Raw genomic sequence first — 57671 nt, forward strand, 5'->3', positions numbered from 1 at the left:
CCGGAGCGGCCACGGGGGCCGCAGCGGCCGCCGGGGCGGCGGGCTGGACCGGAGCCGGGGCGGCCACGGGGGCCGGAGCGGCCGCCGGAGCCGGAGCCGCCGGAGCGGGAGCCTCGGCCGGAGCAGCCGGAGCAGCCGGAGCCGCCGGAGCAGCCGGAGCCGCCGGAGCAGCCGGAGCGGCAGCCTCGGCCGGAGCCGGGGCGGCAGCGGCCGGGGCGGCGGCCGGAGCCGCACCCGCGACGCCGATGACGGCGAGACGGGCGCCGACCTCGGCGGTCTCGTCCTCGGCGACCAGGATCTCCAGCAGCGTGCCGGCGACCGGCGCGGGGATCTCGGTGTCCACCTTGTCGGTGGAGACCTCGAGCAGCGGCTCGTCGGCCTCGACCGACTCGCCGACCTGCTTCAGCCAGCGGGTGACGGTGCCCTCGGTGACGGACTCGCCCAGGGCGGGGAGCACGACGTCGGTGCCCTCGGCGGAACCGCCGCCGGTGGCCGCGTCGGCGCTCGGGGCCGGAGCCTCGGAGCCGGCCGGGACCTCGGTGGACGGGGCGGCCTGCGGGGCCTCGGCCGCGGGGGCCTCGGCAGCCGGGGCCGGAGCCTGGGCGACAACGGTCTCGGCCTCGGCCGGGGCGGCGGCCGGAGCCGCGTCGCCCGAGCCGTCGTCGATGACGGCCAGTTCGGCGCCGACCTCGACGGTCTCGTCCTCGGCCACCTTGATGGAGGCGAGGATGCCGGACACGGGCGAGGGGATCTCGGTGTCGACCTTGTCGGTCGACACCTCGAGCAGCGGCTCGTCGGCCTCGACGCGCTCGCCCTCGGCCTTCAGCCAGCGGGTGACAGTGCCCTCGGTGACGCTCTCACCGAGCGCCGGAAGGGTTACGGAAACCGACATGGTTTCAGTTGCTCCTAACGAATGTGCGGAAGTGGTCGTCGCGCCCGTGACGAATTAGTCGTGGGAGTGAAGCGGCTTGCCGGCGAGGGCCAGGTGGGCCTCGCCCATCGCTTCGTTCTGGGTCGGGTGCGCGTGGATGAGCTGCGCGACCTCGGCCGGCAGGGCCTCCCAGTTGTAAATGAGCTGGGCCTCGCCGACCTGCTCGCCCATCCGGTCACCGACCATGTGGACGCCGACCACGGCACCGTCCTTGACCTGGACGAGCTTGATCTCGCCCGCGGTCTTGAGGATCTTGCTCTTGCCGTTGCCCGCGAGGTTGTACTTGAGGGTCACGACCTTGTCCGCGCCGTAGATCTCCTTGGCCTTGGCCTCGGTGATGCCGACGGACGCGACCTCGGGGTGGCAGTACGTGACGCGCGGCACACCGTCGTAGTCGATCGGGACGGTCTTGAGACCGGCCAGACGCTCCGCGACCAGGATGCCCTCGGCGAAGCCGACGTGCGCGAGCTGGAGGGTCGGGACGAGGTCGCCCACGGCCGAGATGGTCGGCACGTTGGTCTGCATGTACTCGTCGACCAGGACGTAGCCGCGGTCCATCGCGACGCCCTGCTCCTCGTAGCCCAGGCCCTGGGAGACCGGCCCGCGGCCGATGGCGACCAGCAGTACCTCGGCCTCGAAGGCCTTGCCGTCGGCCAGCGTCACGCGGACGCCGTTCTCCGTGTACTCGGCCTTGTCGAAGAAGGTGCCGAGGTTGAACTTGATGCCGCGCTTGCGGAACGCGCGCTCCAGCAGCTTCGAGCTGTTCTCGTCCTCGACCGGCACGAGGTGCTTGAGGCCCTCGACGACGGTGACGTCGGTGCCGAAGGACTTCCACGCCGAGGCGAACTCGACGCCGATGACGCCGCCGCCCAGGACGATCGCGGACTCGGGCACGCGGTCCAGGACCAGCGCGTGGTCCGAGGAGATGATGCGGTTGCCGTCGATGTCCAGGCCCGGCAGCGACTTCGGCACGGAGCCGGTCGCCAGGAGCACGTGGCGGCCCTGGACGCGCTGGCCGTTCACGTCGACGGAAGTCGGGGAGGAGAGGCGGCCCTCTCCTTCGATGTAGGTCACCTTGCGGGAGGCGACCAGGCCCTGCAGGCCCTTGTACAGGCCCGAGATGACCTCGTCCTTGTACTTGTGCACACCCGCGATGTCGATGCCCTCGAAGGAGGCCTTGACACCGAACTGAGCGGCTTCGCGCGCCTGGTCCGCGATCTCACCGGCGTGCAGCAGAGCCTTCGTGGGGATGCAGCCGTTGTGCAGGCAGGTGCCGCCGAGCTTGTTCTTCTCGATCAGCGCAACGTCGAGACCCAGCTGGGATGCGCGGAGCGCCGCGGCGTAACCGCCACTGCCACCGCCGAGGATCACTAGGTCGAAAACGGTGCTGGCGTCGTTCGCCACGTCACGTCCTCCATGCATGTGCGCCGGGCACCGGTCCTCTGTGACCGGGCGGCGGCTGGTAATCGGCCGCTGGTTTCGTCGGCCCTGTGGTGGGGGCCCTGTCCTGCCGAGAACCCATCTTCGCATTTGTCGGGGGAACGCGGGACGCCGGGCCCACCATGTGACCGGTCGTTCTGCCCGAAGGCAGGGTTACCGCTGCGTAGAAACCTGCGGATTTCGTCGTGGGCCGACCGCCGCCGGGCGCACCACGGGCCCTGACCGGCTGTTCGATCAAGGCCCGGAGTGCGTCAGGTCTCACACGCGACAGCGTCAGCCCAGGTCGCCCGTGGCCGTGCGCTCGGCCAGCCGCACCAGGGTGCGTACGGCGGAGCCGGTGCCGCCCTTGGGGGTGTAGCCGTGCGGGGCGCCCTCGTGGAAGGCGGGGCCCGCGATGTCGAGGTGGGCCCAGGTGATGCCCTCGCCGACGAACTCCTGGAGGAAGAGGCCGGCCACCAGGCCGCCGCCCATCCGGACGCCCATGTTGGCGATGTCGGCGGTGGGGGAGTCCATGGACTTGCGCAGGTCCGCGGGGAGCGGCATCGGCCAGGAGGCCTCGCCGACCTCTTCCGCGATCTCGTGGATCGAGGTGCGGAAGGCGTCGTCGTTCGCCATGATCCCGAAGGTGCGGTCGCCCAGGGCCATCACCATGGCGCCGGTCAGGGTCGCGACGTCGATGATCGCGTCCGGGTTGTCCTCGGAGGCCTTGGTCAGCGCGTCGCCCAGGACGAGGCGGCCCTCGGCGTCGGTGTTGAGGACCTCCACGGTCTTGCCGCTGTACATGCGCAGCACGTCACCGGGCTTGGTGGCGGAGCCGGACGGCATGTTCTCGGCGAGCGCGAGCCAGCCGGTGACGTTGACCTGGAGGCCCAGCTTCGCGGCCGCGACGACGGCGGCGAAGACGGCGGCGGCGCCGGCCATGTCGCACTTCATCGTCTCGTTGTGGCCGGCCGGCTTGAGCGAGATGCCGCCGGAGTCGTAGGTGATGCCCTTGCCGACGAAGGCCAGGGTCTTCTCCGCCTTGGCGTGGGTGTACGAGAGCTTCACCAGGCGCGGGGGGTTCTCCGAGCCCTTGCCGACGCCCATGATGCCGCCGTAGCCGCCCTTGACGAGGGCCTTCTCGTCCAGGACCTGGACCTTGATGCCGTTCTCCTTCGCGGCCGCGGAGGCGACCGCGGCGAAGGCCTCGGGGGTCAGGTCGTTCGGCGGGGTGTTGACCAGGTCGCGGGCGATGTTGACCTCGGCCGCGACGATCGAGGCGCGCTCGGCGGCGGCCTTGTGGTCCTTGTCGCGCGGCTTGGCGCCGAGCAGGGCGATCTCCGCGAGCGGCAGCTTGGGGCCGGCGTTCTTGGAGCCCTTCTTCTCGCCGCCCTGGTAGGCGGTGAAGGCGTACGCGCCGAGCAGCGCGCCCTCGGCGACCGCGGTGACGGCGGAGGCGTCGTCCAGGGGGAGCGCGAAGGCGGCCTTCTTGGCGCCGTGCAGGGCGCGGGCGGCGGCGCCGGCGGCGCGGCGCAGCACCTCCTCGTCGTACGACTCGTCCTCGTCCGGGAGGGTGCCGAGTCCGACCGCCAGCACGACCGGGACCTTGAAGCCGTCCGGGGCCGGGAGCTTGGTGATCTCCCCTTCGGAGCCCGAGGCCCCGAGCGCTTCGAGTACGGCGGCGAGCTTGCCCGCGTACGCGGCGTCCACGGCCTCGGCGCCCGCGGCGGCGAGGGGGCCCTTGGGGCCCTTCGCCACGCCGACCACGAGGGCGTCGGCGCGCAGCGTCGCCGCGCCGGCAGTGCTGAGAGTCAGAGCAGTCACGGTGGTGAGGTCTCGCTTCCGTATGTATGTGTGGGCCGAGTGGGTGGACGGCCATCCGTGGCGATCGTATTCGGGCCCGGGCGCCGCCGGAAATGAGCGTACGCGCCCGGCCTCGTCCGCACGCCACTCGAAGATTTGGCAAGTTGTTCGATCAAACGGCCATTGGGTTCACCCGTCTGTGGACTCTGCTCCAGGTTTGCCTCGTAGACCTGACGAGGTCCGAAAGACTCGGCCCACTCTCGCAAGGGGACGCGGGGTTCCTTTGCATGATTTCCACAGTGCCTCCCCGGCCCGGCCGTCCGCCCAGGGCCGCTGTCGAGGGATGCCTGCGGGGGGAAAGGCCGAAATGGTCAACAAGAACCGGAGGAACAGGGTCGCCGCCGCCATGGCCGCGGCAGCCCTGGTATCCGTCGCCGTACCCGTCGCGTCCGCCACGGCGGCCGTGACACCGCGCATCGACCTGAAGGTGCTGGTCGTCGACGACGGCGGCACCTCGGTCGAGGCGATCACCGCGGAGCTCCGGGACACCGGAGTCCCGTTCACCCGCGTACAGCTGGGCAGCAGCGGCCGCCCGGTCATCAACGCGGCCTACCTCAGCGACACGGTCGACGGCCGTCCGCGCGCCAAGTTCCAGGGGGTGGTCCTGCCGAACGAGAACCCGTTCGGGGAGGGCTCGGCGGAGATGGCGGCACTGGCCGCCTACGAGACGACGTACGGGATCCGCCAGGTCGACGCCTACACCTGGTCCCACCCGGGCGTGGGCCTGGAGTACACCGACAACGGCGGCTACGGCGGCCAGCTCGACGGCACCCAGGCCGCCGTCACCGCCGCCGGCAAGGCCGGACCGTTCGGCTACCTCGGCGGTCAGGTCGCCTTCGAGGACAACTCGCCCCTCGTCCCCGAGAGCTACGGGTTCATGGGCAAGCCGCGGGCCGGCTACACCAGCTACCTCGACGCCCCCGTCGGCTCCGGACGGGCCTCGCTCGTCGGCGAGTACACCCACGACGGGCGCAGCGAACTGGTCGTCACCTTCGGCTACAACCAGTTCCAGCAGCAGTTCCGGCTGCTGGCCCGCGGGATCGTCGAATGGCTCACCCAGGGCGTCCACCTCGGCCAGAGCCGCAACTACTTCGCGGTCCACGTCGACGACGTCTTCGCCCCCGACGCCCGCTGGAGCAAGGAGCTCAACTGCACGCCCGGCGACTACGCCTGTCCGGGCGGCGAGGGCCAGGAGAGCACCATCCGGATGACCGCCGCCGACGCGCAGTACGCGGCGCAGTGGCAGACGGCCAAGGACTTCAAGCTCGACATGCTCTTCAACGGCGGCGCCGGCGAGGAGTGGAAGACCGCGAACGGCGGCGTCGACGCGATGACCGCTCAACTCGTCGCCGACCGGGCCAAGTTCCGCTGGATGAACCACACGTACACGCACCCGTTCCTCGGCTGCGTCCAGGACGTCACCACCTCCCCCTGGACCTGCCAGAAGAACGCCCAGGGCGCCATCCAGTACATGAGCCGCGCCGAGATCTCCGCGCAGATCCGCGACAACAACAACTGGGCGGCCGCCAAGGGCATCACCACCGACCGCACCGAACTGGTCACCGGCGAGCACTCCGGCCTCAAGACCAACCCGCAGCAGCCCCAGGACAACCCCAACCTGGCCGGGGCCCTCGCCGACAACGGCGTCAAGTGGGCCGGCAGCGACAACTCGCGGGAACCCGCGCAGCGTGCCGTCGGCGCCGCCCTGACCGTCCCCCGCCACCCGATGAACGTGTACTACAACACGGGCACCAACGCGGAGATGGCCGACGAGTACAACTGGATCTACACCAGCCGCGCCCACGGCGGCAGCGGCATCTGCGAGGACAACCCGGCGACGTCCACCTGCCTCCCGGCCCCGGTCGACGCCGTCACCGGCTACCTGGACCACATCGTCCCCCAGGAGGCCCGGACCGCCCTGCGCCACGTCCTCACCAACGACCCGCGCCCGCACTACGTCCACCAGTCCAACCTCGCCGAGGACCGCACCCTCTACCCGGTGCTCAACCAGGTTCTCGACACCTACCGCACGCTTTACGCGCCCACCGCGCCGATCGTGAACCAGAGCATGAAGGACACCGGCGTCGAGCTCAGCCGCCGCGCGGCCTGGGACAAGGCGCTCGCGAACAACCAGGTCACCGCCTACCGCATCGGCACGGCCGTCACCGTCAAGACGCCCTCCGGAGTGGTCGCCCCGGTGACCGCCCCCACCGGCACCAGGAAGCAGATGCTCCTCGGCACCGCCGACTTCGGCACCGCCTACGCCGGAACCCGCTCCACCTGGACCTCGCCCGAGCTGCTCCAGGGCGCCGTCACGCTCAAGCTGCCCAGCTGACCGTCCCGCGAGCCGTCACCCGTACCACCTAGCGCCGGCGCTCCGAACCCAAGGGCGCCGGCCCCTTTTCCGTCCTGGGGGGACACACCACATGAGCCATGGGCGTCATGTCACCATGCTCACCGAAGGCACCTACCCGCACGTCCACGGCGGCGTCAGCACCTGGTGCGACCAACTGGTGCGCGGCATGCCGGAGGTCGACTTCAACGTCATAGCCCTGACCGGTTCCGGACGGGAGCCGGTCACCTGGGAACTCCCGCGCAACGTCTACCGCCACACCGCCGTCCCGCTCTGGGGTCCTCCGTCCGGCCGCGGCCGCCGCACGACCCTGCGCGGCAAGGCCCACCGCCGCTTCACCCGGGTGTACGAGACCTTCCTGCTCTCCCTGCTCGACCCGGACCACGGCGGCTTCTCCGAAGCCCTGCGCGAACTGGCCCTCCTCGCCCGCGCCGGGAAACTCGCCCCGGCCCTGCGCTCCGAGTCCGTCCTGCGCCTCCTGATGACCGTCTGGACCCGCCCCGGCCTCACCACCGCCGAGGCCCGGCCCACCATCCACGACGCGCTGACCGCCACCGACCTGCTGGAACACGCGCTGCGCCCGCTCTCCGTACGGATACCGCCCGACAGCGTCGCGCACGCCGTCAGCAGCGGCCTCGCCACCCTCCCCGCGCTCGCCGCCAAGTACCTCGACGACGTGCCCTTCCTCCTGACCGAGCACGGCATCTACCTGCGCGAGCGCTACCTCGGCTACCGCACCTCCGCGCAGCGCTGGCCCGTCAAGGCCCTGATGCTCGGCTTCTACCGCGGGCTCAACACCGAGGGCTACCGGCAGGCCGACCTGATCACCCCGTGCAACCAGTACAACCGCCGCTGGGAGGAGCGCGGGGGCGCCGACTCCGAGCGCATCCGGACCGTCTACAACGGCGTCGACCCGCACGCCTTCCCCGAGGCCGGCCCCGAACCCGAGGTGCCCACCCTCAGCTGGTGCGGACGTATCGACCCGATCAAGGACCTCGAAACCCTCATCCGGGCCTACGCGTTCATGCGCGAGGAACTGCCCGAGCTGCGGCTGCGCCTCTTCGGCCCGGTCCCCGCCGGCTGCGAGGGCTACCGGCTCCGGCTGGAGGAACTCGCCGCCGAACTCGGGGTGGCCGACGGCATCAGTTACGAGGGCCGCATCGACCAGGTCGCCCGGGCGTACGCGGCCGGCTCGGTCGTCATGCTCTCCTCCATCAGCGAGGGGTTCCCCTTCAGCATCATCGAGGCCATGTCCTGCGGCCGCACCACCGTCTCCACCGATGTCGGCGGGGTCCGCGAGGCCGTCGGCGACACCGGCCTCGTCGTACCGCCGCGCGAGCCGGAGACCATGGCCCGTGCCACCCTCGCCCTGCTCCGCGACGGTGAACGCCGCGCCGAGCTCGGCCGGATGGCCCGCAAGCGGGTGGTGGAGAAGTTCACCCTCCACCAGTCCGTGGACGGCTTCCGGCACATCTACCGGGAACTCGCCGGCCAGCCCGTCCTGCCCGTCCACGAGGGCGACGACTGGACCCAGCGGCTCGCCGACCCCTGGTACCGGGAACTCGCGGCCGACGGGAGCCCGTGGTGAGCGGATCCCTCTGGCTCAAGGCCCCCGGCCCCGAAGGCGGCTGGGTACCCGTCGGCTCCGCCGCCGCCCGCCGCGGCCCGCGGCGGGCGGGCGGCGCCCCCGGCGTGCCGGGCCCGGCCGGGCCGCACGGCCCGGCGGTGGACACCCTCCCCGCCGTCCCCCGGCCGCGCCGCGGCATCCCGGCCGCCGACCCGATGGACGAACTCGCCGACCGGCTCGGCCTGTTCATCTCGGCGGCCGTGCACCCCGACGAGATCGCCGCCATCCTCGAATCCGACGGTATGACCGACGAGTACATCCGGCTCACCTACGGCCGCCCGGACTCCTTCGGGCTCGCCGAGGAGCTATTCGCCCGGGTGCCCCGCGCCTACCCGGAACCCGCGGACGCCGCCGACCCCTGGAAGGTCTCCCTCACCGCCTGCCTGCTGCGCGGGGTGATCTTCGCGCTGCCCGGCCTGGCCTACGTACTGGGCGCCCCCCTCCTCGACGGCCCCAGGGACCGCCTGGGCCTGCCCGCCGGGACCCTGACCCTGGTCGCCGGCGCCCTCATCGGCTGGGTCTGGGACCAGACCCTGTCCCACCGGGCGTACTCCTGGCTCGGCCTCGGCGACCGGGCCGCCGCCGGACGGACCCTGCTCGTCGGCGCTCCCGCCGGGTCCCTGCTGGGCACCGCCGCCGCGCTGGCGGTGCCCGGCGGGCCGCCGTTCTCGTACGCCTTCGCCGCGGGCCAGGCCCTCTACGTCGGCGCGGCCACCGTCCTGCTCGTCCTCGGCCGCGAACGGGTGCTCCTCGCCGCACTCGGCCCGATGGCCGCCGGCGCGGTCCTCGCCCTCTTCACAGACCTGCCCGTGCCGGTGCGCATCACCCTGCTCGCCGTGTCCCTCGCGGCCGCCTGCACCCTGGCCGTACGGGAACTGCCGCTCGCCGCCGGCCTGCGCGGCGCCCGACGGCGCGTCCGGGGATGGGCGGAGCGCCGCCCGGGCGCCGGACCGGTGCGCTGGCAGATGCTGCGCGGCGCCGAGGAGGAGCACACCCCGCGCGGACCCCGGCTCGGGGACTCCGTGCCGTACGGGGTCTTCGGCCTCGGCACCGGCCTGCTCGTGCTGTACGCGGCCCTCGGCGAGGTGCTGGCCGGCGGCCCGGCCGAAGCCGTCGCCGCCCCTTCGGCGGTGGCCCTCACCCTCAGCATGGGCCCCGCCGAATGGCTGCTCCACCGGTTCCGCAGCGGCAGCCTCGCCGGGCTCCGGGCGGCCCGCTCGCCCCGCGCGTTCTGGGGCCGGATGCTCACCACCCTCGCCCAGTGCCTCGCCGCCTACCTGGTGGTGCTGCTGGCCCTGGGCGTGACCGGAACGCTGCTCTGGCCCGACGCCCCCGTCCTCACCGGCGTGCGGGTCGCCACCCTGCTGCTGCTCGGCGCCGTGATGTGGACCGGGCTGCTCCTGCAGTCCTTCGGGGCGGTCCGGCCCGCCGCCGTGGTCTGCGCCTCGGCCGCCGTCGCCCAGAGCCTGGCGCTGCTGACCGGGTTCGGACAGCCCCGGATGGTGCAGCTGGTGGTCGCCGCCACGGCCGCCGCCGCCCTGGCCGTCCTGGTCTGCCTGCTCCTCGGCCGCGCCACGGCCCACCGCTGACCCGGGCGGCCGCCCGACTTGCCCGAACCCGCCCGGACCTGTCCGACCCGTCCGACCCGCGAGCCGTACGACGAGAAGAAGGACCCCATGCTGCTGGTGCCCCTCTACGAGCACCCCGCCGACCGCCCCGAGGACTGGGAGCGGGTCATCCGGTCTGCCCGACGGCTGCACTCCGTCGTCCTCAACCCCGACAGCGGGCCCGGCAAGGCCCCCGACGAGCGGTTCGCCCTCGTCGCCGAGCGGCTGCGCGAGGCCGGGGTCCCCGTCCTGGGATACGCCGACACCGACTACGGGCGGCGCCCGCACGCCGCCGTGGTGCAGGACCTGCTGCGCCACCGAGACTGGTACGGCACCGACGGGGCGTTCCTCGACCAGGCCGCCTCCGGCCCCGACCTGCTCGGGCACTACGGGCGGCTCTCCGTCGCCGCCCGTGCCGCGGGCGCCCGCACCCTCGTCCTGAACCACGGGGTCCACCCGCACCCCGGCTACGCCGCACTCGCCGACCTCCTCGTCACCTTCGAAGGCCCCTGGGACGCCTACCAGGACGCCTCGGCCGTGCCGCCGTGGACCGCCGACCACCCCGCCGAGCGGTTCTGCCACCTCGTGTACGCCGTCCCGCCCGGCGCGCCCGCCGAACTCGCCGGGGAACTCGCCACCGAACGCGGCGCGGGGGTGCACTGCGCGGTCCCGGGCGGCGGCGCGCACCCGTGGGGGACCCTCCCGTACGCCCTGGAGGCGGCGGGATGAATTGTTTCCCCACCGGGCCGCCGCGCTGGCGGGCCCGCCTGCTGCTGCTCGTACCGCTCCTGCTCCTCGCCGCGTGCACGACCGCACCGGAAGAGGACGACGAGGAGCCCTACCCGTGGCCCGAACAGGCGCCGGGGGAGCGGTGGCAACCCCGGCCGGGGGTGGGCTGGCAGTGGCAGCTCACCGGAAAGCTCGACACCTCGGTGAACGCGCCGGTGTACGACGTCGACGGGTTCACCACGACGGCCCGGCAGGTCTCCGCGCTCAAGAAGGCCGGGCGCAAGACCATCTGCTACCTCTCGACCGGCGCCTGGGAGGACTTCCGGCCCGACGCCGACGCCTTCCCCGAGGAACTGCTCGGCCAGGGCAACGGCTGGGAGGGCGAGCGCTGGCTGGACGTACGGCGGCTGGACGCGCTGGAACCGCTGATGGCGAAGCGGTTCGACATGTGCCGGGACAAGGGCTTCGACGCGGTGGAGCCCGACAACATGGACGCCTACCAGAACCCCTCCGGGTTCCCGCTCACCGCCGGCCACCAGCTGGCGTACAACCGGCTGATCGCGAAGCTCGCCCACGACCGGGGGCTGGCCGTCGGCCTGAAGAACGACCTCGACCAGATCCCGCAGCTCGTCGGGGAGTTCGACTTCGCCGTCAACGAGCAGTGCGCGCAGTACCGCGAATGCGACCGGCTGACCCCGTTCATCGAGGCCGGCAAGGCCGTCTTCCACGTCGAGTACGAGCTGCCGGCGGACCGGTTCTGCACGCGCTCCCGCGAGCTGGGTCTCAGCTCCCTGGAGAAGAAGTACGACCTGGACGCGTGGCGCAAAGCCTGCTGAACCGCCCTTTTTTGGCGGCTCGATTCGCCTCCGGGGCGCCGAAGCCTGGCTCACGGGGCCGTGCGTGCTCGAAAACCCTCGTTCCTCGGGTTTCCTCCGCGCGCTCGGCCCCGTTCCCCAGGCGCGCCCCTTCGGCTCACTCGCCTGGGCCGGGGGTCAGAGGGGGAGAACGGCGTGTACCCGGTAACCGCCGCCGAACCGGGGCCCGGCGAAGCAGGAGCCGCCCAGGGCGCCCGTCCGTTCGCGCATGCCGAGCAGCCCGTGGCCGCCGCCCGGATCGGCCGGCTCCGCGCCGGGGGCGGCGGCCGGGGAGCCGCCGTCGTCCAGTACGGTCACCTCCACCGAGGGCCCGACCCGCACCACGCTCACCTCGGCGCGGGCCTCCGGGCCGGCGTGCTTGCGCACGTTGGTCAGCGCCTCCTGGATGACCCGGTAGGCCGCCAGGTCCACCGCGGCGGGCAGGGCGCCCGGGTCGCGGTCTCCGGCCCCCGGCCCCAGCTGGACGATCACCGCGACCGGCAGGCCGGCGTTGCGGAAGGTGTCCACCAGCGCGTCCAGTACGGCCAGCCCGGGTGCGGGCTCGGTGGGCGCCTCCGGGTCGCCGGACTGGCGCAGCAGCCCCACCGTCGCCCGCAGCTCGTTCAGCGCCGAGCGGCTGGCGTCCCGTACGTGGGCCAGCGCCTCCTTGGCCTGGTCGGGGCGCTTGTCCATGACGTGGGCGGCCACCCCCGCCTGCACGTTGACCAGGGCGATGTGGTGGGCCACGACGTCGTGCAGGTCCCGGGCGATCCGCAGCCGCTCCTCGGCGACACGCCGCCGGGCCTCTTCCTCGCGGGTCCGCTCGGCCCGTTCCGCCCGCTCCCGTATGGCGTCGACGAAGGCCCGCCGGCTGCGGACCGCGTCCCCGGCGGCGGCGGCCATCCCGGTCCAGGCGAAGATGCCGAGGTTCTCCTGCGCGTACCAGGGCAGCGGTCCGGCCAGCATGGCCACGCCCGTCAGGCCCGCCATGGTGAGCAGGCCGATCCGCCAGGTCGTGGGCCGGTCGGTGCGGGCGGCCACCGTGAACAGCGCGATCACCGCGCACATGACGACGGGGGCCCGCGGATCCCCGGTGGTCAGCTCCAGCAGCGACAGCGCGCAGGTCACGGCCAGCACGGTGCGCGGCCGACGGCGCCGCAGCACCAGGACGACCGCGCCGAGCAGCATCAGCAGCAGGGACAGCGGCTCGGGGTCGCGGGTGCCGAAGGTGGGCCCGTGGGGGCCGTGCGGATCGGCGTAGGAGCCGACGACCATGGCGACGAACGCCCCGAACGCCAGCACGGCGTCGGTCGCGAGCGGATGGTCCCGCATCCACAGCCGGGTGGGCCCGAACGGCCCGGGGGGTGTCGTCACCCGGATACGGTACGGCCTGCCCGGACCGGGACCGGGACCGGGACCGGTCCCGGTCCCGGTCCCGGTCCGCCGCGCTAGTGGGTGTCCACGGGCGGCGGGCGCCGCAGCGGAGGGGCCGCGGAGCGCTCCGGGCCCCGGGCGGCCCGGACCAGGCACACCGCCATGACGGCCGCGATGGCGGCGAGGTGCTCCTTGCCGGCGAGGTTGTCCTTGACCAGGACCTCGCCGATCATCGCCAGGATCACCAGGGCGCCGGTCAGGTAGGCCCGGTAGCTCCAGCACACGTATATCGCGAGCCCCACCACCGCCGCCGAGGGCCCGGTGTCGTTGACGATGCGGTCGGACACCGGCAGGCCGAAGGGGTGGTCCGGGCTCAGGGACAGCCCGATCCGCGCGTACGTGGTGCCGGCGAGGGTGGCGACGTAGCCGATGAGCAGGGTGCGCCACCAGCCGATGCAGATCTCCGAGATCCCGAAGACGAGCAGGATCTGCGCGAGCGCCCCCCACACCGGGAGGTCCAGGGCGGGGACGAACAGCGACAGGGGAGTGCGCAGCAGGGCGAGCCACAGCGGGTCGACCGCTTTGACGGACCCGAGGTTCTGGACGGGCTGGAAGCCCCAGGAGGTGTTCTGCACGATCTGGAAGACCGAGGTCAGACAGACCGCGCCGAGGGTCATCGGGACCGCCCGCCACTTCTCGTGGACGAGGGCGTTCCGGACGGTCCAGAACATGGGTCCCCACTCGCGCCGGGCGAACCGGCGCGAGGGGGACGTGGTCCGCGCTGTCAACGGCGGGTCTCCAGGTGTCTGCGGTGCAGCCACTTCGGAAGGCCGGGGGCCTCCAGGAAGCCCTCGGCCCGGCCCGCCGCGATGCCGATCCGCAGCAGGTCCGAACTCTTCTCGAAGAGCATGAACCGCGGTTCCCAGATCGGCCGGTATTTGGCATTGGCCCGGTAGAGGGACTCGATCTGCCACCAGCGGGAGAAGAAGCTCAGCAGCGAGCGCCACATCCGCAGCACCGGACCGGCGCCGAGGCGGGACCCGCGCTCGAATACGGACCGGAACATCGCGAAGTTCAGCGAGACCTGCGTGACCCCGATCTCCTTGGAGCGCTCCAGGAGTTCGATCACCATGAACTCCATCAGGCCGTTCTCCGAGTCCCGGTCGCGGCGCATCAGGTCCAGCGACAGGCCCTTCGGCCCCCACGGTACGAAGGACAGCACCGCCCGCAGGTCGCCGTTGCCGTCGGTGCACTCCAGCATCACGCACTGGCCGTCGCCGGGATCACCCAGCCGGCCCAGCGCCATCGAGAAGCCGCGCTCGGTCGCGCCGTCGCGCCAGTCGTCGGCGCGCAGCAGCAGTACGTCCATCTCCTCGGCGGGGATGTCGGCGTGGCGGCGGATGCGGACCGTGTACCCGGCCCGCTTCACGCGGTTGTACGCCTGCCGGACGGTCCGCATGGCGCGGCCGTCCAGGGTGAACTCGGCGGTCTCCACGATCGCCTCGTCGCCCAGCTCCAGCGCGTCGAGGCCGTGCCGGGCGTAGATCTGCCCGGCCTCCTCGCTGGCGCCCATCACGGCCGGCACCCAGCCGTGCTCGCGGGCCTCGGCCAGCCACGGCTCGATGGCTCCGGGCCACGCCTCGGGGTCGCCGATCGGGTCGCCCGAGGCCAGCGAGACGCCGCCGACGACGCGGTAGGTGACGGCGGCCTTGCCGGTGGGGGACCAGATGACGGACTTCTCGCGGCGCAGCGCGAAGTAGCCGAGCGAGTCGCGGTCGCCCTGCCGGGCGAGCAGCGCCCGCAGCCGCTCCTCGTCCTCCTCGGAGAGGGGGTCGACGACGCGGCGGGAGCGGAACGCGGCGAACAGCACGGCGAGCAGCAGCAGCATCGACATCACGTTGACGACGACGTCCACCCAGCCGGGCGTGGTGATCGCGCGCGAGGCCTGGGCGTCGGGCGCCAGGGTGATCAGCCGCATCACCCCGTACCGCCAGCGGGCCAGGAAGGTGGCCTCGGAGCTGTCCGGGTCGGTGTTCGTGACGCCGACGAGCAGCGCCGCGACCAGAGAGGTGACGAGCAGGCCGACGGCGGCGACGAGGGTGGCCAGCGCCGGATTGGAGCGGTCGCCACGGGCGTAGAACTCCCGGCGGCCCAGCCACAGGGAGCCGACGAACGCGGCGGTCAGGCCGAGGGACACCCAGTTCTGGGCGTGGTCCCGGAACTCCGGGTAGCACAGGCTCAGCTCGCCCTGCGTGCACGGTGCGAACGCCGCGGTGGCGAAGGCCAGCAGCAGCGCTCCGCCCAGCACCAGGTTCAGGATCCACGCGGCCCGCTTGCGGCGGCCCATCGTGACCGCCAGCAGCAGCGAGAACAGCCCGGAGGCGAAGCCCGCCGTGAGGAGGTACGGGGTGTAGAAGTCCTCGGTGTTGTGCCGCCGCAGGTCCTGCCCGAGCGAAAGCCACACCGCGCTGAGGAAGTTGACGAAGGTGACGACGCGCAAATACCAGACGGCGAACGCCGCGCCCCGTCGTGAGCGCGCGGTCCCCCGGCCGGTCTCCCGGCCGCCGCCCGCCCCCTTGCCGGCGGGGTCGCCGCCGGCCTCTTTCCTTCCGGATGCCGAGCCCGGTGCCTGTGACGCGCCGCGGTCGGTTTCTACGCTGGTCAAACGGACCTCTCCCATAAAAAGCGATCATATGGGGCGCCACTGGCCAGGAGCGGGCCGTTCCGGGGCCGCGGCCTGGTCAGGGCCGCGAACCCCGGCGGCTCAAACCGTCGGTTCCTGCGCCGCCCTCCCCCAGACTTCGTCCGGGGGTGCCCCCGCCGGGAGTTCCGCCGCGAGTGCGGCGGCCGCCTGGACCAGGGGGAGGGCCAGCAGCGCCCCGGTTCCCTCGCCCACTGTGACGCCGTGGTCGAGTACAGGGTTGAGTGCCATGCGGTCCAGTGCCTTCGCCTGGCCCGGCTCGCCGCTCGCCTGACCGGCCAGCCACCAGTCCGGAGCCCGGAACGCGGCCCGCTGGGCCACCAGTCCGCAGGCCGCCGAGACGACACCGTCAAGGATCACCGGGGTCCGGCGCACCGCGCACTGGAGCAGGAAGCCGGTGATCGCCGCCACGTCGGCGCCGCCCACGGCCCCCAGCAGCGCGACCTGGTCGCCGAGGACCGGGCGGGCCCGGCGCAGCGCGTCGCGGATCGCCGCACACTTGCGCATCCAGGCGAGGTCGTCGATCGGCGCGCCGCCGCGGCCGGTGACCACGGAGGCATCGGTTCCGCACAGGGCGGCGACGAGGGTGGCGGCCACCGTGGTGCCGCCGACGCTGAGGTCCCCGAGGACGACCAGGTCCGTTCCCGAGTCGGCCTCCTCGTCGGCGATCCGCATCCCGAGGCGCAGCGCGTCGCGGGTCTCCTCGGCGGTCAGCGCGTCCTCCACGTCGATCCGGCCGCTGCCGCGCCGCACGCGGTGCCTGACCACGTCCTCGGGGAGCAGGCCCGGGTCGCAGTCCAGCCCGGCGTCGACGATCCGTACGGTCGCCCCGAACCGGCGGGCCAGGACGGCGACGGGGCTGGCCCCGTCGAGCACGGCCCGCACCAGCACGTGGGCGCTCCCGGCGGGCCGGGCGGAGACGCCCTCGGCGGCGATCCCGTGGTCGGCGGCGAACAGCACGACGCGGGGCCGCTCGATCGGCTTGACCGGCACCTGCCCCTGCGCGGCGGCGAGCCACTCGGCCAGCTCGTCGAGCCGGCCCAGCGCGCCGGGCGGCACGGCCAGCCGTTCACGGCGTTCCTCGGCATCACGCCGGACGCCCCCGTCGGGGCGCTCGATCAGATCGGAGAAGTCGTCGAGATTCAGCGTGGTCATCTGCCAGAGAGTACAGCCGGTGAGGCCCTCCCCTTGGGGGCGCGGTGAGGATCGGTCAGGCCCCGCCGGCCGGCTCAGTCCTTCAGCACCAGCGCCTGTCCGGCGACCACCAGCAGGACGTGCTCGCACTCGGCGGCGACCGCGGTGTTGAGGCGGCCCAGTTCGTCGCGGAAGCGCCGCCCGGAGGCCGTCGCGGGGACGATCCCCGAGCCCACCTCGTTGCTGACCAGCACCACCGGCCGTCGGGCCGTCCGGACCGCCCGCGCCAACTCCGCCGAACGGTCGTGCAGTTGCTGGTGGCCGCCCCTGGCCCACACCTCGTCGTCCCAGGCCCCGGCCCGGTCCATCGCGTCGGTGAGCCACAGCGCCAGGCAGTCCACGAGCAGCGGCGGCCCGGTCTCGGCCAGCAGCGGGACCAGGTCGCAGGTCTCCACCGTCCGCCAGGTCGCCGGACGGCGCTCCCGGTGCAGGCCGACGCGGTGGGCCCACTCCGCGTCCCCGTCCCGGGTGCCGCCGGTGGCCGCGTAGACCACCCCGGGGAAGGCCTCCAGGCGCCGCTCCGCCTCGAAGGACTTGCCCGAGCGGGCCCCGCCCAGCACCAGCGTCCGCCGCGGCGGGACCGGTACCGCGTGGTACTCGCCGGCGATCACCGTGGTCCCGTCCGCCACCGCCCGGGCCCCGGCGGCCGCGCAGCGGCGCTCCAGCTCCCGGCCCGGCGGGGTGTCGTGGTCCAGGTGCACCGCGATCACGTCCGTGGCCGGGCCGACCGCGCCGCTCGCCCGCAGCCTCGCCAGCGCCTCGGGCCGGCCGAGCACGTCCGCGAGGACCACGTCGTACGGCCGCTGCCCGGTCGTCCCGTTGGTACCGGCCGGGGCCCCGCCGGGCGGCAGGTACAGCAGCCGGCCGCCGTCCGGGCCCGTCACCTCGTACCCGGTGCCCGGCGCGTCCATGGGCACCGCCCGCACCCGGTGCCCCGAGATCACCGCCAGCTCCCGGCCGTCCGGCACCCGCCCGGCGGACGGCAGCCCGGGCGGCAGCTCCACCGGCGGGCCGTCGTGCGGGTGGGTCAGCAGGACCTGCCGTACGCCGGCCAGGGAATGCCCGGCCCGGGCGCCCGCCAGCACGGCCCCCGGGGTCAGGTCCAGCAGCAGGGCGCCGTCCACGAGGACGGCCGTGGCCGCGCGGGACCGGGGGCCGACGGAGAGCGCGCAGGCCGCGCAGGGGCAGCCGGGGCGGGGCAGACCCTCGGGTGTGCCGGTGCCGAGCAGAGTGAGTTCCACAGGATGATCCTCCCGCGTCGCCGGGAGAGCTGCGCGCCCGGTTACTCTGCGGGCACACTCAAGGCGAGAAGCGCGCGAACAGCGGACAGCGGACGAGCAACGGAGGCGGACATGGCGTGGACGTGGCGGTTCGAGACGGCCGACGGCAGCGAGGCGAGCCCGTCGGTGGTGCCGGAGGAGTTCACCACGCAGGGCGACGCGGAGTCCTGGATCGGGGAGTACTGGAAGGACCTGCTGGAGGGCGGCACCGAGCAGGTCAAGCTGTCCGACGACAGCGGGACCGAGCTGTACACGATGAGCCTGCGCGCGGCGCTCGACGCCTGAGCGGTTCTCCTCCGGGAGCGGTCGCCCGCTCCCGGAGGGCCCGGAGTCCGTTCGGCCGGAGCCCTTCGAGCGGAAGCCCGATGAGAGCAAGCCCGATGAGCGCAAGCGCAAGCGCGAGGAGCCGGAGGCCTTGGGGCCGGTGCCCGGCGGGTCAGCCCCGTACGCCGCACAGGTGCAGCAGCGCCGCGACCCCGCGGTACGGGTCGGTGCGGCCGGCGCGGTCCTCGGCGGCCAGCAGCCGCTCCAGCTCTTCGTCGGGCGGGAGGGTCTCGCCAACCTCGGTCCCGTCGGTGAAGACGCGCACCCCGTACCAGGCCTGGAGCGGCGCTCCGATGCCCGACAGCGTGGCCGTCAGCCCGGCCAGCCGGTCGGCGCGCACGTCGAGGCCCAGCCGGTTCGTGTAGTCGAGGCTCTCGAAGGCGGTCAGCGCCCCCGCCCAGTCGCCGTTCAGCCCGGGCCGCATGGCGAGCGCGTCGCCGTTGCGCACGAGCAGGGACAGCAGGCCGCCGGGGGCCAGCATCCGGGCCAGCCCGGCGAGCATGGCGTCCGCTTCGGGCACATACATCAGCACTCCGTGGCACAGCACCACGTCGAAGCTGCCCGGCAGGAAGTGGACGCCGGTCTCGCGGCCGTCGCCCTCCATCAGGCGGACCCGGTCGCGGATCCCGGCGGGCTCCTCGGCCAGCGCCTCGCGGGCGACGGCCAGCATGCCGGGGTCCTGCTCCAGGCCGGTCACCTTGTGCCCGGCGCGGGCCAGGCGCAGGGTCTGCGTGCCCTGGCCCATGCCGACGTCGAGGACGCGCAGCCGCTGCCCGACCGGGAAGCGGTGCGCGATCTGCTCATCCACCTGCTGGCCGACGAGTTCCTGGCGCACCGCGTTGCGCAGCCCGCCCAGGCCCTCGAGCCATATGCGGGTACCGCCCGAGAAGCCCTCGCCCGGAGCCACGGCTCCGGGCGCCACTGAACTCAGGGCCGTTCCCCGCGCTTGACCTGCGGCTTGGGCAGGCGGAGCCGGCGCATCTGGAGGGTGCGCATGAGGCCGTACGCGACGGCGCCGCGGCGCGGCTCGTCCGGGAAGCGCTCGTTCAGTGCCTTGCGGAGGCGGAAGACGAGGCCGACGGAGTCGACGATGATCAGCGCGATCACGCCGAGCCACAGCATCAGCGCGATGTTCTGGATCGAGGGGACCCGCACCATGCTCAGCACCAGGATGATCACTGCCAGCGGCAGGAACATCTCGGCGACCGAGAAGCGGGAGTCCACGTAGTCGCGGACGAACCGGCGGACCGGGCCCTTGTCACGGACGGGCAGGTAACGCTCGTCGCCGTTGGCCAGAGCCTCGCGCTGCTTCGCCATCTCTCCACGGCGGCGCTCACGGGCTCGCTTGGCATCCTCCTTGCGATTGCCGGTCGAGGCCACCACGGCCTTGCGCTGCGACTGGGCCACAGCACGCTTCGGCGTAGGGCGGCCCTTCGGGGCCTGCGGGTCACGGGGCTGCGAGAGGTCGGCGCTCACCTTGTCGGTGGCGGCGGCCTTCTCTTCCTTGGAGGAGCGGCTACCAAACACAAAACCCAAGCGTACGTGGTTGCGGGCACCTGCCCCACCCTGGTGGGGAACGATCCGGCAACGGCGGGCGTCTTCCAGTTGCACGGTCCGTCCGGTGGGCCCCTTCTCCTGGGATCACCTACTCCTTACGCCTGACAGGGCGCGGGTGTAGTCGTCCTGGAGGAGGAGCGCATCCGTGCTCGAACAGTGCGGTAATGGAGACAGGGCCCGTACTGTGGGTCTTGTTGGTGACCTGGAGCGAAGTCCGTCAGAAGGGGGCGCGCGAAGCCCATGAGCGGTGTCATGAAGCGTATGGGGATGCTCTTCCGCGCGAAGGCGAACAAGGCCCTTGACCGGGCCGAGGACCCGCGCGAAACCCTCGACTACTCGTACCAGAAGCAGCTGGAGCTGCTTCAGAAGGTGCGCCGCGGAGTCGCCGACGTGGCGACCTCCCGCAAGCGCCTGGAGCTGCAGCTGAACCAGCTGCAGGGCCAGTCGGCCAAGCTGGAGGACCAGGGCCGCAAGGCGCTGGCCCTGGGCCGCGAGGACCTGGCCCGCGAGGCCCTGGCCCGCCGCTCCTCCCTCCAGCAGCAGGTCAGCGACCTGGAGGTGCAGCACCAGACCCTCCAGGGCGAGGAGGAGAAGCTGACCCTCGCCGCACAGCGCCTCCAGGCCAAGGTGGACGCTTTCCGGACGAAGAAGGAGACCATCAAGGCCACCTACACCGCGGCCCAGGCACAGACCCGGATCGCGGAGTCCTTCTCCGGCATCTCCGAGGAGATGAGCGACGTCGGCCTGGCCATCCAGCGGGCCGAGGACAAGACCGCCCAGCTCCAGGCCCGAGCCGGCGCGATCGACGAGCTGCTGGCCTCCGGCGCGCTCGACGACCGCAGCGGGCTCGGCTCCAAGGACGACATCCAGGCCGAGCTGGACCGCCTCTCGGGCGGTACGGACGTGGAGCTCGAACTCCAGCGGATGAAGGCCGAGCTGGCGGGCGGCACGTCCGCGCAGCAGCCGGCCATCGAGGGCGGCGCCCCGGGCACCGCCCAGCCGCCGCAGACCCAGCACCGGTTCGACAAGCAGTAGGACGGGGCCCGTCATGATTGTCCGCATCATGGGGGAGGGCCAGGTGGAGATGGCCGACGGCCACTTCACCGAGCTGAACAGGCTGGACGACGAGTTGCTCGCGGAGATGCAGCGCGGCGACGAGGAGGGCTTCCGGCGCACGCTGGGCGCGCTCCTCGAAGCGGTACGTCGCCTGGGCGAACCGCTGCCGGACGAGGCACTGGAGCCGTCCGAGCTGATCCTGCCCGGTCCGGACGCCGGCCTGGACGAGGTCAGGGCGATGCTCGCCGACGACGGCCTGATCCCGGGCTGAGCCCCGGCGACCGACCGGCACCACGGGCCCGCCCCCGCAACGGGGGCGGGCCCGCCGCCGTTCGTTCCGGGACCCGGAGGGGTCCCGCCGGCTCAGGCCCCGGGAGGCTTCTCCGGGGCCGCGGCGACGGCGTGCTCCTCGTCGGGGGTGCCGCCGATGAAGTTCTCGAACCTCCGGCGCGGAGCCGACCACCGCCGGTCGTGGTGGAAGGCGCGCAGCGCCGCCTTGGCGCGGGCGCGGGGGCGCTTCCCGTAGAACCTCTTCGCGTACGGGGAGTCCGGCCGGGCGAGGCGGACCGCGCCGATGAGCGCGACGAACGGGATGACCGTGCCGAAGAACGCGGTACGGGCCTTGCCCTTCCACAGGGCGATCAGCGCCAGGAAGAAGTTCGTGGCCGTGTTCATGACCACGAGGCCGCGGCTCTGCCGCTCCTCGGTGGTGAGGTCGTTCACCCCGAACGGCACGAACCCGCCGAGGACCAGCGCCACGAGGGCGGCCGTCAGCACCACGATCTCCACGCTCTTGCGGCCCTGCTCGCTCCAGTAGACGTCGTCGAGGTGCAGGATCAGGGCGAACTCGTCCAGGACCAGGCCCGCCCCCAGGCCGAAGATGACCGCCGAGAGGGCCGCGCCGAAGCTGTGCCGGGCGCCGGCGACCGCCCCGAAGCCGCCGATGATCACCAGGATGACGCCCGGCACCACGTGGTGGACGTGTATCCCGCCCGGGGTGACGTTCTTGAACGGTCCCCTTCCCGCCCTGATCAGCCGGGTGATCACGCGGGTGATCAGGAAGGACATGACGAACGCGAGGAGTGCCAGCAGCAGCGGCAGCTTCCCCGGCTCCATGATGTTGCGGTACCACCACTGACCCATCGCATCCGCTCCCTCTCCGGCCGGATACGAGATGGCCGGATACCGATTTTGCCCGTAATGGGTAACTTACCGCCCGGCGCCGACCGGTAGCGTTCGCGCCGATGAAAGATTTGTTCGAAGACCCGCCCATGGCGCCGCCGCCGGAACGCGCCTCGCTGCGCGACGGCCTCCGCTTCGCGTTCGGCACCCTCACCGTGCTGCCCGCCCGCATCACCCGCTGGGACCGGCCCGCCGCCCGGACCGGCATGGCCTGCGCCCCGCTCGCCGGACTGGCCGTCGGCCTGCTCGCGGCCGTCCCCGGCGTGCTGCTGCTGGTGTGCGGCGGAGGGCCGCTGCTCGCCGCGGCCGTGACCGTCGCCGTACCGGCCGCCCTCACCCGGGGGCTGCACCTCGACGGGCTCGCCGACACCGCGGACGGGCTGGGCAGCGCCAAACCCGCCGAGGACGCGCTGCGCGTCATGAAGCAGTCCGACATCGGCCCCTTCGGCGTCGTGGCCCTGCTGCTCGTGCTGCTCGTCCAGGTGGCCGCCCTGGCCGACGCGTACGCCGACAGCTGGGTCCGCGGCGCCCTCGCCGCCGTGACCGCCGCCGTGGCCGCCCGGCTCGCCATGACCCTGGCCGCCCGCGACGGCGTACCGCCCGCCCGCCCCGGAGGCCTCGGCGCGGCCGTCGCGGGGGTGGTACCGCGCGGCGTGGCCGCCGCGCTCGCCGCGCTCACCGTGCTGCTCGCCGGCGCCTGCGCCCTCCCGCTCGGCCTGCCGTCCGCCGCCGCGCACGCGGCCGCGGTGCTGGCCGCCCTCGGCGCGGCCGAACTGCTGCTGCGGCGCTGCGTACGGCGCTTCGACGGGGTCACCGGAGACGTCTTCGGGGCCCTGGCCGAGGTCGCGGCGACCGCGGCCCTGGTGGTGCTCGCCCTGGGCTGACCGGCCGGGCCCGCCCGCGGACCGGGCGTACGCACGCCCGGACGTACGCTCACCCCGTGGACCACACTCCGACGGAACCGACCGCCGACGCGCCCATCCGCGTCCTGCTCGCCGACGACCAGGCACTGCTGCGCAGCGCCTTCAGGGTGCTCGTGGACTCCGAGTCCGACATGGAGGTCGTCGGCGAGGCGGCGGACGGCGCCGAGGCCTTCGAGGCCGCCCGGCGCGAACGCCCCGACGTCGTCCTCATGGACATCCGCATGCCCGGCACCGACGGGCTCGCCGCCACCCGCATGATCAGCGCGGATCCGGAGCTCGCCGCGGTGCGCGTCGTCATGCTGACGACCTTCGAGGTCGACGAGTACGTGGTCGCGGCCCTGCGCGCCGGCGCCTCCGGCTTTCTCGGCAAGGGTGCCGAGCCCGACGAACTGCTCAACGCCATCCGCGTCGCCGCCGCGGGCGACGCGCTGCTCTCCCCGGCCGCAACCCGCGGGCTCATCGCCACCTTCCTCGCGCAGGGCGGCGGCGCCGACACCCCCGCCACCGGCGCCGCGCACTCCGAGCGCCTCGCGGCGCTCACCGGCCGCGAGCGCGAGGTCCTCGTCCTCGTCGCCTCGGGGCTGTCCAACGACGGGATCGCCGGCCGGCTGGAAGTCAGCCCGCTCACCGTCAAGACCCACGTCAACCGGGCCATGGCCAAACTCGGCGCCCGCGACCGCGCCCAATTGGTGGTCATTGCCTACGAATCGGGCCTGGTCCGGCCGCGCACCGAGTAGCGCGCGGCCGGCCGCAGTAGTACGGCGTACTGCGGGCGCGGTATGCCGCACATAAGGACGGCACCTGCGAGCGACGCAGCGCGCGCCGGGCATGGGAAAGGCTGGGAGCCACGCCTCCACCACTGCAGAGAGATCCCATCCATGTCCTGGCTGTCCCGCTTCAGCCTCGCCCAAAGGCCGTTGATCGGCCTCGTCTCACTCGTGGCGCTCCTCTTCGGCGCCATAGCCGTCCCGCAGCTCAAGCAGCAGCTGCTGCCGTCCATCGAACTGCCGATGGTGTCCGTGCTCGCGCCGTACCAGGGCGCCTCGCCCGACGTGGTGGAGAAGCAGGTCGTCGAACCGATCGAGGCCATGCTGGGGGGCGTCGACGGCATCACCGGCATCACGTCCACCGCCAGCGAGGGCAACGCCCTCGTCATGGCCACCTTCGACTACGGCGACAGCGGCACCAAGCAGCTCGTCGCCGACGTCCAGCAGGCCGTCAACCGGGCCCGCGTCCGGCTGCCCGCCGAGGTGGACCCGCAGGTGGTCGCCGGTTCCACCGACGACATCCCGACCGTCATCCTGGCCGTCACCTCCGGCAAGGACCAGCAGGCGCTCGCCGCCCAGCTGGAGGGCTCCGTCGTCCCCGTCCTTTCGGACATCGAGGGCGTCGGCCAGGTCACCGTGGACGGGGTCCAGGACCTCCAGGTCACCGTCACCCCCGACGACGCGAGGCTCGCGGCCGCGGGCCTCGACGGTGCCGCGCTCGCCCAGGGCCTCCAGGCGGGCGGCGCGACCGTCCCCGCCGGCTCCTTCGACGAGCAGGGCAAGAACCGCACCGTCCGCGTCGGCTCCGGCTACACCTCCCTCGCCCAGCTGGAGGACCTGCGCCTGAGCCCCGGCCCGGGCAAGCCCGCGGTCCGCCTCGCCGACGTGGCCACGGTGAAGCAGGAGCCGGCCAAGGCCGCCTCGATCACCCGTACCAACGGCAAGCCCAGCCTCGCCCTCGTCCTCACCATGGACAAGGACGGCAGCGCCGTCGCCATCTCGGACGCCGTCAAGGACAAGCTGCCCGAACTGCGCTCCACCCTCGGCGCCGGAGCCGAGCTGACCGTCGTCAGCGACCAGGGCCCGGCCGTCGCCAAGTCGATCTCCAGCCTCACCACCGAGGGCCTGCTCGGCCTGGTCTTCGCGGTGATCGTGATCCTGGTCTTCCTCGCCTCGGTGCGCTCGACGCTGGTCACCGCGGTCTCCATTCCGCTCTCGGTCGTCCTCGCGCTCATCGTGCTGTGGACCCGCGACCTGTCGCTCAACATGCTCACCCTGGGCGCGCTCACCATTGCCATCGGCCGCGTGGTCGACGACTCGATCGTGGTCCTGGAGAACATCAAGCGCCACCTCGGCTACGGCGAGGAGCGCGAGAGCGCCATCATCACCGCGGTCAAGGAAGTGGCCGGCGCGGTCACCTCCTCCACGCTCACCACCGTCGCCGTCTTCCTGCCGATCGGCCTGGTCGGCGGCATGATCGGCGAGCTGTTCGGCTCCTTCTCGCTCACCGTCACCGCGGCCTTGCTGGCCTCGCTGCTCGTCTCCCTCACCGTCGTGCCGGTGCTCTCGTACTGGTTCCTCCGCGCGCCGAAGGGCGTCACGGCCGGGGACGCCGAGAGCGCCGCCAGGGCCCGCCGCGAGGCGGAGGAGAAGGAGGCGCGCAGCCGCCTCCAGCAGTTCTACGTACGCGTCCTGGGCTTCGCCACCCGGCGCCGGCTCACCAGCGTCGCCATCGCGGTGGTCGTGCTCGTCGGCACCTTCGGGATGACGCCCCTGCTGAAGACCAACTTCTTCGATCAGGGCGAGCAGGACGTCCTGACGATCAAGCAGGAGCTCCCCCCGGGCACCTCGCTGGCCGCCTCCGACGAGGCGAGCCGCAAGATCGAGACGGCCTTGGCCTCGGTCAAGGGCGTCAAGAGCCACCAGGTGACCGTCGGCTCCTCCGGCTTCCTCGCCGCCTTCGGCGGTGGCACCGGCTCCAACCAGGCCTCCTTCCAGGTCTCCCTGAAGGACGCCGGCGACGCCGCCGCCGTGAAGAAGGACATCGAGGGCGCCCTCGCCGAGCTGGACGGCATCGGCGAGACCCGGATCGCGGCGGGCGACGGCTTCGGCAGCCAGAACCTCAGCGTGGTCGTCAAGGCCGGCGACGCCGGGGTCCTCGCCAAGGCCGCCGAGCAGGTCCGCGCGGAGGTGGCCGCCCTGGGGGACGTCACCGACGTACAGAGCGACCTGTCCCAGTCCGTGCCCCGGATCTCGGTGACCGCCACCCCCAAGGCCGCCGACGCGGGCCTGAACCAGGCCGCGCTCGGCGCGATCGTCGCGCAGGCCGTACGGGGCAACCCGGCGGGCAAGGCCGTACTGGACGACACCGAGCGGGACATCGTCATCAAGTCCGCGGTGCCGGCCACCACCCTGGCCGAACTCCAGGCCCTCCCGGTCGGCCCGGTCAGGCTCGGTGACATCGCCGAGGTCAAGGTGGTCCCCGGCCCGGTCGGCATGACCCGGATCGACGGCGCCCGCGCCGCCACCATCACCGCCAAGCCGACCGGCGACAACACGGGCGCGGTCAGCACCACGCTCCAGGCCAAGATCAAGGCACTGGACCTGCCCGACGGCGCCACGGCGTCCATCGGCGGCGTCTCCGAGGACCAGGACGAGGCCTTCGCCTCGCTGGGCCTGGCCATGCTCGCGGCCATCGCGATCGTGTTCATGCTGCTGGTCGCCACCTTCCGGTCGCTGATCCAGCCGCTGATCCTGCTGGTCTCCATCCCGTTCGCGGCCACCGGCGCCCTCGGCCTGCTGATCGTCACCGGCACCCCCATGGGCGTCCCGGCGATGATCGGCATGCTGATGCTCATCGGCATCGTGGTGACCAACGCGATCGTCCTGATCGACCTGGTCAACCAGTACCGCGCCCAAGGGCTGGGCGTCGTCGAGGCGGTCGTCGAGGGCGGACGGCACCGGCTGCGCCCGATCCTGATGACGGCCCTCGCGACGATCTTCGCCCTGCTCCCGATGGCGCTGGGCGTCACCGGCGAGGGCGGCTTCATCTCGCAGCCGCTCGCGGTCGTGGTGATCGGCGGCCTGGTCAGCTCGACCCTGCTGACGCTGCTCCTGGTGCCGACCCTCTACACGATGGTCGAGCTCCGCAAGGAGCGCCGGGCCGCGAGGCGCGCCGAGCGCCGCGCCGCCGGGCTGACGGTGGTTCCCCCGGCCCGGGAGGAGTTCCCGGCCGACGCCTGACCGGCCCGCCGTACGCACGCCCGAGGGGCGGCCCCACTGCGGGGCCGCCCCTCGGGTCGTGGGCGGTCCGGGCCCGGGGGCCCGTACTCCGTACCGCTCCGTCCTACGCGAGCGCGAGCATCCGCTCCAGCGCGAGCTTCGCGAAGCTCTCCGTCTCCTTGTCGACCTGGATCTGGTTCACGAGGTTGCCCTCGGCCAGGGACTCCAGGGTCCACACGAGGTGGGGGAGGTCGATGCGGTTCATCGTCGAGCAGAAGCAGACCGTCTTGTCGAGGAAGACGACTTCCTTGTCCTCGGCGGCGAAACGGTTCGCCAGGCGCCGCACCAGGTTCAGCTCGGTGCCGATGGCCCACTTGGAACCGGCCGGGGCCGCCTCCAGCGCCTTGATGATGTACTCCGTCGAGCCGACCTGGTCCGCGGCCGCCACGACCTCGTGCTTGCACTCGGGGTGCACCAGGACGTTCACGCCGGGTATGCGGGCGCGCACGTCGTTGACGGAGTCGACCGAGAACCGGCCGTGGACCGAGCAGTGCCCGCGCCACAGGATCATCTTGGCGTCGCGGAGCTGCTCGACGGTCAGGCCGCCGTTCGGCTTGTGCGGGTTGTAGAGCACGCAGTCGTCCAGGGACATGCCCATGTCGCGGACGGCCGTGTTGCGCCCCAGGTGCTGGTCCGGGAGGAAGAGGACCTTCTCGCCCTGCTGGAAGGCCCAGTCCAGGGCCTTCTTCGCGTTGGACGAGGTACAGATCGTGCCGCCGTGCTTGCCGGTGAAGGCCTTGATGTCGGCGGAGGAGTTCATGTACGAGACGGGCACCGTGCTACCGGCGACACCCGCCTCCGTCAGGACGTCCCAGCACTCCGCGACCTGCTCGGCGGTGGCCATGTCGGCCATCGAGCAGCCGGCGGCCAGGTCGGGCAGGACCACCTTCTGGTCGTCCGAGGTCAGGATGTCCGCCGACTCGGCCATGAAGTGGACGCCGCAGAAGACGATGTACTCGGCCTCCGGCCTGGCGGCCGCGTCCTTGGCGAGCTTGAAGGAGTCACCGGTGACGTCGGCGAACTCGATGACCTCGTCACGCTGGTAGTGGTGGCCGAGGATGAAGACCTTGTCCCCGAGCTTCTCCTTGGCCGCGCGGGCGCGCGCCACGAGGTTGGGGTCCGACGGAGAGGGCAGGTCACCGGGGCACTCCACCCCGCGCTCGCTCTTCGGGTCGGCTTCGCGGCCGAGCAGCAGCAGGGCAAGCGGCGTCGGCTGGACGTCCAAAGGCTGGGCGGTGGTCACGACACGCACCCTTTCTGTTCTGCGACGAAGGACTTCGGGACTTCTGGAGGCATCGCCTCGACTTCTCGTCTATTTGACGTTATCTATCATAACCGCTTCACGTCAGTTTGACGATGCCGATAGTGTCAATGTGACGAATTAGCCCGCGGCGTCACGGATCCCGCTCCCGCGCCCGGTGTGCGAGCATGAATGTCTGGAACAAGCGTCGGGTCCGGAATGAATCCGCGGCCTCGCTCGTTGCCACCGACGGCAAGAGTCCGACGTTTCCCCGCCTCAGGCGGGGAGCCGCCCACTTCGGGAGTGAATGCAGATGTCCGTACAGGACGACAAGACCACCGTGAGCGACGGCATCCTCCTGTCGGACGCCGCCGCCGAAAAGGTCAGGACCCTCCTGGGCCAGGAAGGCCGCGAAGACCTGGCGCTGCGCGTCGCCGTCCAGCCCGGCGGCTGCTCCGGCCTGCGCTACCAGCTCTTCTTCGACGAGCGCTCGCTCGACGGCGACGTGGTCAAGGACTTCGACGGAGTGAAGGTCGTCACCGACCGCATGAGCTCCCCGTACCTGCACGGTGCCTCCATCGACTTCGTCGACACCATCGAGAAGCAGGGCTTCACGATCGACAACCCGAACGCCACCGGCTCCTGCGCCTGCGGCGACTCGTTCAGCTAGGCCTGGACGCCCCCGCGTACGACGAGGGCCCGCCACCGGTCACACCGACCGGTGGCGGGCCCTCGTCGCGTACCGCGGCGGCCTACTGGCGGGGCAGCGGCTTGCCCGTCGTCGCGTCGAGCACCTCCCGGTCACCCAGCGGCTGCTGGAGCGTGACCGTCAGCGCCGACTCCTGCGCGATCATGATGCAGGCCTGGCCCGGCTTGTTCGGGGTGTCCGTGATCTTCACCAGGACCGATGCGGCCTGCTCCCGCGCCTCCACGGCGTACGTGCTGCACGGGCTGCCCCAGAAGTTCACGGTCAGCTTCCGGTCCGCCTCCGCGTACGAGAACCCGGGCACGGTCCGGCCGTCCTTCGGCCCCGGGGTGCTCTCCTGGGCCGCGGCCGGCTCCGTCACCGTGCGGCCGGGGCCGCCGTCCTTGCCCGCCACCTCGAAGTGCCACGCCGGGACCAGGCCCCGCGCGCCGTCCACCGTCCCCGGGGCCAGCCCGAGCACCGCACCCTTGACCGTCTCCGTGCGCGGCGGCTTCACCGGCCGCGGCTCCGGCTTGCACGGCAGCCTCTCCGCGGTCCCCGGCTGCCCCTCCGGCTCCAGCGGCACCGCGGTCGCGCAGGCGCTCGGCGCCGGGCCGGCGCCGTCCGAACCGCCCGACCGCGCGTTCAGCCGGGCCAGCGCCTCCACGGCGCCCGTCACCGGCTGCTCGGCCGCCCGTACGGGCGCCTTCAGCTCGCCGCTGCCCGACACGACCGACCCGTCGCCGCCCACGCCCACCCGGGTGGACCAGCCCTGCGTGGGCAGGCCGTCGAGCACCGGGTCGGCGGCCACCACCCGCACCGAACCCTGCGTCAGGCGCGCGTCCGGCTTCGCCCCCGCCTGGCCCGCCGCGGCCAGTACCGGAGCCGCGGCGGCCTTGGCGGCCTCCTCCGGGACCGGCTGCCCGGAAGCCCCGGCCCCGGCACCGGTGTCGGCGCCGCTCCCGCCGGCCCCCGAGAGGGTCGCGGGCCCGCAGGTGTCCTTGCCGCGCACGCAGTCGTCCCCGACACCGTTGCCGGAGCCCGGGTCCCGGCCCTGGAAGCGGGTGAAGTTCCACGTACCCGGGGCCGTACGGGTCACCGTGAGCCGGGGCCCGGAGCCGTCCGCGGCCTCCCCGGCCAGCCAGGAGTCGCCGGTCAGCCTCGGGGCGCCGGTGATGCCGAGGGCCGCCGCGAGACGGGACACCTCCTCGGCCGTCACCTCGCCGGACGCGGCGAACGCCGGAGCCGTGGCCGGAGCCTCCGGAAGCTTCACGTCCGCCCGGTAGACCACCCCGCCACCGGCCGGGTCGGGCTCACCGGGCGCGATGCCCGGGCCCGTGGGGCTCCCGGCCCCGCGGGGCGCGGAGGCCGCCGTGTCGGCCGTACGGCCTTCCGCGGCGCCGTCGCCGTGGGCGGTGGACGCCCAGTACGCCGTACCGCCGCCCGCGAGCAGGACGGCGGCCGCGATCGAGCCGATGGCCCAGGCCGGCCGCCGCCGTGTGCCGCGTGATGTGTCGGGTTCTTCGCTGGTCACCGCATCGCTCCTTCACCCGTCCGTCGTGCTGATACGGGTGTGACGGAACAGACGCCGAAGCGGTTCCCCGCGCTCGCGACCGCCTACTGGTCCCCGTACGCGGCGGTGGCGGCGATGAGGCGGGCCGAGGACGGCGGGACGCTGATCCCGTGGAGCTCCGAGGGCGTCACCCGGACCGGCCGGGGGCCCGCCGGAACCGCCCAGTGCGGCGCCATCCGGGCGCAGTCGCCCAGCAATCCGGCGAAACCGGGCTGCCGCGAACCTTCCGTGCCGCGCGCGTCGGCGGTGTACTCGGGGGAGGCGAAACCGTCGGTGTAGGTCATGGGGGCACCGTAGGCACCACGACTCTCGTGAAGAAAGACCTACTACGGGGTAGTTTCGGCCGGTCGGCTCAGCGCCCTCGACCGGGTAGTTTTGACTGTCCCCTTGCCGTCCTCAGCAGGAGCGTCCACGCCGTGCGCATCGCAGTCACCGGCTCCATCGCCACTGACCACCTCATGACCTTCCCCGGCCGTTTCGCCGACCAGCTGGTCGCGGACCAGCTGCACACGGTCTCCCTCTCCTTCCTCGTCGACAACCTCGACGTCCGGCGGGGCGGTGTCGGCCCGAACATCTGCTTCGGCATGGGGCAGCTCGGCAGCCGCCCGGTCCTGGTCGGCGCCGCCGGCTACGACTTCGACGAGTACCGCGCCTGGCTGGACCGGCACGGCGTCGACACCGAGTCCGTCCGCATCTCCGAGGTGCTGCACACCGCGCGCTTCGTCTGCACCACGGACGCCGACCACAACCAGATCGGCTCCTTCTACACGGGCGCGATGAGCGAGGCCCGTCTGATCGAGCTGAAGGCCGTCGCCGACCGCGTGGGCGGCCTCGACCTCGTCCTGATCGGCGCGGACGACCCCGAGGCGATGCTGCGCCACACCGAGGAGTGCCGGACGCGCGGGATCCCGTTCGCCGCGGACTTCTCGCAGCAGATCGCCCGCATGGACGGCGACAACATCCGCACCCTCATGGACGGCGCCACCTTCCTCTTCTCGAACGAGTACGAGAAGGGCCTCATCGAGTCGAAGTCGGGCTGGACCGCCGACGAGATCCTCGCCAAGGTCGGCACCCGCGTCACCACCCTCGGATCCAATGGCGTGCGCATCGAGCGCGTCGGCGAGGACCCGATCGTGGTCGGCTGCGCGGAGGAGAACGCGAAGGTCGACCCGACCGGCGTCGGCGACGCGTTCCGCGCCGGGTTCCTGACCGGGCTCGGCTGGGGCGTCGGCCTGGAGCGGGCGGCCCAGGTCGGCTGCATGCTGGCGACGCTGGTCATCGAGACGCTCGGCACCCAGGAGTACACCCTGGCGCGGGCGCACTTCATGGAGCGCTTCACCAAGGCCTACGGCGACGAGGCAGCCGCCGAGGTCCAGGCGCACCTGGCCTAGTCACGGCCGCCGTACCCGGCCGGACCCCGCCGCGCTCCCGCGGCGGGGTCCGGCCGCGTTCCCGGGCCGGGATCCGGCCGCGTTCCCGCCGGGTTCAGACCAGGCGCCGGACCGTGTACGCCACGCCCGCGGGGCGCTGCGCCTCGCCCAGGTAGGCGTGCCCCCGCATCCCGCACCACGCCGGGATGTCCAGCCGGGCCACCTCGTCGTCCGACAGCACCGTCACGGTCCCGCCCACCGGAACCGTGCCGATGGCCCGCGCCAGCTCGATCACCGGCTGGGGGCACCGCAGCCCGAGCGCGTCGAGCTCCACGGAGTCCGCCACCGGAGCCACCGCCGGGACCTCGCGCACGCCCAGCTTCTCCCGTACGCCCGCCACCACGCCCGGCAGCACCTCCAGGAAGCCGTTGACCTCCTCCGCCGTGGTCCCCAGGGGCAGGGACACCCGTACGTTCCCCTCCGACAGCACCCCCATCGCCCGCAGCACGTGACTGGGGGTCAGCGTGGAGCTGGTGCACGAGGAGCCCGAGGAGACCGAGTAGCCGGCCCGGTCCAGCTCGTGCAGCAGGCTCTCGCCGTCGACGTACAGACACGAGAACGTGACCAGGTGGGGGAGCCGGCGGTCCGCGTCGCCGGCCACCTCCACGTCCGGCACCAGCCGGACCACCCGCCGCCGGATCCGGTCGACCAGGACCCGCAGCCGGGCGGCCTCCGCCTCCGCCTCCGCCCGCACCGCCCGCAGCGAGGCCGCCGCCGCCACGATCGCGGGCAGGTTGGCGAAGCCGGGGGAGCGGCCCGACTCCCGTTCGTCCGCCGGGTGTTGCGGGGAGAACCGGACCCCCTTGCGCACGGCCAGCAGCCCCACCCCCGGCGGGCCGCCCCACTTGTGCGCGCTGGCCGCGAGAACCGACCAGCCGCCCTCCACCGGCCCCCAGCCCAGCGACTGCGCCGCGTCCACGAGCAGCGGCACCCCGGCCGCCGCGCACACCTCGGCCACCTCGGCCACCGGCTGGACCGTGCCCACCTCGTGGTTGGCCGACTGGAGGCAGGCCAGCGCGGTGGAGGCGCCGAGCGCCCCGCGGTAACCGGCCGCCGTCACCGCGCCCAGCCGGTCCACCGGGACCTCGGTGACCGAGCCGCCCGCCGCCTCGTGCGCCGCCGCCGCATGGAGTACAGAACTGTGTTCGACCGCCGACACCACCAGATGGCCCCCGACGCGCCGGCGGCCCGCGAGGACCCCGGCGACACCCGTGTGAACCGCGTGGGTCCCCGAAGGAGTGAACACGAGCTCGTCCGCCCGGCACCCCACGGCCTCCGCCGCCGCCTCCCGCGCCGCGTCCAGCAACAGCCTGGCGCGCCTGCCCTCCCGGTACAGGCGGGCCGGATCGGCCCAGCCCTCGTCGAGGGAGGCCCGAAGCGCCTGCCGGGCCACGGGGTGCAGGGGGGCGGCGGACGCGCTGTCGAAGTACGGCATCCGGCCACGCTAACCGGAGGCCGGAGGGAGCCGAGGTCAGGGGTCGTCAGATGTCTTCCGCAGACGCCCCCTCAGGGCCATTCGCACCGTCCCCCGGACGGCGGAACCACCCCTTCGGGGTCAGTAGCGGCGCGTTGGGCACCCTCCCCGCGCGACCCCAAATAGCGTCCAGTAGGGTTTGCTCCGCATAAACATCCAAACCCCTGCCTGCGTCAGGGCCGGCGACCGACCCGAACACGGCCGCGGCCGGCCGCGCGGGCCGAGACTCTCGGGAAGGCGCTACGTGAGTCCCTACGGCTCCGACCGCTCGCCGCGGCGCCCGATGCGGCGGAAGCTGCTGCAGGCGCTGACTGCGGGCGTGGTCCTGGCGACCGCCACTGGTTGCACCTCGCTTACCTGGAAAGACTTTCCCCGCCTCGGAATGCCGACTCCGGTAACCGAGGAGGCTCCGCGGATCCTCTCCCTGTGGCAGGGATCCTGGGCGGCCGCGCTCATCACGGGCGTCCTGGTGTGGGGCCTGATCATCTGGAGCGTCATCTTCCACCGGCGCAGCCGGACGAAGATCGAGGTTCCGGCGCAGACCCGGTACAACATGCCCATCGAGGCGCTGTACACCGTGGTCCCGCTGATCATCGTCTCCGTGCTCTTCTACTTCACCGCGCGTGACGAGTCGAAGCTGCTCGCCCTCACCCCCAAGCCGGCGCACACGATCAACGTGGTCGGCTTCCAGTGGAGCTGGGGCTTCAACTACGTCGAGGACGTCGACGGCGACGCCGCCACCCCCAAGCCGAGGGCGCTGCCCAAGGCGGAGGGTGCGAACGAGGCCGAGCCGCAGACGATGACGCAGGTCCCCAAGGAGCTCGCCTCCATCCCGGACCGCTTCACCAAGGACTTCCCGGCCGGCGCCGAGGGCGTCTACCAGAAGGGTGTCCCCGGCGACCGCAACCCGCAGACGGGGAACCCGGGGCCGACCCTCTTCCTGCCCAAGGGCGAGAAGGTCCGCTTCATCCTGTCGTCCAACGACGTCATCCACTCCTTCTGGGTGGTCCCGTTCCTGTTCAAGCAGGACGTCATTCCGGGCCACACCAACGTCTTCGAGGTCACCCCGACCCAAGAAGGCACCTTCATGGGCAAGTGTGCCGAGCTCTGCGGCGTCGACCACTCCCGGATGCTCTTCAACGTCAAGGTGGTCTCGCCCGAGAAGTACCGGGCGCACCTGAAGGAGCTTGCGGAGAAGGGGCAGACCGGTTTCCTCCCGGCCGGCATCAAGCAGACCGACCCGGCCCGGAACGCGGAGACGAATAAACTGTGAGCATCCTCAACGAATCCCAGGGTGCCGCCGCAGCTGACTCGTACGAGAACGAGCTGCCGGTACGGCGCAAGCAGCCGGGCAACGTGGTCATCAAGTGGCTCACCACCACCGACCACAAGACCATCGGCACGATGTACCTGGTCACCTCGTTCGTGTTCTTCATCATCGGCGGGATCATGGCGCTCGTCATGCGCGCCGAGCTGGCCCGTCCGGGCACGCAGATCATGTCGAACGAGCAGTTCAACCAGGCGTTCACGATGCACGGCACGATCATGCTGCTGATGTTCGCGACACCGCTGTTCGCCGGATTCGCGAACTGGATCATGCCGCTGCAGATCGGCGCGCCCGACGTGGCGTTCCCGCGGCTGAACATGTTCGCGTACTGGCTGTACCTCTTCGGCTCGACCATCGCGGTGGCCGGCTTCGCGACGCCGAACGGCGCCGCGGACTTCGGCTGGTTCGCCTACTCCCCGCTGTCGGACGCGGTCCGCTCGCCGGGCATCGGCGCCGACATGTGGATCATGGGGCTGGCCTTCTCGGGCTTCGGCACGATCCTCGGCTCGGTCAACTTCATCACCACGATCATCTGCATGCGCGCGCCCGGCATGACGATGTTCCGCATGCCGATCTTCACCTGGAACGTCCTGCTGACCGGTGTCCTGGTCCTGCTGGCCTTCCCGGTGCTCGCCGCGGCGCTCTTCGCGCTGGAGGCGGACCGCAAGTTCGGTGCGCACGTCTTCGACGCGGCCAACGGCGGCGCCTTGCTGTGGCAGCACCTCTTCTGGTTCTTCGGGCACCCAGAGGTGTACATCATCGCGCTGCCGTTCTTCGGCATCATTTCCGAGGTCATCCCGGTCTTCTCCCGCAAGCCGATGTTCGGCTACATCGGTCTGATCGGTGCGACGATCGCGATCGCCGGCCTCTCGGTGACCGTGTGGGCCCACCACATGTACGTCACCGGCGGTGTGCTGCTGCCATTCTTCTCCTTCATGACCTTCCTGATCGCGGTACCGACCGGTGTGAAGTTCTTCAACTGGATCGGCACCATGTGGAAGGGCTCGCTGTCCTTCGAGACACCGATGCTCTGGGCCGTCGGCTTCCTGATCACCTTCACCTTCGGTGGTCTGACCGGCGTCATCCTGGCCTCGCCCCCGATGGACTTCCACGTCTCCGACTCGTACTTCGTCGTCGCGCACTTCCACTACGTCATCTTCGGCACCGTGGTCTTCGCGATGTTCTCCGGCTTCCACTTCTGGTGGCCGAAGTTCACGGGCAAGATGCTGGACGAGCGCCTCGGCAAGATCACCTTCTGGACGCTGTTCATCGGCTTCCACGGCACCTTCCTGGTGCAGCACTGGCTCGGCACCGAGGGCATGGCGCGTCGTTACGCGGACTACCTCGACGCCGACGGGTTCACCGCGCTGAACACGATCTCCACGATCAGCTCGTTCCTGCTCGGCCTGTCGATGCTGCCCTTCATGTACAACGTCTGGAAGACGGCGAAGTACGGGAAGAAGATCGAGGTCGACGACCCCTGGGGCTACGGCCGTTCACTCGAGTGGGCCACGTCCTGCCCGCCGCCGCGGCACAACTTCCTCACCCTGCCGCGGATCCGTTCCGAGTCCCCGGCGTTCGACCTGCACCACCCGGAAATCGCGGCCCTCGACCACCTCGAGGACCACCACGGCGTCGGTGCCGCTGCCGTCACCGGTGGCAAGGAGGCCGGCAAGTGAAGATCCAGGGCAAGATGTTCCTCTGGCTCTCCTTCTTCATCCTGATCATGGCCGTCGTGTACGGCGTGTGGTCGAAGGAGCCCGTAGGCACCACCGCGCTCTTCCTGGCCTTCGGGCTGAGCGTGATGATCGGCTACTACCTGGCCTTCACGGCCAAGCGCGTCGACGAGATGGCCCAGGACAACCTGGAGGCCGACGTCGCCGACGAGGCCGGCGAGCTGGGGTTCTTCGCCCCGCACAGCTGGCAGCCGCTCTCACTGGCCATCGGTGGCGCGCTCGCCTTCTGCGGCGTCATCTTCGGCTGGTGGCTCATGTACTTCTCGGCACCGGTCATCCTGATCGGCCTGTGGGGCTGGGTGTACGAGTACTACCGCGGTGAGAACCAGAACCAGTAGCAGCACCCTCGCGACGGCGTCGTGAGGCACCTGGGGCCCGGACACCTCTTCGGAGGGGTCCGGGCCCCTCGTTTGCAGTCATCCCGCGCGCCGTAATTGTCATATCTTCATAGCGTTAGCTCCATGAACCACTCACCGCGTCTTTGGACGGTAGTCGGCTGCTCCCTGCTGGTCGCGTCCCTCGGGGCCGGGGCCACCGCGTGCGGATCGGGCGGCGACGATCCGCTGTCCGCCCGCCCGTACGACGCGGGCGACCAGATCGCCTTCAACCAGGCCCCCGGCGGCCGCCCCGTGGACCCCGACAAGCCCCTCGAGGTCACCGCGAAGGGGGGTGAGGGGCGCATCACCGACGTGACGGTCGTGGACACCCACGGCCGCCGCCTCGCGGGCGAGCTGTCCGCCAAGGGGGACCGCTGGCACAACACCGTCCCGATGGCCGCCGGCGTCCGCTACACGGTCACCGTGAGCACCGAGAACGCCAAGGGCGCTCCGGGGCAGCGCACGGCCGCTTTCGAGACCACCCCGGCCAAAGGCGTCCTCAAGGTCGAATTCGGCCCTGAGGAGGGCAAGTACGGCGTCGGACAGCCCCTCACGGCCGAACTCAGCGAACCCGTCAAGGACAAGGCCGCCCGCGCCGTCATCGAACGGGGGCTCGCCGTCGATGTCCCCTCCGGCGTGGAGGGCGCGTGGCACTGGGTCGACGACAAGAAGCTCCACTACCGCCCCAAGGAGTACTGGCCCGCCAACACGACCGTCTCCGCACGGAGCAACCTGGAGGGCGTCAGGATCTCCGACCACCTCTACGGCGCCGCGGCCAAGCCGCTGAAGCTGGAGATCGGCGACCGCGTCGAGGTCACCACCGACGCCTCCTCGCACTACCTCACGTTCCGGCGCAACGGAGAAGTGATCAACAGCATTCCGGTGACCACCGGCAAGCCCGGCTTCTCCACCCGCAACGGGGTGAAGGTGGTGCTCGGCAAGCAGTACTTCGTCCAGATGCGCGGGGACACCGTCGGCATCGGCGGCAGCGAGTACTACAACCTGCCCGTCTACTACGCCACACGCGTCACCTGGAGTGGTGAATACGTCCACGCCGCGCCGTGGTCCGTCGGGTCCCAGGGCTACGCGAACGTCAGCCACGGCTGCACGGGCATGAGCACCGGCAACGCCGCCTGGTTCTACGAGAACATCACCGAGGGTGACATCGTCAAGGTGATCAACAGCATCGGCGACGACATGGACATCTTCGGCAACGGCTTCGGCGACTGGAACATGGACTGGAAGGACTGGCGCCAGGGCAGCGCGCTCCTGAAGGACACCCAGGAGGGCCGCTCCCCGGTCGACCAGACCCGCCTGCGGCCGACCGTCTAGCCCCCGCCCGGCGCAACCCGCCCGTGCGGCTCACCCGCCCGTGCGGATCCCCGGTCCGAGAAGACCGGGGATTTCCCACGGACGGGTGAGCCGCGGCCCCGTACGGCGCGGTGGCCCTCAGGCGGCGGACGAGGCCAGACGGGCCCGCAGCAGGCCCGCCAGGGTGTCCGCGAACGCGACCGGGTCCACCGGAAGGGTCACCGCGGCCTCAGCGCGGCTCCAGGTGGCCAGCCAGGCGTCCTGGGGGCGCCCCATGAGCAGCAGCACCGGGGGACACCGGAAGATCTCGTCCTTGATCTGCCGGCACACACCCATGCCCCCGGCCGGGACAGCCTCGCCGTCCAGCACACAGACGTCGATGCCGCCCGCGTCCAGCGCGGACAGGACCGCCGGAAGCGTCGCGCACTCCAGGAACTCGACCGGCGGCAGGTCCGCGGCCGGCTTGCGCCCCGCTGCCAGCAGCACCTGCTCCCGGGTGCCCGAGTCGTCGCTGTAGACCAGAACCCGCGCAGTCGCCCGCATTTCGTTCCTCCACGTGTCACGTGAATCACGTTGATGTTCATGGGGTATCCCCGGCGGAGCCAGGGGAACGGATGGTACTCCTCCCGATGCGCTGTCAACATCGGTTCGGACAGGCTCGCGAGCGGCGTCCGGAGGGTGATCTGATGGGCCGTTCGGGCCTTGCACACCCCCCGGACACTCCGAACGGCACCCCCCGGGGTGAGGGCGGGATAAGCGACCGACATAATGTCGGTCGTGGCGACAGCAACGACAGTAGATACCGGGCACGCGCACCCGACGGTCAACAGGCCGAACCTCGTCAGCGTCGGAACCATCATCTGGTTGAGTTCCGAGCTGATGTTCTTCGCGGCCCTCTTCGCGATGTACTTCACCCTGCGATCCGTGACAGGCACCGAGTACTGGACAGAGCAGGCTTCGGCCTTGAATCTGCCCTTCTCGGCGACGAACACGACGATCCTGGTGCTTTCCTCGCTCACCTGCCAGCTCGGCGTATTCGCAGCCGAGCGCGGTGACGTGAAGAAGCTCCGGACGTGGTTCATCATCACGTTCGTCATGGGTGCGATCTTCATTGGCGGCCAGGTGTTCGAGTACACCGAGCTGGTCATGCACGAGGGCATGAGCCTCTCGTCCGGTCCGTACGGCTCGGTCTTCTACCTGACCACCGGCTTCCACGGGCTGCACGTGACGGGCGGTCTCATCGCCTTCCTGCTGGTCCTCGGCCGGACGTACGCGGCCAAGAGGTTCACCCACGAACAGGCCACGTCGGCCATCGTCGTGTCCTACTACTGGCACTTCGTCGATGTCGTCTGGATCGGCCTCTTCGCCACGATCTACCTGATCAAGTAGCGAGTACGTCACCGGGCGAGACCCGGCACTCCATCCAGACACACCGACGCAGAAGATCCTGACACCGGGGTAATCCGTGAAAAAGCTCTCCGCACGACGACGCCATCCGCTGGCGGCGGTTGTCGTTCTACTCTTCGCGCTGGCGGCCACCGGGGGGCTGTACGCCGCCTTCGCCCCCGCGGGCAAGGCGCAGGCCGATGAAACCGCCCAGTCCCTCGCCATCGAGGAGGGCAAGAAGCTCTACGCCGTCGGCTGCGCAAGCTGCCACGGAACCGGCGGTCAGGGTTCCTCTGACGGCCCGAGCCTGGTCGGCGTCGGCTCCGCGGCCGTCGACTTCCAGGTGAGCACGGGCCGCATGCCCGCGCAGCAGCCCGGCGCCCAGGTGCCGAAGAAGCCCGCGATCTACTCCCAGGAGCAGATCGACCAGCTGGCCGCGTACATCGCGTCCCTCGGGGCCGGCCCGATCACGCCGACCGGCAAGCAGTACGACCCGGCGGGCGCCGACATCGCCAACGGTGGTGTGCTCTTCCGCAACAACTGCGCGCAGTGCCACAACTTCACCGGCGAGGGCGGCGCTCTGACGAACGGCAAGTACGCCCCGAACCTCGAGGACGTCTCGCCGAAGCACATCTACGAGGCCATGCTCACCGGCCCGCAGAACATGCCCTCCTTCCCGGACAGCACCATGCCGGAGAAGCAGAAGAAGGACATCATCGCGTACCTCCAGAACGTGAACGGCGAGAAGTCGACGAGCCCCGGTGGCCTCAAGCTCGGTGGCCTCGGCCCCGTCTCCGAGGGTCTGTTCGGCTGGATCTTCGGTCTGGGTGCGCTGATCGCTGTCGCCGTCTGGGTCGCGGCCCACACCGCTAAGGCCAAGAAGTCATGAGTAGCCAAGAGATTCCCGAAGAGAAGTACCTGCCGAGCGAGCAGGGCGACGCGCACCACGGTGGCGTCGCGGTCGCGGACGACCCGTTCGCCGACCCGGGCCTTCCGGTCCACAAGCCCCGTATCCAGGACATCGACGAGCGGGCGGCGAGGCGCTCAGAGCGCACCGTCGCGTTCCTGTTCACGCTCTCGATGCTGGCCACGATCGGCTTCATCGCGTCCTACGTGATCTTCCCGGTAGACAAGATCGTCTACATCTTCCCCATCGGGAAGGTGAGCGCGCTCAACTTCTCCCTGGGCATGACGCTGGGCACGGCGCTCTTCTGCATCGGCGCGGGCGCGGTCCACTGGGCCCGCACCCTGATGTCCGACGTCGAGGTCGCCGCCGAGCGCCACGAGATCGCGGCTCCGCCGGAGGTCAAGGCGCAGGTCCTGCAGGACTTCGCCGACGGCGCCCGCGAGTCCGGCATCGGCCGCCGCCCGCTGATCCGCAACACGATGATCGGCGCGCTGGCCATGCTGCCGCTCTCCGCCGTCGTGATCATGCGCGACCTGGGGCCCCTGCCCGAGGACAAGCTGCGCAAGACCATCTGGGCCAAGGGCAAGCTGCTGATCAACGACAACACGGACGAGCCGCTGCGTCCCGAGGACGTCCTGGTCGGTTCGCTGACGTTCGCCCGGCCGGAAGGCCTGGACGAGCACGCGCACGACTTCCAGACGCAGATCGCCAAGGCCGCCCTGATGATCGTCCGCATCCAGCCGGACGACATCAAGGACAAGCAGGAGCTGGCGTGGTCCCACGACGGGATCGTGGCCTACTCCAAGATCTGTACCCACGTCGGCTGCCCGATCAGCCTGTACGAGCAGCAGACGCACCACGTGCTCTGCCCGTGCCACCAGTCCACCTTCGACCTCTCCGACGGCGCCCGAGTCATCTTCGGCCCGGCCGGTCACGCGCTTCCGCAGCTGCGGATCGGCGTGAATGACGAAGGCTTCCTCGAAGCGCTCGGCGACTTCGAAGAGCCCGTCGGTCCTGCCTTCTGGGAGCGCGGATGAGCACTGCCACTACGAATTCATCAGCCGCGGGCGCGGCGGGCAAGCCGGGGCGCAAAGCACCGGCCGGCGAGCGCGTGGCCGACTGGGCGGACGGCCGCCTGGGCATCTACGGCCTCGCCAAGGCCAACATGCGCAAGATCTTCCCGGACCACTGGTCCTTCATGCTGGGTGAGATCTGCCTCTACAGCTTCATCATCATCATCCTCACGGGTGTGTACCTGACGCTGTTCTTCCACCCGAGCATGAACGAAGTCGAGTACCACGGCTCGTACGTGCCGATGCAGGGCGTCCTGATGTCCGAGGCCTTCGCCTCGACGCTGGACATCAGCTTCGACGTCCGCGGCGGCCTGCTGATCCGCCAGATCCACCACTGGGCCGCGCTGATCTTCGTCGCGGCGATGCTCGTGCACATGATGCGCGTGTTCTTCACCGGTGCGTTCCGCAAGCCGCGCGAGGTGAACTGGGTCTTCGGCTTCCTGCTGCTGGTCCTCGGCATGTTCACCGGATTCACCGGCTACTCGCTGCCGGACGACCTGCTGTCGGGTACCGGTGTCCGCTTCATGCAGGGCGCCATCCTGTCCGTCCCGGTCGTCGGCACGTACCTGTCGATGTTCCTGTTCGGCGGGGAGTTCCCGGGCGGCGACTTCGTCGCGCGGTTCTACTCGGTGCACATCCTGCTGCTGCCCGGCATCATGATGGGCCTGCTGGTGGCCCACCTGATCCTGGTCTTCTACCACAAGCACACCCAGTTCGCGGGCCCCGGCAAGACGAACAACAACGTCGTCGGCATGCCGCTGCTGCCCGTCTACATGGCGAAGGCCGGAGGCTTCTTCTTCCTGGTCTTCGGTGTGATCGCGGCCATCTCCGGCATCGCGTCGATCAACCCGATCTGGGCGCTCGGCCCGTACCGCCCGGACCACGTGTCCACCGGTGCGCAGCCCGACTGGTACATGGGCTTCTCCGAGGGCCTGATCCGAGCCATGCCGGGCTGGGAGGTCAACCTGTGGGGCCACACGCTCGTCCTGGGCGTGTTCATCCCGCTGGTGATCTTCCCGCTGGTGCTGGCCGCGATCGCGGTGTACCCGTTCATCGAGTCCTGGGTCACCAAGGACACGCGCGAGCACCACATCCTGGACCGCCCGCGCAACGTCCCGACCCGTACGGCCTTCGGTGTCGCCTGGCTCACGTGGTACGTGATCCTGCTGATCGCCGGTGGAAACGACATGTTCGCGCAGTACTTCCACCTGTCGATCAACTCGATCACCTGGTTCGCGCGGATCGGCTTCTTCGTCGGCCCGGTCATCGCCTTCGTGATCACCAAGCGGATCTGCCTCGGCCTCCAGCGCCGGGACCGCGACAAGGTGCTGCACGGTCGCGAGACCGGCATCATCAAGCGGCTCCCGCACGGTGAGTTCGTCGAGATCCACGAGCCGCTCTCGCAGGGTCAGCTGCACAAGCTCACCTCGCACACGCAGTACAAGCCGGCCGAGATCGGCCCGACGGTCGACGAGAACGGTGTCGAGCGCAAGGTGGGGGCCCTGGAGAAGCTGCGCGTCAAGCTCAGCGAGGGGTACTACGCCGAGGACAGCCAGATTCCGAAGCCCACGGTGGAGGAGTACAAGGAGATCCAGAGCGGCCACGGCCACCACTGATCCCCGTACCACGTTGTGAGGGACTGGTTTCGGTCAGTCCTGGTGTCGCCACGGTGAGAGCCCCGTCCATTGTCCGGACGGGGCTCTTCGCCGTAACCGGGGCTGGATAGGCTGGAGCCCTTCCCATCCGACGTGGGCGGCGAACATGGGGGCGGCCCACCAGCAGCAGGAGCGGACCATGAACGTGGTGACCCCGGCAGACGCCGACAGCGCGGCGGCGTCCCGTGGCTGGCCGGGCGTTCTCGACGCCCTGCTGACCGGCCAGGACCTGCGCGCCGACGACACCGCCTGGGCCATGGACCGGATCATGCGCGGCGAGGCCACCGACGCCCAGATCGCCGGCTTCGCCGTCGCGCTGCGGGCGAAGGGCGAGACGGTCGCCGAGATCACCGGCCTCGTCCGGACCATGTACGAGCACGCCAACCTGATCGAGGTGCCGGGCCGGACGGTCGACATCGTCGGCACCGGCGGCGACGGCGCCAAAACGGTGAACATCTCGACGATGTCGGCGATCGTGGTGGCCGGAACCGGCGCCAAGGTGGTCAAGCACGGGAACCGGGCCGCGTCCTCCGCGAGCGGGTCCTCGGACGTCCTGGAGAAGCTCGGTGTCAACCTCGACCTCACCCCGGCGCGGGTGGCCGAGGTCGCCGAGGAGGCCGGCATCACCTTCTGCTTCGCGGTGAAGTTCCACCCGGCGCTGCGGCACGTGGCCGCCGCCCGCAAGGAACTGGGCATCCGCACCACCTTCAACTTCCTCGGCCCGCTGACCAACCCGGCGAAGGTACGGGCCCAGGCCACCGGCGTGGCCGACGCCCGGATGGCCCCGATCGTCGCCGGAGTCCTCGCCGAACGCGGCTCGTCCGCCCTGGTCTTCCGCGGCGACGACGGCCTCGACGAGCTGACCACGACCGCGACCTCGCGCGTCTGGTGGGTCCGCGACGGAAAGGTCGCCGAGCAGCAGTTCGACCCGCGTGACGTGGGCATCGACCTGGTGGACGTGTCCGCGCTGCGCGGCGAGGACGCCTCGTACAACGCGGACGTCGCCCGCCGCCTGCTGGCCGGTGAGACGGGCCCGGTGCGCGACGCCGTCCTGCTGAACGCGGCGGCCGCCCTGGTGGCCCTCGACCCCGGTACGGGCCCGCTGGAGGAGCAGATCCGGGCCGGCATCGCCCGTGCGGCCGAGGGCATCGATTCGGGCGCGGCCCGCGCGGCCCTGGAGCGCTGGGTGGCGGCGAGCAACCTGTAGCGGGCCGGAAACGGCGCCGTCCGGCTGATCGTTTCGAGCCAAGACCCCGGTCCAGCATGCGGACCGGGGTCCCCCGCGCGGGAGATCATGTGGCAGGATGCTGACCAGGTCACGAGTGACAGCGTTTAGGCCCCGGCTTGCTGTCCGGCAACCCTCCTTCCGTGGCGGGGTGCCCCGGGTGATGACCAGGCCGTAGGCAGCGAGGTCTACGGCAAGCGCGGATCCCTCGACACCAGGGGTCCTGGTCTCTCGAGGAGCGTTTTCCGTGAGCAAGCGAATGCGATAGGGCGAATCCGCCCCTTCTTCACCCCTCGGAACAGGGACACCTCCGTGTACCCCGGTTCACTCCGAGGGCCTTCCCGTACCCCGGACGGCCGCAGGGCCGTACCCGCGTACGGGCGTACCGAAGCCATTCACCCCTGCCTGCCGGGAGATACCGCCATGTCCGCATCCCTGAACGCCGCCACCACCTCCGCCGTCGCCACGGCTGCCGACCCCGCCTGTGCCGGGCAGCTCGCGGTCCTCGGCCGGGACGTCACCGTCCCGCTCGTCACCGGCGGCGAGGTCACCTACGCGGCCCTCGACTACGCGGCCAGCGCCCCCGCCCTCCAGCGGGTCTGGGACGACGTGGCGGCTTACGCCCCGTACTACGGCAGCGTGCACCGCGGCGCCGGATACCTCTCCCAGCTCTCCACCGACCTGTTCGAGCAGAGCCGGGTCACCGTCGCCGAGTTCCTCGACTGCCGCCCCTCCGACCAGGTGGTCTTCACCCGGTCCACCACCGACTCGCTGAACCTGCTGGCCGCCGCGCTCCCGGCCGGCTGCCAGGTCTTCGTCTTCGAGACCGAGCACCACGCCTCGCTGCTCCCGTGGACGAACGCCCGCGTCACCTACCTCAACGCCCCCCGCACCCCCGGCGAGGCCGTCGCCACCCTGGAGCGGGCGCTCGCCGGCCGCGACCCTCACGGCCCCGCCCTGGTCTGCGTCACCGGCGCCTCCAACGTCACCGGCGAGCTGTGGCCGGTCAAGGAACTCGCCGCCGCCGCGCACGCCCACGGCGCGCGGATCGTCCTGGACGCCGCCCAACTGGCCCCGCACCATCCGGTGTCCGTCCAGGAGCTCGACGTGGACTGGGTCGCCTTCTCCGGGCACAAGCTGTACGCGCCCTTCGGCTCGGGCGTGCTCGCCGGCCGCGCGGACTGGCTGCAGGAGGCCGACCCATACCTGGCCGGTGGCGGCGCCTCCCGCAAGGTGGCCCGGCGCGAGGACGGCGGCGTGGACGTCGAGTGGCACACCACCGCCGCCCGCCACGAGGCCGGCTCCCCGAACGTCATCGGCGTCTACTCCATCGCCTCCGCCTGCAAGGCCCTGACGGAAGCCGGCTTCGACAGCCTGGTCGCCCGCGAACGGCAGCTCATCGCGAAGGTCCGCGAGGGCCTGGCCGAGGTCCCCGCGGTGCGGGTCCTGTCCCTCTTCGGCGACGACGCCCCGCGCGTCGGCGTCATCTCCTTCGTGGTCGACGGCTGGAACAGCTCGCACTTCGCCGCCGCGCTGTCGGCGGAGTACGGGATCGGCGTGCGCGACGGGCTGTTCTGCGCCCACCCGCTGGTCCGCACCCTGCTGGGCAGCGAGCCGCAGGCCCAGGGGGAGTGCGGTGCCCCGGAGGCCGCGCCGGGCGAGCGCTCGCTGAACGCCATCCGCGTCAGCTTCGGCGCCGGCACGCCCGACGAGCACGTCGAGCGCTTCGTGCGGGCGGTGCGGGAGCTGGTCGCGGACGGCGCCAAGTGGCAGTACCGCACGGAAGAGGGCCGCTGCGTCCCGGCCGTCTGACGGGACCGACCCGGTCCCGGCGACCCCTGACCGGCGGCCGGCTGACCGGGGCGGGGCGGGGCCGTGGGGCGGGGACCCTCCGGAGGATCTCCTCGGCTCGCGGACGAAGCCGTACCTCGGTGCGCGAGCCGAGGAGACGGCCCGGCGGGACCCCGCGAACGGCCCGTGCCGTTCAGCCCCCGTCAGGAAACGGCACCCTCAGCCCCGCCGGCGCTTGAGGCGGGCCGGGCTCGGGGTCGTGCACGCGCCGCGTGCGCCGCGCCGGAGGAACCGGGCCCGCGCCGGATCCGCGCGTCCCCGTGAACCGCGCCGGAGGCGTTACGCGTCCAGGCCGATAGCGAAGGCCGCTTCCAGGTCGTGCTGGGAGTACGTGCGGAACGCGACGTGCGTGTCCGTCCCCTCGACGCCCGGGATCTTGCTGATGCGGCCCGGGATGATGTCCGCCAGGTTCTCGTGGCGGGCCACGCGGACCAGCGCGATCAGGTCGTACGTACCGGTGACGGAGTAGACCTCGCTGACGCTGTCCAGCGCGGCGATGGACTCGGCGATCTCGGGGATGCGGTCCACGCTGGTCTTGATGAGCACGATCGCGGTGATCACGGCTGGCTGTCTCCCTCGGTGGCCGTCGCTGGTCGCCTCACTCTAGTCGCAGCCCGGTAGCGGGCCCACGCGTGGAGGAAGCCGAGCGAGAAGCCCACCAGGTGGGCCAGATAGGCGACCCCGGGGCCGCTTTCCGCGCGGTGCGCCGCCACCCACTGGAGGGCGAACCAGAACAGCAGCACGATCCAGGCGGGGAACCGCAGCGGCAGGAAGAACAGGAACGGGAACAGGCTCGTCACCCTGGCGCGCGGGAGCAGGTACAGGAAGGCGCCCAGGACCGCGGAGATGGCCCCGGAGGCGCCGACCAGGGTCTGGGCGGACTGCGCGTTCGCCGCCGCGTACGCCGCCAGGGCCGCGTACCCGGTGCAGACGTAGAAGGCGAGGAAGGCGGGCCGGCCCATCCGCTCCTCCGCCATCGCGCCGAAGACGTAGAGGAACAGCATGTTCCCCAGCAGGTGCAGCCAGCTGCCATGGACGAACAGGGCGGTCAGCGGGGTCAGCCAGGCGCGGGGCGTGGCCGTGAAGAGCTCGTCCGGGACCACGCCCCAGCGCCGGAAGTACTCCGTCCCGGCCGCCAGCAACCCGTCACCCGTCCCGTAGGAGGGGTTCAGCCCCGAGGCCGGGCTCAGTACGAACACCACACCGCAGCCCGCGATCAGCGCGTGGGTGACCACCGGTCCCCGGGCCGCCTCGCGCAGGGCCCGCCACCTTACGATCATGTGACAGAGCATGACGCAACGAGCCCCACCTGAAGCGGTGCCAGGCCGTAGGGTTACGAGCCGCGGTCCGGCGGCCCGCGCAGACGGCCGCGCGGACCGCTTTAATTGAAACAGCTATGAAGGAAAGAGCGGCCTGATGACGGTTCCCCTGCCGACCGACACCACCCGGTGGCGCTGCACGCTGTGCGGCAACCTCACGCGTTTCGACGTCACCCGCTCGTCGAAGGTCGTGGAGTACGTCCACCTGGACCTCGCCGGGGAGCCCAAGGTCGAGGAGCGGGAGGTGGTCAATGAGACCATCGAGTCGGTCCGCTGCCGATGGTGCAACGCGGTGGACCAGATCGAGCTCGTGGACAGGCCGGGCGCGGACTCCTGAAGGAGCCCCGCCCACAGGTAGATCACGGTAGGGGTGACGGATTGTGGAGCCAGCAAGCGGCGCTGAGCCGGCCGACGCGGCCGGCGACGCCGCCGAGGTGCTCGACCGCCCGCTGCCGGAAGGCGTGCGGCGCCGGGTCGTCGCGCTCGTCTCGGACGCCTTCGGCGGACTGACGGTCGCGGACCTCCCGGCGCAGCTGCGCCAGTACGCCCGCTTCACCCCGACCCGGCGCGCCAAGTTCGCGGGCAACGCCATGGCGGCCGCGGTCGAGACCGACGGCGTGTTCCGCGGCAGGGTCGCCGAGAAGCTGCGCGAGGCCCAGGCCGACCTGGCCGGGGCGCTGGAGTCCGGCGCCCCGCCGGCCGCCGCCGACCCGCTGGACGTGGCGGCCGCCGCGTACGTCCTGCGGCCGCCCGGCTGGGTCAAGCTGGTGGCCGCCGCGGGCGAGGAGGCGCAGCGCGCCGACGCCGAGCGGGCCGACGAGGAGAACCGGCGCGAACTGGACCGGCTCCGCGAGGAGCTCTCCCACGTACGCGAAGCGCAGCGCTCGGGCGGCGAGCAGGTGCGGACCGAGCTGGAGACCTCCCGCAAGGAAGCGGAATCGCTGCACCGCAAGCTGCGCAGCGCCCTGAGCGACGTCAAGCGCGGCGAGGCGGCCCTGCGCAAGGTGAACGCGGAGGTCGACGGGATCCGCGGCGAGGCGGCCACCCGGGTGGCGGCCGCCGAGAGCGAGACCCGGCGGCTGAAGTCCCGGCTGGCGGAGGTGGAGACGGCGCTGGAGACCTCGCGCCGGGCCACCCGCGAGGGGCGCAGCATCGAGGACATGCGGCTGCGGCTGCTGCTGGACACCGTGCTGGACGCGGCGGCGGGGCTGCGCCGCGAGCTGGCGCTGCCGCCGGTCAGCACCCGCCCGGCGGACACCGTGGACGCGGTGGAGCCGGGCCGGATGACACCGAAGGACATCGCGGCGCGCGCGCTGTCGGAGACCGATCCGGCGCTGCTGGACCAGCTGTTGGCGCTGCCCCAGGCGCATCTGGTGGTCGACGGCTACAACGTGACGAAGACCGGCTACCCGACGATGCCGCTGGAGAAGCAGCGGCTGCGGCTGCTGGGCGGGCTGTCGATGCTCGCGGCGCAGACCGGCGCGGAGATGACCTGTGTGTTCGACGGGGCGGAACTGGCGGCCCCGGTGCTGCTCGCGCCGCCGCGCGGGGTGCGGGTGCTGTTCTCCAAGGCGGGCGTGACGGCGGACGAGCTGATCCGCCAGCTGGTGCGGGCGGAGCCGACGGGCCGGCCGGTCGTGGTGGTCTCCACGGACCGGGAGGTCGCCGACGGGGTGGCCAAGGCGGGGGCGCGGCCCGTGACGTCCGCCTTGTTGCTGAAGCGGCTTTCGCGCGTTTCGTAACCCCTGCGCCTAATGCCGGAATTGATGGGGGGCCGGGGGAACGTACCGTCAAGTCCTCGGCACAGAGCGTGCGCTGTAGGTAAAGAAGCTGGTCGGGGACCGACTTTTTTCTCTGCGGGATTTGAACTGATCACAGCGAGGTCACTAAGGTCTGTTCAAACCTTCGTGCGGTAGGTCACTCATTCGGGGTGACGGCGGAGGCGCTGCCGAGTTGCGTTCTTCGGCGGCTCGAGGAAGAAGGAGCTCGCCTTCGTGGCGTCCCACCGTCGACCCAAGCAGCCGACCCGCGCTCGTGTGACCGTGCTGACCGCGACGGCCGCCGCCGCCGTGGCCCTCTCCGCCCAGGGCGCCTCGGCCGCCCCGGCGAAGCCGGGCAAGGAAGAAGTCAAGTCCCAGGTCGACGCGCTCTACGAAGAGGCGGAGCAGGCCACCGAGAAGTTCAACGGGGCCAGGGAACGCCAAGAGAAGCTCGAAAAGGAGATCGGGCAGCTCCAGGACCAGGTCGCGCGCGGCCAGGGCGACCTCAACGAGCTGCGCAGCACGCTCGGTTCGATGGCCAGCGCCCAGTACCGGGGCGGCGGCATCGACCCCTCCCTCGCGCTCTTCCTCTCCGCCGACCCGGACAGCTACCTCGACAAGGCGGCCTCCCTCGACCACCTGAGCGGCAAGCAGGTCGAGGCCGTCCAGAAGATCCAGGCCAAGCAGCGCAGCCTCGCGCAGCAGCGCCAGGAGGCCTCCGGCAAGCTGGCCGACCTCGACGCGACCCGCAAGGAGCTCGGCGAGAAGAAGAAGGTCTCGACGGACAAGCTCGCCGAGGCGCAGGCCCTCCTGAACACGCTGACGGCGCAGGAGCGCACGCAGCTCAAGGAGGAGGAGACCAAGGCCAGCCGCAGCGCCGGCGAGCGCGTGGAGCTCGGCGACGTCAAGCCCTCCGGCCGCGCCGGCGCCGCTCTCGCCGCCGCGAAGACCAAGCTGGGCACCGCGTACGTCATGGGCGCCACCGGCCCCAGCGCGTACGACTGCTCCGGTTTGACGCAGTGGGCCTACAAGCAGGCCGGCGTCAGCATCACCCGCACCACGTACACGCAGGCCAACGACGGCAAGCGCGTCAGCCGCAGCGAACTCCAGCCCGGTGACCTGGTCTTCTTCTACGGAGACCTGCACCACGTGGGCCTGTACGCGGGCAACAACATGACGCTGCACGCCTCCAACCCGCGCGGCGGCATCAAGTACGAGTCGATGGACAACATGCCGTTCCAGTTCGGCGTCCGCATCTGACCCTCCCGCTCCGCCCCTCCCGGCCGGGGACGCGCCGCGGACCGCCCATCCGGGCGAATTCCGAGGCCGCGCCCTGACCGCACGCCCCGCCGGTGACCTGCGTCTCCTGCGGGGCGTCGTCGTGCGCGCCCGCCGGAGGTCGTTGGCCGGTGCGTGGTCGCGCCGCTACTGTCTGCCAGCGCGGAACCCGGCACACGGCCGCCCACGGGGGGCGGACCCGGGCCCCGCGCAGCGGAAGGGAGCGGTTTCACGTGGCGTCCCATCGCCGGCCCGGCCTCTCGGGCCTCACCGGCCTCGAACGGAACACGAAGGTCACCGTCCTGACCGCCGCCGCGGCGACGGCCGCGGTCGCCCTGACCGGAGCCCCCGCCGGCGCGGCCCCCGGCCTCCCGCACGAACCGCCGGCCGGAAGCCGCGCCCAGGTCGACCGGCTCTTCGAGGAGGCCGAGCAGGCCACCGAGCGCTTCAACGAGGCCGGGGAGAAGGCCGGCCGGCTGCGCTCCGAGGTCAGCCGGGCCCAGGACGCCATCGCCCGCGGCCAGGACCGCATCAACACCATGCGGGGCGTCCTCGGCGCCTTCGCCGGGGCCCAGTACCGCGGCGGCTCCATCGACCCCGCCCTCGCGCTGATGCTCTCCGAGGACCCCGACGACTACCTCGCGCGCGCCGCCGTACTGGACCGGCTGACCGGACGTCAGGCCCGCCAGCTCGACGAGCTGCGCGAGGAGCAGCGCCGGCTCGGCCAGGAGCGCCGGGAGGCCTCGCGCAAACTCGGTGAACTCGAAGGGCTGCGGGCCGACGTGGCCCGGCACAAGCGGTCCGTCATGGCGAAGCTCGCGGCCGCCCGCCGGCTGCTCGAAGCGATGCCCACCGGGGAGCGGGCCGACTTCGACCGGGCCGCGCGCTCCGGCGGGCGCGCCGACGCGCCGCCGGACACCTCCTCGGCCGGCCCCTCCTCGGGCCGCGCCGCGACCGCCGTCATGGCGGCCCGGGCCGCGGTCGGCCGCCCGTACGTGTGGGGCTCCACCGGCCCCTCCGGCTTCGACTGCTCCGGCCTGATGGTGTGGTCGTACCGGCAGGCCGGGGTCTCCCTGCCGCGCACCTCGCAGGCCCAGCGGCACGCCGGCCGGCAGGTGCCGCTGTCGCAGGCGCAGCCGGGCGACCTGGTGACGTACCGCTCCGACGCCAGCCACGTCGGCATGTACGTGGGCAACGGCCAGGTGGTGCACGCCCCCTACCCCGGGGCCCGGGTGCGCTACGACCCGGTCGGCATGATGCCGGTGTCCTCGGTGACCCGCCCCTGACCCACCCCGGGCGGTCCGTGCGGGCGGGCGGTGCGTGCGTACGATCGGCTGGTGTCCCCGGGTCCCCGAGCCGTACGCGTGCCGCCGCTCCTGCTGTGCCTGCTGCTGTGCCTGCCGCCGGTGGCCGGGTGCGGCGGGCGGCCCCCGGCCGCGGGCGCCGAGCGGGAGGTCCGGCGGGCCGTCGCCGACTGGTCGCGGGTGCCGCCGGAGCGGCTGGCCGGGATCCCGCTGGAGGACTGGGCGTACGAGGTCCGCTCGGTGCGGCCGGCCGGCGTACGGGCCCTGGTGCGGGCGGAGCTGCGCTACCGGATCGCCGGCTACGACCCGGCTCCGGACGGCTCGGCCCGTGAACTCGAACTCGCCGGGGACGGCGGGACCTGGCGGGTGCTGGCCGACCGGCCCGCCCCGGGTGCGCCGCGGCAGCTGTGGGACCAGGGGCCCGTGTCGGTGGTCCGGGGCGCGCAGGTCCTGGTCCTGGGCGGCGCCGGGCAGGACGCGGACACCCTGCGGGGCATCGCGGCCGAGGCCGACCGGGCGGTGCCCGCGGCGAGCGCGGCCTGGCCCCGGCCGTGGGCGGGGCGGGTGGTGGTGCTGGTCCCCGGCTCGCTGGAGCGGATGGCGGAGCTGCTGGGCCGGCCGGCCGACGCGTACCGCGGGCTCGGCGCCGTCACCACCGGGCGGGTGGGCGGCGGACCGGCCCCCGCCGACCGGGTCGTGGTCAACCCGCAGGGGTACGCGGAGCTGAGCGCGGCCGGCCGGCGGATCGTGCTGACCCACGAGGTCACGCACGTCGCCACCCGGGCGGCGACCTCCGCCACGACCCCGCTGTGGCTCTCGGAGGGCTTCGCGGACTGGGCGGCGTACCGGGGCGGCGACACCACCCCGGAGCAGGGTGCTCCGGCGCTGGCCCGGGAGGTGCGGCAGGGGCGGCTGCCGGGGGAGCTGCCGCCGGACGGGGCCTTCGCCTTCGGCGGCGAACCGGAGGCGGTGGCCCGCGCGTACGAGGGCGCCTGGCTGGCGTGCCGCCTGATCGCCGGGCGGTGGGGCGACGCGGCGCTGGTCGCCCTGTACGAGCGGGCGGGGCACGAGCCGCTGGAGACGGCCCTGCGGGAGGCGCTCGGAACGGATCCGGCGGGGCTGCTGAAGGCCTGGCGGGAAGCGCTGGACAGCGAGCTCCGGTGACCCCCGGGGAGGGTCCGGTAGGGTCGCTGGCGATGCACAAGACGCTGATCGTGACCAACGACTTCCCGCCGCGCCCGGGCGGCATCCAGGCCTTCCTGCACAACATGGCGCTGCGACTGGATCCCGACCGGATCGTCGTCTACGCCTCGACCTGGAAGCACGGCGCGGAAGGCCGCGAGGCCACGGCCGCCTTCGACGCCGAGCAGCCGTTCCAGGTGGTCCGGGACCGGACGACGATGCTGCTGCCGACCCCGCGCGTGACGCGGCGGGCGGTGGGCCTGCTGCGCGAACACGGCTGCGAGTCCGTGTGGTTCGGGGCGGCGGCGCCGCTCGGGCTGATGGGCCCGGCGCTGCGGAGGGCGGGCGCGCGGCGGCTGGTCGCGACCACCCACGGGCACGAGGCGGGCTGGGCCCAGCTGCCGGCGGCGCGGCAGCTGCTGCGCCGCATCGGCGAGGGCACGGACACGCTGACGTACCTGGGGGAGTACACGCGCTCGCGGATCGCCTCGGCGGTGACGGACCGGGCGGCGGCCCGGATGGCGCAACTCCCGCCGGGGGTCGACGAGAAGACCTTCCACCCCGGCTCGGGCGGCGCGGCCGTCCGGGCCCGGCTCGGGCTGTCGGACCGGCCGGTGGTGGTGTGCGTGTCCCGGCTGGTGCCGCGCAAGGGGCAGGACACGCTGATCGAGGCGATGCCGCGGATCCTCGCGGCGGTGCCGGACGCGGTGCTGCTGATCGTGGGCGGCGGACCGTACGAGGCCGACCTGCGGAAGCTGGCCGTCTCCACCGGCGTCGCGGACTCGGTGGTCTTCACCGGGGCCGTCCCCTGGTCGGAGCTCCCGGCCCACTACGGGGCGGGGGACGTCTTCGCGATGCCGTGCCGCACCCGGCGGGGCGGGCTGGACGTGGAGGGGCTCGGCATCGTCTACCTGGAGGCCTCGGCGACGGGCCTGCCGGTGGTCGCGGGCGACTCCGGCGGGGCGCCGGACGCGGTGCTGGACGGCGAGACCGGCTGGGTGGTCCGGGGCGGCTCCGCCGAGGATTCGGCGGACCGGATCACGGCCCTGCTGCTGGATCCGGAGCTGCGGAGCCGGATGGGCGCCGCGGGCCGGGCCTGGGTCGAGGAGAAGTGGCGCTGGGACCTGCTGGCGGACCGGCTGCGGGAGCTGCTGTAGCGCTGCCGTTGCGCTGCCGCTGGGCTTGGCCTGCGACCCGCTGGGCGGCTGCGTCCTCGGCGAGGCGACCGGCGACTACGGCCGCGCCAAGGGCCACCAGGGGCTGTACGTCGTCGACAGCTCCCTGATCCCCGGCTCGCTGGGGGTCAACCCGTTCGTGACCGTCACCGCCCTCGCCGAGCGGAACATGGCGCGGATCCTCGCCGAGGACCCGCGCTAGCGTCGTGACCGGAAGGGTTCGCCGTGTCGCGGCGCCCGGCACCTCGCCGCGTTGTCGGACCACACCGGTACGTCCAGTACGAGGCGTGGCCCTCCGCCTCGCGATGCACCGCACCGGACACCACGACCCGGCACCACCCGGCCACAGCACTGGCGAGGAAGCCTCAGCCCCGGTACAGCGCCTCGATCTCGTCCGCGAAGTCCTTCGCCACCACGTTCCGCTTGAGCTTCAGCGACGGCGTGATGTGGCCCGACTCCTCCGTGAACTGGGAGGGCAGGATGCGGAATTTCCGCACCGATTCCGCCTTGGAAACCGCCGCGTTGCCGTCGTCCACGGCCTGCTGGACGGCGGCGACCAGGTCCGCGTCCTCGCGCAGCTCCGCGGCCGTCACGCCGGCCGGCTTGCCGTGCTCGGCGGCCCACCGGCCGAGGAACTCCTCGTCGATGGTGACGAGCGCGGCCACGAACGGCCTCGCGTCGCCGACCACCATGCACTCCGCGACGAGCGCGTGCGCCCGGATCCGGTCCTCGATCACCGCGGGGGCGACATTCTTGCCGCCCGCCGTGACGATGAGCTCCTTCTTGCGGCCGGTGATCGCGAGGTAGCCGTCCTCGTCGAGGGTGCCGACGTCGCCGGTGTGGAACCAGCCGTCGGTCAGCGCCTCGGCGGTCGCCGTCTCGTTCTTCCAGTAGCCGGTGAAGACGTGCTCGCCGTGCAGCAGCACCTCGCCGTCGTCCGCGATGCGCACCACCGAGCCCGGCAGCGGCTGACCGACCGTGCCGATCTTCTGCTTGTCCCACGGGTTGAAGGTGGTGGCCGCGCAGGACTCGGTCAGGCCGTAGCCCTCCAGCACCGTGAAGCCGATGCCACGGAAGAAGTGGCCGAGCCGCTCGCCGAGCGGGGCGCCGCCGGAGATCGCGTACTCGCCGCGCCCGCCGAGGACCGCGTGCAGCTTGCTGTAGACGAGCTTGGAGAAGAGCTTGTGCTTGAGCTTCAGTCCGAACGACGGCCCGCGCGGGGTGTCCAGCGCCCGGCTGTACGCGATCGCCGTCTCGGCGGCCGCGTCGAAGATCTTGCCCTTGCCGTCGGCCTGGGCCTTGGCGCGCGCCGAGTTGTAGACCTTCTCGAAGACGCGCGGCACGCCGAGGATCAGCGTCGGCCGGAAGGACTGCAGCTCGTCGGTCAGGTTCTTGATGTCCGGTACGCAGCCCAGCCGGATCGGCGCCAGCACGGCCGCCACCTCCACCAGGCGCCCGAAGACGTGCGCGGCCGGGAGGAAGAGCAGCACCGAGCACTCGCCGGTCTTGAAGAGCGGGCTCAGCCGCTCCACCGCGTTGCCGCACTCGGCGAAGAAGTTCCGGTGGGACAGCACACAGCCCTTGGGGCGGCCGGTGGTGCCCGAGGTGTAGACGATGGTGGCCGGGTCGTCGGCGTTCGCGAGAGAGCTGCGCTCGTCGGCGTCGGCGTCGGAGACCGCGGCCCCCGCGGCCTTCAGCGCGTCGAGGTCGCCGCGCTCGATCTCCCAGACCTCGCGCAGCTCCGGGAGCCGGTCGCGCAGCGCGGCCACGGCCTCGCCGTGCCCGGGGCTCTCGACGACCGCCGCGACGGCGCCGGAGTCGCCCAGGATCCACTGGATCTGCTCGGGGGAGCTGGTCTCGTACACGGGGACGGTGACGCCGCCGGCGCTCCAGATCGCGAAGTCGATCAGCACCCACTCGTAGCGGGTGCGGGAGATAAGGGCGACCCGGTCGCCCGGGCGGATGCCGGCCGCGATGAGGCCCTTGGCCGTCGCCCGGACCTCGGCGAGGAACTCGGTCGCGGTCACGTCCTGCCACCGGCCGTCGACCTTGCGGCTCATGACGGCGGTGTCGGGATGCTGAGCGGCGTTGCGGCGGATGAGATCCGTCAGGTTCCCGTCCGACGGGACCTCGTACAGGGCCGGAAGACTGAACTCGCGCAAGACTGCTGCTCCTCTGGGCGCCATCGCCACCGTGTGGACCGACCGGACGTTACCCACCGGTAGTGGGTTCCGGATAGAGGGAACCGGCCAGATGTTCCCTGCGTCACATGACGCGCACGTGCCCTGCCGACAGTAGTCGACCCCTCTGACGACTCGGAAGTAACCGCAGGTCCGGCCCCTCGGCCGGTTCCCCTACCCCCCGGCCCCCGGGCGCCCCTAGGGTGGCGGCATGGGTGGCAGGAAAAGCGGTACGCGAGTCCACGTCGTGAGCGACGTCCACGGCAACACCGAGGCCCTCGCACGGGCGGGGGACGGCGCCGACGCGCTGATCTGCCTCGGTGACCTCGTGCTCTTCCTCGACTACGCCGACCACTCGCGCGGCATCCTCCCCGACCTCTTCGGCGTCGAGAGTGCCAACCGGGTCGTCGAACTGCGCACCGCACGCCGCTTCGAGGAGGCCCGGGCGTTCGGCCGCGAGCTGTGGGCCGGGCTGGACCGCGAACGGCTGATCGAGGACGCGGTGCGCCGCCAGTACGCAGGGATGTTCGCCGCGTTCCCCACCCCCACGTACGCCACCTACGGCAATGTCGACATCCCCGGTCTGTGGCCGGAGTACGCCGACCGTCCCGGCCTCACCGTGCTCGACGGGCAGCGGGTGGAGATCGGCGGCCGCGTCTTCGGCTTCGTGGGCGGCGGACTGCCCTCGCCGATGCGGACCCCGTACGAGGTGGACGTCGAGGAGTACGCCGCCAAGGTGGAGGCCCTGGGCGAGGTGGACGTGCTGTGCTCGCACATCCCGCCCGAGGTGCCGGAGCTCTGCTACGACACGGTCGCGCGGCGCTTCGAGCGGGGCAGCGAGGCCCTGCTGGCCGCCATCCGCCGCACCCGCCCCCGGTACGCGCTCTTCGGCCACGTGCACCAGCCCCTGGCCCGCCGGATGCGGATCGGGGGCACGGAGTGCGTGAACGTCGGCCATTTCGCGGCGACCGGGCGACCGTGGGCCCTGGAGTGGTGAGCGGGGCCCGGGGGCGGCGGGCCGCGCGGTGACCGCCGCGGCGGGTGGCCGGTAGGGGAGGTGCTGGAGTGGCGGAGCCCGCACGCGCGGTAGCCTTCGAGCGGCGGCCCGAGGCCGCACACTTCCTCGAACACTCCCCGGAGGAGCGACCGCGATGGCGGAACACACCAGCTCAAGCATCACGATCGAGGCCTCGCCGGCCG

General features: G+C 72.1%; 50 protein-coding genes, 1 pseudogene and 1 riboswitch (2 of these 52 running past the window's edge). Of the genes and pseudogenes, 32 read left to right on the forward strand and 19 right to left on the reverse strand.

What is annotated here, in order from left to right; all coding sequences use genetic code 11:
* The 3 genes from sucB to OTB16_RS15805 all read right to left on the reverse strand — a co-directional run.
* A protein-coding gene (gene sucB / locus OTB16_RS15795) for a 2-oxoglutarate dehydrogenase, E2 component, dihydrolipoamide succinyltransferase (RefSeq protein WP_267720813.1) crosses the window boundary here: on the reverse strand, positions 1-892 show its 5' portion. Its footprint begins 974 nt before the window's first position; the window shows 892 of its 1866 coding nt (coding positions 1-892); the start codon lies at positions 890-892; its stop codon lies off the left edge, out of view.
* A gap of 54 nt (positions 893-946) precedes the next feature.
* Complete coding sequence (gene lpdA / locus OTB16_RS15800; protein WP_267720814.1) at positions 947-2335, reverse strand: dihydrolipoyl dehydrogenase; 1389 nt, start codon at positions 2333-2335, stop codon at positions 947-949.
* Between the two features lie 309 nt (positions 2336-2644).
* Positions 2645-4174, reverse strand: coding sequence for a leucyl aminopeptidase (locus tag OTB16_RS15805; RefSeq protein WP_267720815.1), 1530 nt, complete (start codon positions 4172-4174; stop codon positions 2645-2647).
* A gap of 346 nt (positions 4175-4520) precedes the next feature.
* Between OTB16_RS15805 and OTB16_RS15810 the strand changes: the two genes are divergently transcribed.
* The 5 genes from OTB16_RS15810 (at position 4521) to OTB16_RS15830 (ending at position 11365) form a co-directional block, all read left to right on the forward strand.
* The gene (locus tag OTB16_RS15810) at positions 4521-6548 is read left to right on the forward strand and encodes a hypothetical protein (protein ID WP_267720816.1); all 2028 of its coding nucleotides are present in this window, start codon (positions 4521-4523) and stop codon (positions 6546-6548) included.
* 91 nt (positions 6549-6639) lie between these two features.
* Positions 6640-8154: a GT4 family glycosyltransferase PelF gene (gene pelF, locus OTB16_RS15815; RefSeq protein ID WP_267720817.1), complete on the forward strand. Its 1515-nt coding sequence runs from the start codon at positions 6640-6642 to the stop codon at positions 8152-8154.
* Entirely contained in the window at positions 8151-9782 is a 1632-nt protein-coding gene (locus tag OTB16_RS15820) for a hypothetical protein (RefSeq protein WP_267720818.1), read from the forward strand. Before pelF ends, OTB16_RS15820 begins: the two co-directional genes overlap by 4 nt.
* Before the next feature lie 87 nt (positions 9783-9869).
* The gene (locus OTB16_RS15825; RefSeq protein WP_267720819.1) at positions 9870-10529 is read left to right on the forward strand and encodes a spherulation-specific family 4 protein; all 660 of its coding nucleotides are present in this window, start codon (positions 9870-9872) and stop codon (positions 10527-10529) included.
* Positions 10526-11365, forward strand: a complete 840-nt coding sequence (locus OTB16_RS15830; RefSeq protein WP_267720820.1) for an endo alpha-1,4 polygalactosaminidase — start codon at positions 10526-10528, stop codon at positions 11363-11365. The genes OTB16_RS15825 and OTB16_RS15830 overlap by 4 nt, the downstream gene beginning before the upstream one ends.
* Positions 11366-11521: 156 nt before the next feature.
* Here OTB16_RS15830 and OTB16_RS15835 read toward each other — a convergent pair whose 3' ends face one another.
* The 5 genes from OTB16_RS15835 to OTB16_RS15855 all read right to left on the reverse strand — a co-directional run bounded on the left by OTB16_RS15835 (position 11522) and on the right by OTB16_RS15855 (position 17893).
* Positions 11522-12715, reverse strand: coding sequence for a sensor histidine kinase (locus OTB16_RS15835; protein WP_267721012.1), 1194 nt, complete (start codon positions 12713-12715; stop codon positions 11522-11524).
* A gap of 116 nt (positions 12716-12831) precedes the next feature.
* On the reverse strand, positions 12832-13488 hold the full coding sequence (locus OTB16_RS15840) for a hypothetical protein (RefSeq protein WP_267720821.1): 657 nt from the start codon (positions 13486-13488) through the stop codon (positions 12832-12834).
* A gap of 53 nt (positions 13489-13541) precedes the next feature.
* Positions 13542-15437, reverse strand: a complete 1896-nt coding sequence (locus OTB16_RS15845; protein ID WP_267720822.1) for a phosphatidylglycerol lysyltransferase domain-containing protein — start codon at positions 15435-15437, stop codon at positions 13542-13544.
* An 84-nt stretch (positions 15438-15521) separates the two neighbouring features.
* A complete protein-coding gene (gene cobT / locus OTB16_RS15850) occupies positions 15522-16604 on the reverse strand; it encodes a nicotinate-nucleotide--dimethylbenzimidazole phosphoribosyltransferase (RefSeq protein ID WP_267721013.1) in 1083 nt (360 codons plus the stop codon).
* A gap of 83 nt (positions 16605-16687) precedes the next feature.
* Positions 16688-17893: a bifunctional adenosylcobinamide kinase/adenosylcobinamide-phosphate guanylyltransferase gene (locus tag OTB16_RS15855; RefSeq protein WP_267720823.1), complete on the reverse strand. Its 1206-nt coding sequence runs from the start codon at positions 17891-17893 to the stop codon at positions 16688-16690.
* A 111-nt stretch (positions 17894-18004) separates the two neighbouring features.
* Here OTB16_RS15855 and OTB16_RS15860 point away from each other — a divergent pair, with 111 nt between their 5' ends.
* Positions 18005-18217: a hypothetical protein gene (locus tag OTB16_RS15860; protein WP_267720825.1), complete on the forward strand. Its 213-nt coding sequence runs from the start codon at positions 18005-18007 to the stop codon at positions 18215-18217.
* A 151-nt stretch (positions 18218-18368) separates the two neighbouring features.
* Here OTB16_RS15860 and OTB16_RS15865 read toward each other — a convergent pair whose 3' ends face one another.
* Together OTB16_RS15865 and OTB16_RS15870 are read right to left on the reverse strand one after the other, a co-directional pair.
* Complete coding sequence (locus tag OTB16_RS15865) at positions 18369-19091, reverse strand: class I SAM-dependent methyltransferase (RefSeq protein ID WP_420717714.1); 723 nt, start codon at positions 19089-19091, stop codon at positions 18369-18371.
* 92 nt (positions 19092-19183) lie between these two features.
* A complete protein-coding gene (locus tag OTB16_RS15870) occupies positions 19184-19792 on the reverse strand; it encodes a DUF3043 domain-containing protein (RefSeq protein WP_267720827.1) in 609 nt (202 codons plus the stop codon).
* Positions 19793-20053: 261 nt separating this feature from the next.
* Between OTB16_RS15870 and OTB16_RS15875 the strand changes: the two genes are divergently transcribed.
* Together OTB16_RS15875 and pspAA are read left to right on the forward strand one after the other, a co-directional pair.
* Entirely contained in the window at positions 20054-20848 is a 795-nt protein-coding gene (locus tag OTB16_RS15875; protein ID WP_267720829.1) for a PspA/IM30 family protein, read from the forward strand.
* A gap of 13 nt (positions 20849-20861) precedes the next feature.
* The gene (gene pspAA / locus OTB16_RS15880; RefSeq protein ID WP_267720830.1) at positions 20862-21140 is read left to right on the forward strand and encodes a PspA-associated protein PspAA; all 279 of its coding nucleotides are present in this window, start codon (positions 20862-20864) and stop codon (positions 21138-21140) included.
* A gap of 92 nt (positions 21141-21232) precedes the next feature.
* Here the strand turns inward: pspAA and OTB16_RS15885 are convergent, their stop codons facing one another.
* Complete coding sequence (locus OTB16_RS15885; protein ID WP_267720831.1) at positions 21233-22012, reverse strand: hypothetical protein; 780 nt, start codon at positions 22010-22012, stop codon at positions 21233-21235.
* Between the two features lie 101 nt (positions 22013-22113).
* Between OTB16_RS15885 and OTB16_RS15890 the strand changes: the two genes are divergently transcribed.
* The 3 genes from OTB16_RS15890 (at position 22114) to OTB16_RS15900 (ending at position 26984) form a co-directional block, all read left to right on the forward strand.
* Positions 22114-22935, forward strand: coding sequence for an adenosylcobinamide-GDP ribazoletransferase (locus OTB16_RS15890; RefSeq protein ID WP_420717708.1), 822 nt, complete (start codon positions 22114-22116; stop codon positions 22933-22935).
* A gap of 56 nt (positions 22936-22991) precedes the next feature.
* Entirely contained in the window at positions 22992-23711 is a 720-nt protein-coding gene (locus OTB16_RS15895) for a response regulator (RefSeq protein ID WP_267720832.1), read from the forward strand.
* A gap of 141 nt (positions 23712-23852) precedes the next feature.
* On the forward strand, positions 23853-26984 hold the full coding sequence (locus tag OTB16_RS15900; protein WP_267720834.1) for an efflux RND transporter permease subunit: 3132 nt from the start codon (positions 23853-23855) through the stop codon (positions 26982-26984).
* Positions 26985-27087: 103 nt separating this feature from the next.
* Here OTB16_RS15900 and nadA read toward each other — a convergent pair whose 3' ends face one another.
* Positions 27088-28275, reverse strand: coding sequence for a quinolinate synthase NadA (gene nadA, locus OTB16_RS15905; protein WP_267720835.1), 1188 nt, complete (start codon positions 28273-28275; stop codon positions 27088-27090).
* 301 nt (positions 28276-28576) lie between these two features.
* Between nadA and OTB16_RS15910 the strand changes: the two genes are divergently transcribed.
* Positions 28577-28933 carry a HesB/IscA family protein gene (locus OTB16_RS15910; protein WP_267720836.1) on the forward strand — a complete coding sequence of 119 codons (357 nt, stop codon included), beginning with the start codon at positions 28577-28579 and terminating at the stop codon, positions 28931-28933.
* An 82-nt stretch (positions 28934-29015) separates the two neighbouring features.
* Here the strand turns inward: OTB16_RS15910 and OTB16_RS15915 are convergent, their stop codons facing one another.
* Together OTB16_RS15915 and OTB16_RS15920 are read right to left on the reverse strand one after the other, a co-directional pair.
* Positions 29016-30482, reverse strand: a complete 1467-nt coding sequence (locus tag OTB16_RS15915; protein ID WP_267720837.1) for a hypothetical protein — start codon at positions 30480-30482, stop codon at positions 29016-29018.
* 83 nt (positions 30483-30565) lie between these two features.
* Positions 30566-30805, reverse strand: a complete 240-nt coding sequence (locus OTB16_RS15920; RefSeq protein WP_267720838.1) for a hypothetical protein — start codon at positions 30803-30805, stop codon at positions 30566-30568.
* A gap of 132 nt (positions 30806-30937) precedes the next feature.
* On the opposite strand from OTB16_RS15920, the gene OTB16_RS15925 reads away from it, so the two are divergent.
* Positions 30938-31912, forward strand: coding sequence for a carbohydrate kinase family protein (locus OTB16_RS15925; protein WP_267720839.1), 975 nt, complete (start codon positions 30938-30940; stop codon positions 31910-31912).
* Positions 31913-32006: 94 nt separating this feature from the next.
* Here OTB16_RS15925 and OTB16_RS15930 read toward each other — a convergent pair whose 3' ends face one another.
* Positions 32007-33386, reverse strand: coding sequence for a cysteine desulfurase/sulfurtransferase TusA family protein (locus tag OTB16_RS15930; RefSeq protein ID WP_267720840.1), 1380 nt, complete (start codon positions 33384-33386; stop codon positions 32007-32009).
* Between the two features lie 283 nt (positions 33387-33669).
* Between OTB16_RS15930 and ctaC the strand changes: the two genes are divergently transcribed.
* The 4 genes from ctaC (at position 33670) to OTB16_RS15950 (ending at position 38197) form a co-directional block, all read left to right on the forward strand.
* On the forward strand, positions 33670-34698 hold the full coding sequence (ctaC, locus tag OTB16_RS15935) for an aa3-type cytochrome oxidase subunit II (protein WP_267720841.1): 1029 nt from the start codon (positions 33670-33672) through the stop codon (positions 34696-34698).
* Entirely contained in the window at positions 34695-36431 is a 1737-nt protein-coding gene (gene ctaD / locus OTB16_RS15940) for an aa3-type cytochrome oxidase subunit I (RefSeq protein ID WP_267720842.1), read from the forward strand. The genes ctaC and ctaD overlap by 4 nt, the downstream gene beginning before the upstream one ends.
* Positions 36428-36826 carry a cytochrome c oxidase subunit 4 gene (locus OTB16_RS15945; RefSeq protein ID WP_267720843.1) on the forward strand — a complete coding sequence of 133 codons (399 nt, stop codon included), beginning with the start codon at positions 36428-36430 and terminating at the stop codon, positions 36824-36826. Before ctaD ends, OTB16_RS15945 begins: the two co-directional genes overlap by 4 nt.
* Positions 36827-36949: 123 nt before the next feature.
* Complete coding sequence (locus tag OTB16_RS15950; RefSeq protein ID WP_267720844.1) at positions 36950-38197, forward strand: L,D-transpeptidase; 1248 nt, start codon at positions 36950-36952, stop codon at positions 38195-38197.
* 117 nt (positions 38198-38314) lie between these two features.
* On the opposite strand, the gene OTB16_RS15955 is transcribed toward OTB16_RS15950, so the two are convergent.
* The gene (locus tag OTB16_RS15955) at positions 38315-38719 is read right to left on the reverse strand and encodes a DNA-binding transcriptional response regulator (RefSeq protein ID WP_267720845.1); all 405 of its coding nucleotides are present in this window, start codon (positions 38717-38719) and stop codon (positions 38315-38317) included.
* A gap of 225 nt (positions 38720-38944) precedes the next feature.
* Here OTB16_RS15955 and ctaE point away from each other — a divergent pair, with 225 nt between their 5' ends.
* From ctaE to OTB16_RS15985, 6 genes are all read left to right on the forward strand, one after another.
* On the forward strand, positions 38945-39565 hold the full coding sequence (gene ctaE, locus OTB16_RS15960; RefSeq protein ID WP_267720846.1) for an aa3-type cytochrome oxidase subunit III: 621 nt from the start codon (positions 38945-38947) through the stop codon (positions 39563-39565).
* Between the two features lie 76 nt (positions 39566-39641).
* The gene (gene qcrC / locus OTB16_RS15965) at positions 39642-40451 is read left to right on the forward strand and encodes a cytochrome bc1 complex diheme cytochrome c subunit (protein ID WP_267720847.1); all 810 of its coding nucleotides are present in this window, start codon (positions 39642-39644) and stop codon (positions 40449-40451) included.
* Positions 40448-41506, forward strand: coding sequence for a cytochrome bc1 complex Rieske iron-sulfur subunit (qcrA, locus tag OTB16_RS15970; protein ID WP_267720849.1), 1059 nt, complete (start codon positions 40448-40450; stop codon positions 41504-41506). The genes qcrC and qcrA overlap by 4 nt, the downstream gene beginning before the upstream one ends.
* Positions 41503-43158, forward strand: coding sequence for a cytochrome bc1 complex cytochrome b subunit (gene qcrB / locus OTB16_RS15975; protein ID WP_267720850.1), 1656 nt, complete (start codon positions 41503-41505; stop codon positions 43156-43158). Before qcrA ends, qcrB begins: the two co-directional genes overlap by 4 nt.
* Positions 43159-43336: 178 nt before the next feature.
* The gene (gene trpD, locus OTB16_RS15980) at positions 43337-44404 is read left to right on the forward strand and encodes an anthranilate phosphoribosyltransferase (RefSeq protein ID WP_267720851.1); all 1068 of its coding nucleotides are present in this window, start codon (positions 43337-43339) and stop codon (positions 44402-44404) included.
* Between the two features lie 107 nt (positions 44405-44511).
* A riboswitch (SAM riboswitch) is annotated at positions 44512-44628 on the forward strand.
* A 217-nt stretch (positions 44629-44845) separates the two neighbouring features.
* Positions 44846-46234: an aminotransferase class V-fold PLP-dependent enzyme gene (locus OTB16_RS15985; protein ID WP_267720852.1), complete on the forward strand. Its 1389-nt coding sequence runs from the start codon at positions 44846-44848 to the stop codon at positions 46232-46234.
* A gap of 318 nt (positions 46235-46552) precedes the next feature.
* On the opposite strand, the gene OTB16_RS15990 is transcribed toward OTB16_RS15985, so the two are convergent.
* Positions 46553-46834, reverse strand: coding sequence for an Lrp/AsnC family transcriptional regulator (locus OTB16_RS15990; protein WP_267720853.1), 282 nt, complete (start codon positions 46832-46834; stop codon positions 46553-46555).
* The gene (locus OTB16_RS15995; protein ID WP_267720854.1) at positions 46831-47565 is read right to left on the reverse strand and encodes a rhomboid family intramembrane serine protease; all 735 of its coding nucleotides are present in this window, start codon (positions 47563-47565) and stop codon (positions 46831-46833) included. Before OTB16_RS15995 ends, OTB16_RS15990 begins: the two co-directional genes overlap by 4 nt.
* Before the next feature lie 124 nt (positions 47566-47689).
* On the opposite strand from OTB16_RS15995, the gene OTB16_RS16000 reads away from it, so the two are divergent.
* From OTB16_RS16000 to OTB16_RS16030, 7 genes and pseudogenes are all read left to right on the forward strand, one after another.
* Entirely contained in the window at positions 47690-47929 is a 240-nt protein-coding gene (locus OTB16_RS16000; RefSeq protein WP_008738811.1) for a hypothetical protein, read from the forward strand.
* Between the two features lie 40 nt (positions 47930-47969).
* On the forward strand, positions 47970-49334 hold the full coding sequence (locus tag OTB16_RS16005; RefSeq protein ID WP_267721015.1) for an NYN domain-containing protein: 1365 nt from the start codon (positions 47970-47972) through the stop codon (positions 49332-49334).
* Between the two features lie 252 nt (positions 49335-49586).
* Complete coding sequence (locus OTB16_RS16010; protein WP_267720860.1) at positions 49587-50612, forward strand: C40 family peptidase; 1026 nt, start codon at positions 49587-49589, stop codon at positions 50610-50612.
* A 251-nt stretch (positions 50613-50863) separates the two neighbouring features.
* Positions 50864-51916: a C40 family peptidase gene (locus OTB16_RS16015; RefSeq protein ID WP_267720861.1), complete on the forward strand. Its 1053-nt coding sequence runs from the start codon at positions 50864-50866 to the stop codon at positions 51914-51916.
* Between the two features lie 51 nt (positions 51917-51967).
* A complete protein-coding gene (locus tag OTB16_RS16020; protein WP_267720862.1) occupies positions 51968-53098 on the forward strand; it encodes a hypothetical protein in 1131 nt (376 codons plus the stop codon).
* Between the two features lie 32 nt (positions 53099-53130).
* Positions 53131-54273: a glycosyltransferase family 4 protein gene (locus tag OTB16_RS16025; RefSeq protein ID WP_267720863.1), complete on the forward strand. Its 1143-nt coding sequence runs from the start codon at positions 53131-53133 to the stop codon at positions 54271-54273.
* Between the two features lie 37 nt (positions 54274-54310).
* Positions 54311-54493 (forward strand): annotated as a pseudogene (locus OTB16_RS16030) (GMC oxidoreductase); the annotation flags it as partial.
* A gap of 163 nt (positions 54494-54656) precedes the next feature.
* Here OTB16_RS16030 and OTB16_RS16035 read toward each other — a convergent pair.
* Positions 54657-56453: an AMP-dependent synthetase/ligase gene (locus OTB16_RS16035; RefSeq protein ID WP_267720864.1), complete on the reverse strand. Its 1797-nt coding sequence runs from the start codon at positions 56451-56453 to the stop codon at positions 54657-54659.
* 229 nt (positions 56454-56682) lie between these two features.
* On the opposite strand from OTB16_RS16035, the gene OTB16_RS16040 reads away from it, so the two are divergent.
* Both OTB16_RS16040 and OTB16_RS16045 read left to right on the forward strand, forming a co-directional pair.
* Positions 56683-57468 carry a metallophosphoesterase family protein gene (locus OTB16_RS16040; RefSeq protein WP_267720865.1) on the forward strand — a complete coding sequence of 262 codons (786 nt, stop codon included), beginning with the start codon at positions 56683-56685 and terminating at the stop codon, positions 57466-57468.
* 154 nt (positions 57469-57622) lie between these two features.
* On the forward strand, positions 57623-57671 hold the 5' end (the start) of the coding sequence (locus OTB16_RS16045; RefSeq protein WP_267720867.1) for an SRPBCC family protein. The gene runs 392 nt beyond the window's last position; 49 of the gene's 441 nt are visible here — the first part of the coding sequence; it begins with the start codon at positions 57623-57625; the stop codon falls past the right edge of the window.

This window comes from Streptomyces antarcticus, assembly GCF_026627255.1.
Taxonomy (GTDB): Bacteria; Actinomycetota; Actinomycetes; order Streptomycetales; family Streptomycetaceae; genus Streptomyces; species Streptomyces antarcticus.

Excerpts from the sequence above, each read along its gene's own strand:
- OTB16_RS15930 (WP_267720840.1), bottom strand. The coding sequence starts at position 33,386 with ATGCCGTACTTCGACAGCGCGTCCGCCGCCCCCCTGCACCCCGTGGCC.
- OTB16_RS16040 (WP_267720865.1), top strand. The coding sequence starts at position 56,683 with ATGGGTGGCAGGAAAAGCGGTACGCGAGTCCACGTCGTGAGCGACGTC.
- OTB16_RS15835 (WP_267721012.1), bottom strand. The coding sequence starts at position 12,715 with ATGCGGGACCATCCGCTCGCGACCGACGCCGTGCTGGCGTTCGGGGCG.
- OTB16_RS15910 (WP_267720836.1), top strand. The coding sequence starts at position 28,577 with ATGTCCGTACAGGACGACAAGACCACCGTGAGCGACGGCATCCTCCTG.
- OTB16_RS15885 (WP_267720831.1), bottom strand. The coding sequence starts at position 22,012 with ATGGGTCAGTGGTGGTACCGCAACATCATGGAGCCGGGGAAGCTGCCG.
- qcrB (WP_267720850.1), top strand. The coding sequence starts at position 41,503 with ATGAGCACTGCCACTACGAATTCATCAGCCGCGGGCGCGGCGGGCAAG.
- pelF (WP_267720817.1), top strand. The coding sequence starts at position 6,640 with ATGAGCCATGGGCGTCATGTCACCATGCTCACCGAAGGCACCTACCCG.
- pspAA (WP_267720830.1), top strand. The coding sequence starts at position 20,862 with ATGATTGTCCGCATCATGGGGGAGGGCCAGGTGGAGATGGCCGACGGC.
- ctaE (WP_267720846.1), top strand. The coding sequence starts at position 38,945 with ATGTCGGTCGTGGCGACAGCAACGACAGTAGATACCGGGCACGCGCAC.
- OTB16_RS15830 (WP_267720820.1), top strand. The coding sequence starts at position 10,526 with ATGAATTGTTTCCCCACCGGGCCGCCGCGCTGGCGGGCCCGCCTGCTG.
- OTB16_RS15845 (WP_267720822.1), bottom strand. The coding sequence starts at position 15,437 with ATGGGAGAGGTCCGTTTGACCAGCGTAGAAACCGACCGCGGCGCGTCA.
- OTB16_RS15860 (WP_267720825.1), top strand. The coding sequence starts at position 18,005 with ATGGCGTGGACGTGGCGGTTCGAGACGGCCGACGGCAGCGAGGCGAGC.
- OTB16_RS15825 (WP_267720819.1), top strand. The coding sequence starts at position 9,870 with ATGCTGCTGGTGCCCCTCTACGAGCACCCCGCCGACCGCCCCGAGGAC.
- OTB16_RS16025 (WP_267720863.1), top strand. The coding sequence starts at position 53,131 with ATGCACAAGACGCTGATCGTGACCAACGACTTCCCGCCGCGCCCGGGC.
- qcrA (WP_267720849.1), top strand. The coding sequence starts at position 40,448 with ATGAGTAGCCAAGAGATTCCCGAAGAGAAGTACCTGCCGAGCGAGCAG.
- OTB16_RS15995 (WP_267720854.1), bottom strand. The coding sequence starts at position 47,565 with ATGCTCTGTCACATGATCGTAAGGTGGCGGGCCCTGCGCGAGGCGGCC.
- OTB16_RS15920 (WP_267720838.1), bottom strand. The coding sequence starts at position 30,805 with ATGACCTACACCGACGGTTTCGCCTCCCCCGAGTACACCGCCGACGCG.
- OTB16_RS15985 (WP_267720852.1), top strand. The coding sequence starts at position 44,846 with ATGTCCGCATCCCTGAACGCCGCCACCACCTCCGCCGTCGCCACGGCT.
- OTB16_RS15810 (WP_267720816.1), top strand. The coding sequence starts at position 4,521 with ATGGTCAACAAGAACCGGAGGAACAGGGTCGCCGCCGCCATGGCCGCG.
- OTB16_RS15900 (WP_267720834.1), top strand. The coding sequence starts at position 23,853 with ATGTCCTGGCTGTCCCGCTTCAGCCTCGCCCAAAGGCCGTTGATCGGC.
- OTB16_RS16000 (WP_008738811.1), top strand. The coding sequence starts at position 47,690 with ATGACGGTTCCCCTGCCGACCGACACCACCCGGTGGCGCTGCACGCTG.
- OTB16_RS15950 (WP_267720844.1), top strand. The coding sequence starts at position 36,950 with ATGAACCACTCACCGCGTCTTTGGACGGTAGTCGGCTGCTCCCTGCTG.
- OTB16_RS15875 (WP_267720829.1), top strand. The coding sequence starts at position 20,054 with ATGAGCGGTGTCATGAAGCGTATGGGGATGCTCTTCCGCGCGAAGGCG.
- trpD (WP_267720851.1), top strand. The coding sequence starts at position 43,337 with ATGAACGTGGTGACCCCGGCAGACGCCGACAGCGCGGCGGCGTCCCGT.
- OTB16_RS15840 (WP_267720821.1), bottom strand. The coding sequence starts at position 13,488 with ATGTTCTGGACCGTCCGGAACGCCCTCGTCCACGAGAAGTGGCGGGCG.
- OTB16_RS15890 (WP_420717708.1), top strand. The coding sequence starts at position 22,114 with ATGAAAGATTTGTTCGAAGACCCGCCCATGGCGCCGCCGCCGGAACGC.
- OTB16_RS15955 (WP_267720845.1), bottom strand. The coding sequence starts at position 38,719 with ATGCGGGCGACTGCGCGGGTTCTGGTCTACAGCGACGACTCGGGCACC.